Source organism: Pseudomonas sp. GM25 (genome assembly GCF_000282255.1).
GTDB classification, from domain to species: Bacteria; Pseudomonadota; Gammaproteobacteria; order Pseudomonadales; family Pseudomonadaceae; genus Aquipseudomonas; species Aquipseudomonas aphyarum.
On record NZ_AKJQ01000030.1, the window covers coordinates 1 to 56,537 of the forward strand.

55 protein-coding genes (1 of these 55 running past the window's edge) are annotated in these 56,537 nt (G+C 61.4%); 33 read left to right on the plus strand and 22 right to left on the minus strand.

What is annotated here, in order from left to right; genetic code table 11:
- Nucleotides 1–184: 184 nt before the first annotated feature.
- From PMI24_RS08495 to PMI24_RS08515, 5 genes are all read right to left on the minus strand, one after another.
- Complete coding sequence (locus tag PMI24_RS08495) at nt 185–427, minus strand: DUF1652 domain-containing protein (RefSeq protein WP_007952841.1); 243 nt, start codon at nt 425–427, stop codon at nt 185–187.
- Between the two features lie 179 nt (nt 428–606).
- The gene (locus tag PMI24_RS08500; protein ID WP_007952843.1) at nt 607–2,097 is read right to left on the minus strand and encodes a helix-turn-helix transcriptional regulator; all 1,491 of its coding nucleotides are present in this window, start codon (nt 2,095–2,097) and stop codon (nt 607–609) included.
- A 77-nt stretch (nt 2,098–2,174) separates the two neighbouring features.
- A complete protein-coding gene (locus PMI24_RS08505; RefSeq protein WP_007952844.1) occupies nt 2,175–3,065 on the minus strand; it encodes a LysR family transcriptional regulator in 891 nt (296 codons plus the stop codon).
- A gap of 6 nt (nt 3,066–3,071) precedes the next feature.
- The gene (locus tag PMI24_RS08510; RefSeq protein WP_007952846.1) at nt 3,072–5,279 is read right to left on the minus strand and encodes a xanthine dehydrogenase family protein molybdopterin-binding subunit; all 2,208 of its coding nucleotides are present in this window, start codon (nt 5,277–5,279) and stop codon (nt 3,072–3,074) included.
- Nucleotides 5,279–5,743, minus strand: coding sequence for a (2Fe-2S)-binding protein (locus PMI24_RS08515; protein ID WP_007952847.1), 465 nt, complete (start codon nt 5,741–5,743; stop codon nt 5,279–5,281). The genes PMI24_RS08510 and PMI24_RS08515 overlap by 1 nt, the downstream gene beginning before the upstream one ends.
- Nucleotides 5,744–5,861: 118 nt before the next feature.
- On the opposite strand from PMI24_RS08515, the gene PMI24_RS08520 reads away from it, so the two are divergent.
- From PMI24_RS08520 to PMI24_RS08560, 9 genes are all read left to right on the plus strand, one after another.
- Nucleotides 5,862–6,752: a LysR substrate-binding domain-containing protein gene (locus PMI24_RS08520; RefSeq protein ID WP_007952849.1), complete on the plus strand. Its 891-nt coding sequence runs from the start codon at nt 5,862–5,864 to the stop codon at nt 6,750–6,752.
- Nucleotides 6,753–6,981: 229 nt separating this feature from the next.
- Nucleotides 6,982–7,911 carry an amidohydrolase family protein gene (locus tag PMI24_RS08525; protein WP_007952852.1) on the plus strand — a complete coding sequence of 310 codons (930 nt, stop codon included), beginning with the start codon at nt 6,982–6,984 and terminating at the stop codon, nt 7,909–7,911.
- 4 nt (nt 7,912–7,915) lie between these two features.
- Nucleotides 7,916–8,821 (plus strand): amidohydrolase family protein, encoded by a 906-nt coding sequence (locus PMI24_RS08530; protein ID WP_007952854.1) that lies wholly within the window; start codon nt 7,916–7,918, stop codon nt 8,819–8,821.
- A 146-nt stretch (nt 8,822–8,967) separates the two neighbouring features.
- Complete coding sequence (locus PMI24_RS08535) at nt 8,968–10,353, plus strand: UbiD family decarboxylase (RefSeq protein WP_007952855.1); 1,386 nt, start codon at nt 8,968–8,970, stop codon at nt 10,351–10,353.
- Nucleotides 10,354–10,364: 11 nt separating this feature from the next.
- A complete protein-coding gene (locus PMI24_RS08540) occupies nt 10,365–10,979 on the plus strand; it encodes a UbiX family flavin prenyltransferase (RefSeq protein WP_007952857.1) in 615 nt (204 codons plus the stop codon).
- A 79-nt stretch (nt 10,980–11,058) separates the two neighbouring features.
- Nucleotides 11,059–12,114, plus strand: coding sequence for a CobW family GTP-binding protein (locus PMI24_RS08545; RefSeq protein ID WP_007952859.1), 1,056 nt, complete (start codon nt 11,059–11,061; stop codon nt 12,112–12,114).
- Between the two features lie 91 nt (nt 12,115–12,205).
- A complete protein-coding gene (locus PMI24_RS08550; protein ID WP_007952866.1) occupies nt 12,206–13,561 on the plus strand; it encodes a nucleobase:cation symporter-2 family protein in 1,356 nt (451 codons plus the stop codon).
- A 12-nt stretch (nt 13,562–13,573) separates the two neighbouring features.
- The gene (locus tag PMI24_RS08555) at nt 13,574–14,962 is read left to right on the plus strand and encodes an amidohydrolase family protein (RefSeq protein WP_007952868.1); all 1,389 of its coding nucleotides are present in this window, start codon (nt 13,574–13,576) and stop codon (nt 14,960–14,962) included.
- Nucleotides 14,963–15,112: 150 nt separating this feature from the next.
- Nucleotides 15,113–15,310, plus strand: coding sequence for a hypothetical protein (locus PMI24_RS08560; RefSeq protein ID WP_007952870.1), 198 nt, complete (start codon nt 15,113–15,115; stop codon nt 15,308–15,310).
- 56 nt (nt 15,311–15,366) lie between these two features.
- Here the strand turns inward: PMI24_RS08560 and sigJ are convergent, their stop codons facing one another.
- The 5 genes from sigJ to PMI24_RS08585 form a co-directional block, all read right to left on the minus strand.
- On the minus strand, nt 15,367–16,260 hold the full coding sequence (gene sigJ / locus PMI24_RS08565; protein ID WP_007952872.1) for an RNA polymerase sigma factor SigJ: 894 nt from the start codon (nt 16,258–16,260) through the stop codon (nt 15,367–15,369).
- Between the two features lie 3 nt (nt 16,261–16,263).
- Nucleotides 16,264–16,698 carry a carboxymuconolactone decarboxylase family protein gene (locus tag PMI24_RS08570; protein WP_007952873.1) on the minus strand — a complete coding sequence of 145 codons (435 nt, stop codon included), beginning with the start codon at nt 16,696–16,698 and terminating at the stop codon, nt 16,264–16,266.
- 40 nt (nt 16,699–16,738) lie between these two features.
- Complete coding sequence (locus tag PMI24_RS08575) at nt 16,739–17,668, minus strand: DHH family phosphoesterase (RefSeq protein ID WP_177323240.1); 930 nt, start codon at nt 17,666–17,668, stop codon at nt 16,739–16,741.
- A 74-nt stretch (nt 17,669–17,742) separates the two neighbouring features.
- Nucleotides 17,743–19,026 carry a Zn-dependent hydrolase gene (locus tag PMI24_RS08580; protein WP_007952875.1) on the minus strand — a complete coding sequence of 428 codons (1,284 nt, stop codon included), beginning with the start codon at nt 19,024–19,026 and terminating at the stop codon, nt 17,743–17,745.
- Between the two features lie 30 nt (nt 19,027–19,056).
- Nucleotides 19,057–20,541 carry an NCS1 family nucleobase:cation symporter-1 gene (locus tag PMI24_RS08585; RefSeq protein ID WP_007952877.1) on the minus strand — a complete coding sequence of 495 codons (1,485 nt, stop codon included), beginning with the start codon at nt 20,539–20,541 and terminating at the stop codon, nt 19,057–19,059.
- 621 nt (nt 20,542–21,162) lie between these two features.
- On the opposite strand from PMI24_RS08585, the gene hydA reads away from it, so the two are divergent.
- From hydA to preA, 3 genes are all read left to right on the plus strand, one after another.
- Nucleotides 21,163–22,602, plus strand: a complete 1,440-nt coding sequence (gene hydA, locus PMI24_RS08590) for a dihydropyrimidinase (protein ID WP_007952879.1) — start codon at nt 21,163–21,165, stop codon at nt 22,600–22,602.
- Nucleotides 22,603–22,785: 183 nt separating this feature from the next.
- A complete protein-coding gene (locus PMI24_RS08595; RefSeq protein ID WP_007952882.1) occupies nt 22,786–24,153 on the plus strand; it encodes an NAD(P)-dependent oxidoreductase in 1,368 nt (455 codons plus the stop codon).
- Nucleotides 24,154–25,428 (plus strand): NAD-dependent dihydropyrimidine dehydrogenase subunit PreA, encoded by a 1,275-nt coding sequence (preA, locus tag PMI24_RS08600; protein ID WP_007952884.1) that lies wholly within the window; start codon nt 24,154–24,156, stop codon nt 25,426–25,428.
- A gap of 213 nt (nt 25,429–25,641) precedes the next feature.
- Here preA and PMI24_RS08605 read toward each other — a convergent pair whose 3' ends face one another.
- Nucleotides 25,642–26,262, minus strand: a complete 621-nt coding sequence (locus PMI24_RS08605; protein WP_007952885.1) for a TetR/AcrR family transcriptional regulator — start codon at nt 26,260–26,262, stop codon at nt 25,642–25,644.
- Between the two features lie 146 nt (nt 26,263–26,408).
- On the opposite strand from PMI24_RS08605, the gene PMI24_RS08610 reads away from it, so the two are divergent.
- The 3 genes from PMI24_RS08610 to copD are packed head-to-tail and all read left to right on the plus strand — an operon-like array spanning nt 26,409 to nt 28,114.
- Complete coding sequence (locus PMI24_RS08610) at nt 26,409–26,843, plus strand: GNAT family N-acetyltransferase (protein WP_007952887.1); 435 nt, start codon at nt 26,409–26,411, stop codon at nt 26,841–26,843.
- Between the two features lie 47 nt (nt 26,844–26,890).
- The gene (copC, locus tag PMI24_RS08615) at nt 26,891–27,253 is read left to right on the plus strand and encodes a copper homeostasis periplasmic binding protein CopC (RefSeq protein ID WP_007952888.1); all 363 of its coding nucleotides are present in this window, start codon (nt 26,891–26,893) and stop codon (nt 27,251–27,253) included.
- 3 nt (nt 27,254–27,256) lie between these two features.
- Nucleotides 27,257–28,114 (plus strand): copper homeostasis membrane protein CopD, encoded by an 858-nt coding sequence (copD, locus tag PMI24_RS08620; protein WP_007952889.1) that lies wholly within the window; start codon nt 27,257–27,259, stop codon nt 28,112–28,114.
- Between the two features lie 2 nt (nt 28,115–28,116).
- Here the strand turns inward: copD and PMI24_RS08625 are convergent, their stop codons facing one another.
- Together PMI24_RS08625 and PMI24_RS08630 are read right to left on the minus strand one after the other, a co-directional pair.
- Nucleotides 28,117–29,259 carry an HlyD family secretion protein gene (locus PMI24_RS08625; RefSeq protein ID WP_007952890.1) on the minus strand — a complete coding sequence of 381 codons (1,143 nt, stop codon included), beginning with the start codon at nt 29,257–29,259 and terminating at the stop codon, nt 28,117–28,119.
- On the minus strand, nt 29,256–30,911 hold the full coding sequence (locus tag PMI24_RS08630) for an MFS transporter (protein WP_007952891.1): 1,656 nt from the start codon (nt 30,909–30,911) through the stop codon (nt 29,256–29,258). Before PMI24_RS08630 ends, PMI24_RS08625 begins: the two co-directional genes overlap by 4 nt.
- 196 nt (nt 30,912–31,107) lie before the next feature.
- Between PMI24_RS08630 and PMI24_RS08635 the strand changes: the two genes are divergently transcribed.
- On the plus strand, nt 31,108–32,058 hold the full coding sequence (locus PMI24_RS08635; protein WP_007952892.1) for a polysaccharide deacetylase family protein: 951 nt from the start codon (nt 31,108–31,110) through the stop codon (nt 32,056–32,058).
- Between the two features lie 46 nt (nt 32,059–32,104).
- Here PMI24_RS08635 and PMI24_RS08640 read toward each other — a convergent pair whose 3' ends face one another.
- Genes PMI24_RS08640 through PMI24_RS08650 form a run of 3 tightly spaced genes read right to left on the minus strand, consistent with a single transcriptional unit; the run spans nt 32,105 to nt 34,536 of the window.
- Nucleotides 32,105–32,905, minus strand: a complete 801-nt coding sequence (locus tag PMI24_RS08640) for a sulfite exporter TauE/SafE family protein (protein WP_007952893.1) — start codon at nt 32,903–32,905, stop codon at nt 32,105–32,107.
- A gap of 9 nt (nt 32,906–32,914) precedes the next feature.
- Nucleotides 32,915–34,159, minus strand: a complete 1,245-nt coding sequence (locus PMI24_RS08645) for an NAD(P)/FAD-dependent oxidoreductase (protein ID WP_007952895.1) — start codon at nt 34,157–34,159, stop codon at nt 32,915–32,917.
- A 38-nt stretch (nt 34,160–34,197) separates the two neighbouring features.
- Entirely contained in the window at nt 34,198–34,536 is a 339-nt protein-coding gene (locus PMI24_RS08650; protein ID WP_007952897.1) for an ArsR/SmtB family transcription factor, read from the minus strand.
- Between the two features lie 98 nt (nt 34,537–34,634).
- Between PMI24_RS08650 and PMI24_RS08655 the strand changes: the two genes are divergently transcribed.
- On the plus strand, nt 34,635–35,498 hold the full coding sequence (locus PMI24_RS08655) for an MBL fold metallo-hydrolase (protein ID WP_007952899.1): 864 nt from the start codon (nt 34,635–34,637) through the stop codon (nt 35,496–35,498).
- Nucleotides 35,499–35,624: 126 nt separating this feature from the next.
- Entirely contained in the window at nt 35,625–36,470 is an 846-nt protein-coding gene (locus PMI24_RS08660; RefSeq protein WP_007952901.1) for a tyrosinase family protein, read from the plus strand.
- A 12-nt stretch (nt 36,471–36,482) separates the two neighbouring features.
- Here the strand turns inward: PMI24_RS08660 and bkdR are convergent, their stop codons facing one another.
- Nucleotides 36,483–36,971 (minus strand): Bkd operon transcriptional regulator BkdR, encoded by a 489-nt coding sequence (bkdR, locus tag PMI24_RS08665; protein WP_007952904.1) that lies wholly within the window; start codon nt 36,969–36,971, stop codon nt 36,483–36,485.
- Between the two features lie 185 nt (nt 36,972–37,156).
- On the opposite strand from bkdR, the gene PMI24_RS08670 reads away from it, so the two are divergent.
- The 5 genes from PMI24_RS08670 (at nt 37,157) to PMI24_RS08690 (ending at nt 43,341) form a co-directional block, all read left to right on the plus strand.
- A complete protein-coding gene (locus PMI24_RS08670) occupies nt 37,157–38,392 on the plus strand; it encodes a 3-methyl-2-oxobutanoate dehydrogenase (2-methylpropanoyl-transferring) subunit alpha (RefSeq protein WP_007952906.1) in 1,236 nt (411 codons plus the stop codon).
- Between the two features lies 1 nt (nt 38,393).
- Complete coding sequence (locus PMI24_RS08675; RefSeq protein ID WP_007952909.1) at nt 38,394–39,452, plus strand: alpha-ketoacid dehydrogenase subunit beta; 1,059 nt, start codon at nt 38,394–38,396, stop codon at nt 39,450–39,452.
- Complete coding sequence (locus tag PMI24_RS08680) at nt 39,453–40,733, plus strand: dihydrolipoamide acetyltransferase family protein (RefSeq protein ID WP_007952911.1); 1,281 nt, start codon at nt 39,453–39,455, stop codon at nt 40,731–40,733.
- 4 nt (nt 40,734–40,737) lie between these two features.
- Complete coding sequence (gene lpdA, locus PMI24_RS08685) at nt 40,738–42,111, plus strand: dihydrolipoyl dehydrogenase (protein ID WP_007952912.1); 1,374 nt, start codon at nt 40,738–40,740, stop codon at nt 42,109–42,111.
- Between the two features lie 210 nt (nt 42,112–42,321).
- The gene (locus PMI24_RS08690; protein WP_007952913.1) at nt 42,322–43,341 is read left to right on the plus strand and encodes a branched-chain amino acid aminotransferase; all 1,020 of its coding nucleotides are present in this window, start codon (nt 42,322–42,324) and stop codon (nt 43,339–43,341) included.
- A 52-nt stretch (nt 43,342–43,393) separates the two neighbouring features.
- Here the strand turns inward: PMI24_RS08690 and PMI24_RS08695 are convergent, their stop codons facing one another.
- Nucleotides 43,394–44,233 carry a TIGR03915 family putative DNA repair protein gene (locus tag PMI24_RS08695; RefSeq protein ID WP_007952914.1) on the minus strand — a complete coding sequence of 280 codons (840 nt, stop codon included), beginning with the start codon at nt 44,231–44,233 and terminating at the stop codon, nt 43,394–43,396.
- Nucleotides 44,230–45,450 carry a putative DNA modification/repair radical SAM protein gene (locus PMI24_RS08700; RefSeq protein WP_007952915.1) on the minus strand — a complete coding sequence of 407 codons (1,221 nt, stop codon included), beginning with the start codon at nt 45,448–45,450 and terminating at the stop codon, nt 44,230–44,232. The genes PMI24_RS08695 and PMI24_RS08700 overlap by 4 nt, the downstream gene beginning before the upstream one ends.
- Before the next feature lie 262 nt (nt 45,451–45,712).
- Between PMI24_RS08700 and PMI24_RS08705 the strand changes: the two genes are divergently transcribed.
- A complete protein-coding gene (locus PMI24_RS08705; protein ID WP_007952917.1) occupies nt 45,713–46,456 on the plus strand; it encodes an SDR family NAD(P)-dependent oxidoreductase in 744 nt (247 codons plus the stop codon).
- Here PMI24_RS08705 and PMI24_RS08710 read toward each other — a convergent pair.
- On the minus strand, nt 46,453–47,214 hold the full coding sequence (locus PMI24_RS08710) for an ArsR/SmtB family transcription factor (protein ID WP_007952919.1): 762 nt from the start codon (nt 47,212–47,214) through the stop codon (nt 46,453–46,455). The two genes, PMI24_RS08705 and PMI24_RS08710, sit on opposite strands and share 4 nt — an antisense overlap.
- A 79-nt stretch (nt 47,215–47,293) precedes the next feature.
- Here PMI24_RS08710 and PMI24_RS08715 point away from each other — a divergent pair, with 79 nt between their 5' ends.
- From PMI24_RS08715 to PMI24_RS08725, 3 genes are all read left to right on the plus strand, one after another.
- Entirely contained in the window at nt 47,294–48,394 is a 1,101-nt protein-coding gene (locus PMI24_RS08715) for a cytochrome P450 (protein ID WP_007952921.1), read from the plus strand.
- A gap of 437 nt (nt 48,395–48,831) precedes the next feature.
- Nucleotides 48,832–49,203: a DUF6124 family protein gene (locus PMI24_RS08720; protein WP_007952923.1), complete on the plus strand. Its 372-nt coding sequence runs from the start codon at nt 48,832–48,834 to the stop codon at nt 49,201–49,203.
- 9 nt (nt 49,204–49,212) lie between these two features.
- Complete coding sequence (locus PMI24_RS08725; RefSeq protein ID WP_007952929.1) at nt 49,213–49,494, plus strand: hypothetical protein; 282 nt, start codon at nt 49,213–49,215, stop codon at nt 49,492–49,494.
- 85 nt (nt 49,495–49,579) lie between these two features.
- Here the strand turns inward: PMI24_RS08725 and PMI24_RS08730 are convergent, their stop codons facing one another.
- Nucleotides 49,580–49,918, minus strand: a complete 339-nt coding sequence (locus tag PMI24_RS08730; protein WP_007952931.1) for an FKBP-type peptidyl-prolyl cis-trans isomerase — start codon at nt 49,916–49,918, stop codon at nt 49,580–49,582.
- A 160-nt stretch (nt 49,919–50,078) separates the two neighbouring features.
- Between PMI24_RS08730 and PMI24_RS08735 the strand changes: the two genes are divergently transcribed.
- Nucleotides 50,079–51,155 carry a sensor domain-containing diguanylate cyclase gene (locus tag PMI24_RS08735; protein ID WP_007952933.1) on the plus strand — a complete coding sequence of 359 codons (1,077 nt, stop codon included), beginning with the start codon at nt 50,079–50,081 and terminating at the stop codon, nt 51,153–51,155.
- 8 nt (nt 51,156–51,163) lie between these two features.
- Here the strand turns inward: PMI24_RS08735 and PMI24_RS08740 are convergent, their stop codons facing one another.
- Nucleotides 51,164–51,472, minus strand: a complete 309-nt coding sequence (locus tag PMI24_RS08740) for an RcnB family protein (protein WP_007952935.1) — start codon at nt 51,470–51,472, stop codon at nt 51,164–51,166.
- Nucleotides 51,473–51,676: 204 nt separating this feature from the next.
- On the opposite strand from PMI24_RS08740, the gene PMI24_RS08745 reads away from it, so the two are divergent.
- From PMI24_RS08745 to PMI24_RS08765, 5 genes are all read left to right on the plus strand, one after another.
- Nucleotides 51,677–52,273 (plus strand): LemA family protein, encoded by a 597-nt coding sequence (locus PMI24_RS08745; RefSeq protein WP_007952937.1) that lies wholly within the window; start codon nt 51,677–51,679, stop codon nt 52,271–52,273.
- A gap of 84 nt (nt 52,274–52,357) precedes the next feature.
- Entirely contained in the window at nt 52,358–53,344 is a 987-nt protein-coding gene (locus tag PMI24_RS08750) for a M48 family metallopeptidase (protein WP_238553813.1), read from the plus strand.
- Between the two features lie 30 nt (nt 53,345–53,374).
- A complete protein-coding gene (locus tag PMI24_RS08755; protein ID WP_007952941.1) occupies nt 53,375–54,436 on the plus strand; it encodes a M48 family metallopeptidase in 1,062 nt (353 codons plus the stop codon).
- A gap of 143 nt (nt 54,437–54,579) precedes the next feature.
- Complete coding sequence (locus tag PMI24_RS08760; protein WP_007952943.1) at nt 54,580–55,872, plus strand: MFS transporter; 1,293 nt, start codon at nt 54,580–54,582, stop codon at nt 55,870–55,872.
- Nucleotides 55,873–55,882: 10 nt separating this feature from the next.
- Nucleotides 55,883–56,537, plus strand: the 5' portion of a protein-coding gene (locus PMI24_RS08765) for a substrate-binding domain-containing protein (protein ID WP_007952944.1). Its footprint extends 116 nt past the window's final position; only the first 655 of its 771 coding nucleotides appear in the window; the start codon lies at nt 55,883–55,885; its stop codon lies off the right edge, out of view.

Genomic DNA, 56,537 nt, shown 5'->3' on the forward strand with positions numbered 1-56,537 from the left:
GGAGGTGCAGCGAAGCAAACCGTAGGCGATGCCCCCGGATCAATCCCGGAGCGAAGGAACCCCGAGCCTCAGCGAGGGGCCGTACGTCAGGGTAAAGCCTTTTGGGTTACCTTTTCGGCGTTTGGAAAAGGTGACTCGCCGTAAGGGCGAAACCGCCAGCCGCAGCACCCGAAAAAACGGATATTCACCCAGGCGACCGCAAAGAATTACTCTGAAGCTCATACCGCAACTCATCAACCAACGCATCAACCGCCTCATCCGTCCGCAAGGCACCAAGACTCAACCCACTAATCACCAGATCCACCCGCCCCGAAACCGGCTCATACAACTTCACCGTAAGCGAATGATCCCCATCCACCACACACTCACAAGCCAACGGCGAAAAACTACGCTCAAGCCGAGCCCGCAACTGCGCCAGATAAATCATCGCGCCAGCTCCACACAACCAGACTCAACAACCAACAACACATTCATAAAGGGCTGATCCATTAGCAGGTTCCAAAAAGACACGATCACCAAAAAAATGCATCGCACCTCACCAGACTAAGAACACCCCGCCCGATCAAACACCCGAATTTGCACCCCATGAACTAGTGCATTTGCACCTTACCGCTGCCCCCGGCCGCCCCCCGAAAACAACCCACGCTCCCGAGCCCAGACAATCGCCTCACTGCGACTGTGCACATCCAGCTTCGAATACACCGTCGCCACATGATTGCGCACCGTGTTCGGCGCCAGCTTCAACCGCGCAGCAATCTCCTTGTCCGCCAGCCCCTCACAGATCAACCCGAGCACATCACGTTCGCGAGCCGTCAAATCAGTGAACGACACACTCGGCAACTGCGGCGAGTTGACCTTCTTCACATTGGCCAGCTTTTCGATCAGCGTCCGGCTGAACCACGACGCATCCTTCATCACCTCTTCAATCGCCGCCACCAGCTCAAGCTCGGTGCGCTTGCGCTCGGTGATGTCCATCAGCACCAGCAGATAGCAAACGGCATCCTGAATGTTGACGGTATCAGCGGACACCGCGCACTCCAGCAGCTCGGCGTCTTTCCTGCGGATCCGCATATCGACGCGGTCAACGCGGCCGGTCTTCTCCAGCGCCGCCAGCAACCGGGCGCGCTCCGCCGGTTCATCGATGAAGTCCAGTTGCGCGACGGTCTTGCCGAGCACGTCGTCGCTCTCGTAAGCGAGGGTATCGAGGAAGGCCTGATTGACGTCGATCAGCCGCTGCTCGTCGGCGCTGCAAATCAGGATCGGCACCGGTGTCAGGCGAAAGGCCTTGGCGAATCGTTCCTCACTCTGGCGCAGCGCAACTTCGGCCTTGTGCCGGGGCTCCATGTCGACAAAGGAAAACAGCATGCAGTCCTCGTCATTGAGCACCAGCGGCTGCCCCGCGACGATCACCTGCTTGCTGCCACCGTCCGGCAGACGCAATTCAGCCTGCATCTGCGGAATGGTCGCAACATCGCGCAGGCGCTGGATCGCCAGGTCCTTGCGCTCGGCCTGTTCGAGAATATCCAGCTCATAGGTCGAGGCGCCGATCACTTGATCGCGGGTGTAGCCGGTCATTTCCAGGAACCCCGGATTGACCTTGATATAACGCAAGTCGCTGAGACGGCAGATCACCGCCGGCGCCGGGTTGGCATTGAAGGTTTTTTCGAAGCGCTGTTCGGCGTTGGCCCAGTCGGTGACGTCACTCATGATCAGCACCAGCGACTCGATGTCGCCGTCGCGATCGGTCAGCACCATGCTGCGCACGCTGTGCACCCAGGTGCGCTCCTCGTCACTGTTCGGGGTGACTTCGACCAGCACGTCGCTGAAGGTTTCGCCGGCGGCCACGCGGCTGATCGGGTATTGCTCCGGTGTCAGCGTGTGGTTGTTGCGATAGCGCAGGTTGAAGCGCTCGACGTATTCCCCTGCGTTGTTGCCCAGCTCGCCGATCCGGCTGACGCCATGCATCGCCAGCGCCGCCTCGTTGGCCCAGAGAATCGTCTGGTCGAGTTCCAGCAGAATCACCCCGTCGGACAGCCCGGCAATAATCTGCTGCAATTGACGGCGATTGGTTTCGGTGGTCAGGACGTCCCGGCTCATTGGTTCTCCACAAGTTCGCGCATGTGAAGTTTACGACCGCAGGCCGTTGTGATCGTGCCGGGCAACTTTGCCCCTGATTACCGCGATGTGTGATCGACCAGCTCGCGCAGCGTATCGAGAAACAGCTTGAGCACCGGCGAGGCATCGTCCGCTCGATAAGTCGCGTACAGCGGCACTTGCGGCAGCGCCGGGGTCAGGCGCCGGAACACCAACCCGGCGGGAGCCAACTGCTCGATCGATGCGGGTAACAGCGCCACGCCAAACCCGGCGCGAACCAGACTGAGCAAGGTCTGCACCTCGATCACCTGCTGACGGATCTGCGGGGTGAACCCGGCCTGAATGCAGCACTGATAGAGAAAATTGGCGAACCGCGATTGCTTCAGTTCCAGCGCCACAAACGGCTCCTGCGCCAGATCAGCCGGCGCCAGCACCTCGCGCCGGGCCAGCGGGTGATCCTGCGGCATCACCACATGGATCGGCTCATGGATCAGCAATTCATTGCGCAACTGCGGGTCGTCATAACCGACGCGGAACACGCAGGCGTCGATGCGTTTTTCCTTCAACGCCTTGACCTGCGCCGCCGGGGTCATCTCATGCAGACGCCAGGTGACCTGCGGATAGCGTTCGCGAAACAGGTGCAGCGCCTTGGGCAGCACGCCGACCATCACTGAACTGATCATGCCGATTTCCAGCTCACCGAGCTGCCCGCGCCCGGTCTGGCGGGTCAGGTCCAGCGCCCGCTCGAGTTGTTCGAACACCAGCGGCGCCTGCTCCTTGAGCATCTGCCCCGCCGCTGTCAGCTCGACCCGGTGATGGCTGCGCTCGAACAGCGGCGTGCCGAGTTCTTCCTCCAGCAAACGGATCTGCTGGCTCAGCGGCGGCTGGCAGATGTGCAGCCGTTCGGCGGCACGGCCGAAGTGCAGCTCATCGGCCAGCGCCATGAAGTACCGCAGCAAACGCAGGTCCATGGCGGCTTACCCCAGGTTCAGTGGCGTGGAACGCTGACGCACCCCGGTCAGGCTGAACAGCGCATTGGCAATCGCCGGGACCACCGACGGACTGCCCAGCTCTCCCACGCCACCCGGTTTGTCCGGCTGGCCGTCGAGCACGAGGATGTCCACCGGCGGCATGTCCGACATGCGCGTGACGCGATAGTCGTGGAAATTGCTCTGCATCACTCTGCCCTGCTGGATGTCGAGGCGATCGAACAGCGCGTGACCGAGGCCCCACATCAGCCCGCCATAGATCTGTTCCTCGACCCCGCCGGGCGACACCGCCAGACCGCAATCGACCACACAGGTCAGCTTCTCGACCCGCGCCTTGCCATCCACTTTCGCGACCTGCGCTACTACGGCGATGAAACTGGTGTAGCCCTGATTGGTGGCGATCCCCAGCGCCGTGTCCGGCGGCAGCTTCTGGCCCCAACCGGCGCGTTCGGCGGCCTGCTTCAACACCGCCACATGCCGTGGCCGTTCCTGCATGTTGGCCAGCCGGAACGCCAGCGGATCTTCACCGGCCGCGTGGGCCAGTTCATCCATGAAGCTTTCCACGGCGAACACGTTGGGAATGAAACTCACCGAGCGATACCAGCCGCTGGGCACGTTGCTTTCATGCTTGACCCAGTTCAGTTCGAGATGCGGTGGACGGTAGGCGAAGTCCCACGCGGTGATTGCTTCGGTGGTGCTGTAATCCATGTGATCCGGCCGCTCGAAATAGCCCGGCTCCCACTGCTCCGGCGAGGCTGGTGACACCGCATGCAGTTGCAACGCCGTGAGTTTGCCCTGGGCATCCAGTGCGCCCCTCGCCCGATGAAGGGTGGCCGGGTGATTGAACAGTGCGTGCATTTCGTCTTCGCGGCTGTTGAGCAGTTTCACCGGCACACCGGTCTTCTGCGCCAGATACGCGACCTCGAACAACCAGTATTTGGCTTCCCGCGCACCGAAGCTGCCGCCGGAAACCAATTCATGGATGGTGACCTTGTCCTTGCCGATGCCGCACACGGTCCGCGCCGCTTCCAGCGCCGACGACGGCACCTGCACACCGCCCCAGTAGGTGATCGCCTTGTCCTTGACCTGCGCGGTGATGCAGATCGGTTCCAGCGGGTTTTGCACCTTGTAGGGCATCGTGTAATCGGCTTCGAGCAGCTTCGCAGCACCTGGCCATTGTGCGGCGACATCGCCCTGGGCCATGGCTTTGACGGTTTGCGTTGCCGGGTCGCTGATCGCCGCGATCTGCGCTTTACTCAGCTCGGCGCTGTCGAAACCGGCCAGCGGCGAGTCGCTCCATTTGATCTCCAGCAACTGGCGGCCCTGTTGCGCGGCCCAGAACGTTTCGGCCAGCACCGCGACGCCTTCGAGGTTGCCGCCAAGCACGTCCGGCCGGCCCGGAACCGCGATCACCTTGCGCACGCCCGGCACCTGCAACGCGGCCGCCGAATCCACGGCGACAACCTTCGCGCCCACCACAGATGCGCGCTGAATCACTGCCACCAGCATCCCCGGCAACTGCACGTCGATGCTGTACTTGAAACGCCCACAGACCTTGGCTGCCGCATCGCGTTTGTGGCGCAACTTGCCGATGTATTTGAACTGCGCCGGATCCTTCAGCGTGACGTTCGTCGGTGCTGGCAGATGCGCCGCCGCGCCGGCCAGTTCGCCGTAGCCGAGGCTGCGTTTGCTCGACGCATGCACGACCCGGCCTTCTTCGGTGGCGCAGCTGTCGGGGCTGACTTTCCACTGCTGCGCCGCTGCACTGATCAGTAGCGCTCGAGCCGTGGCGCCGGCCATGCGCAGGCGATCGTACTCCAGAGAAACGCTGGTGCTGCCGCCGGTGGAAAAGACTTTCCACACCGGATGAATGTAGGTTTCGAAGAACGGATCTTCCGGGGTGATGACCTGCACCGTCATCGGGTTCACGTCCAGTTCCTCGGCCACGCACGCGGCCAAAGCCGTCTGAGTACCGGTGCCGGAATCGTGCTTGTGCACCACCAGTTTCACCGTGCCATCGGGCAGCACGCGCACCCAGGCGTTGGGTTCGAATTCAGTGGTCGAGGTTTTCGGCTCACTCGCCGCCGCACCGGAAGGCAGGTACAGCGCAATCGCCAGCCCGGACGCCACCGTCACCGCCTGCTTGAGGAACACCCGGCGCGAGGGTTCATGAAGAGTGCCGTCGATGAGGCTCATCACGCCTCCTTCGGCGCATTCGCCGCACGCTTGATCGCCTTGTTGATGCGCCCGTAAGTGCCGCAGCGGCAGATATTCCCGGACATCGCGTTGCGGATCGAGTCGTCGTTGACCGGTGCGCCGGTGTTGAGCAGCGCGGCTGCCGACATGATCTGCCCGGATTGACAGTAGCCGCATTGCGGCACATCTTCGGCGACCCAGGCCAGTTGCAGCGGATGGTTTTCGTTGGGCGACAGCCCCTCGATGGTGGTGATGCTGTGGCCCGCGACGGCGGCCAGCGGCAACTGGCAGGAACGCACCGCGACGCCGTTCAGGTGCACGGTGCAGGCACCGCACAGGCCCATGCCGCAACCGAACTTGGTGCCGGTGAGTTTCAACTTATCACGCAACACCCATAACAAGGGCATGGAGGGGGACGCCTCATCCAGCTCGCGTCGTTCGCCGTTAACCGTGAATGCAATCATTGTCAGGCTCCAAAAGAGCGGCCCGTCTTTGTGCGGGCCTGGTGACCGATTATTGGAACCCCCGGCAACGCGCGGCCAGCGACGATTTCTGCCAACCGGTGTAAGCAGGACTAACAACATGTACAAGCGATACCCGTCGGTGCAGTCCATGAGCGCGTTCATCCACGCGGCGCGCAGCGGCAGTTTTTCCAGCGCCGCGCGCAAGCTCGACCTGACCCACAGCGCGATCAGCCAGCAGATCCGCGCCCTGGAAGACTTCATCGGCCAGCCGCTGTTCGTGCGCGAAGGCGGCGGCAGCAACCTGACCGATGCCGGGCAGCTGTTTGCCAGCGTGCTGTCGGATGGGCTGGCGCAGATTGATCGCGCCCTGTCCTCGGTGAAGAACCGCAGCGTGGCCCAGCGTCTGACCCTGGATGTCGACAGCGAACTGGCGCAGAGCTGGCTCAATCCGCGCTTGCCGCAGTTGCTCGATGGCTTGCCGGATTACGAAGTGACAATCCTGTCGATGCCGCGCAGTGATCGCAGCACGTTCGAACGGGTGGATTTGTCGTTGCGCTATGGCTATGGCGATTGGGACGATTGCGAGATGACCCAGATTTGTGGGGATCGGGTGTTGGCGGTGGCGTCCCCGGCGTTGCTGGAGCGGCAGGGTTTGCAGCTGCCTTTGAGCCCGGCGCAGATTCTTGAGTTGCCACTGTTGGGGTATACGCGCAGGTCGTGGATTCCGTGGCTGGATGCGGCCGGGATGACACCGACCGAACCGCCGGCACGGGTGATTTTTGATAATGCGGCGAATCTGATTGCGGCGGCTGAAGCGGGTGTCGGTGCGGGGCTGGTGCGTGGATTATTGGCTGCCGATGCGTTGCGCAGCGGGCGGCTGGTGGCGTTGAACGAGGCGCAGATTGCGGCGCATTACAATCTTTATGCGGTGTGGCCGCATGGGCAGGCTGAGCGGGTGGCACCTGTTGTTGAAGTGATCAAGCAGTTGGCCATGCAAACACTTCACTGACGCCATCGCTGGCAAGCCTATATCGAACAAGTATCACCACCCCACCCAATTAATATTGTACGAACCCTCCCCCGCCTTCCAATACTCGCTTCAAGCAACCACCCACCCGGGCCGGATGCGAACAGGCGAGGGAATGCGCGAGTGCTGCGCATAGAAACGGCCGATTGCCCGGGACGTGGATGCTGTGAGCCGCAAGGCTCCCTTCCCCGCTATCAGGAGATCGACTTCAATGATCATCGATATCAGCTGCTATCCCACGGATCTCGTGGACCTCGCCTGGAGGCATGACGGTGACCCGTTCACCGGCGAGCGTCTGCTGGAGATGATGGATGGCCCGTACATGGTCAACGGCAAGCCTCGCCGCATCGACAAAGCCTTCATCCAGCCGCCGCAGGGCAACACCATCTACACCTGGACCGACGGCGAACTGTCGGGCCGCGAATCCATCGACGCCTACATGGCCTACACCTTGAAAATGGTCCAGACCTACCCGGACCGTTTCATCGGCTGCTTCGTCTACAACCCGCGCTGCGGCGTGGAAAACGGCGTCGAGGCGATCGAGCGCTACGTCAAGGAACACGGTTTCAAGATGGTGCAGATGCAGGCCAACATGCACGCCTACCGTCCCGACCGTGCGCTGGACTGGGTGCGTCCGGCCTTCGAGAAATGCGCCGAGCTGGGCATTCCGGTCAAGCTGCACACCGGCGACGGGCCTTACAGCATCCCGTCGGAATGGGTGCCGATGATCAAGGAGTTCCCCAACGTCGATTTCATCATGGCCCACTTCGGTGTGCAGACCGGCGGCGTCTACGTGTTCGAACCGATGCAGTGGGCGATGGAGCTGCCCAACGTCTACTGCGAATCCGGCTGGTGCCTGCAATCGCGGATCGTCGAGTTCGCCAAAGTCCTGCCGACCCACAAGATCCTGTTCGGCACCGACACCCCGCCGAACGAACCGGGCATGTGGCTGCGCCTGCTCGAAGTGCTCTGCCACGAGCCGCCGCAGGGCCTGAACCTCGACGAGGACACCCTCGAAGACTACCTGGGCAACAACACCGCACGGATGATCGGCCTCGAGCCGTCCCCGCCGCCGCGTTCCGTTTCCGAAGCAGAGGCGCAACTCAAGCGCCCCGTCACCACCCAACTGGCCAGGAGCTGAACCGATGATCATCGACACCCATCTGCACCCCACCAACCTGGTCGACGAGGCCTGGCGCCACACCGGCGAACCGTTCACCGGCGAGCGCATGCTCAAGCTGATGGACGGCCCGTACATGATCAACGGCAAGCCGCGCCGGATCGACATGGGCTTCATCCAGCCGCCACCGGGCAACACCGGTTATCGCGACGGCAACCGCCGTGGCCGCGAGGGCGTGCGTGACTACATGTCGTATGTCGCCGAGCTGTGCGTGAAGTACCCGGACCGCTTCATCGGCAACTTCAACTTCAACCCGCGCTGGGGACCGGAAAACGGTGCGGCAGAGCTGGAATTCCACATCAAGGAATACGGCTTCAAGATGCTCAAGCTGCACGCCAACATGCACGGCTATCGCCCGGATCGCGCACTCGACTGGCTGCGTCCGGCGATGAAGGTCTGCGCCAAGTACAACATCGTGGTGCTGATCCACACCGGCGACGGCCCGTACACCATTCCGACGATGTTCTACCCGATCATCCGCGAGTTCCCGATGGTCAATTTCATCATCGGTCACTTCGGCATCCAGACCGGGGGCAACTACTCGTTCGAGGCGTTCTGGATGGCGATGGACACGCCAAACGTGTACTGCGAATCCGGCTGGTGCTTCCAGTCGCGGATCGTCGAGTTCGCCAAGGAGCTGCCGCGCAACAAGATCGTGTTCGGCACCGACTCGCCGCCGAACGAACCGGGCATGTGGCTGCGCGAGCTGGAAGTGCTGTGCTCGCCGGCGCCGCAGGGCCTGGGGATCGACGAGGATCACCTTGAGGATTACCTGGGCAACAACATCGCCCGGTTGTGCGGGATCGAACCGACCCCGCCGCCCAAGGATCTGGCCGAGGCGGACATTCGTCTGACCACGACCTATCTCTAAACAGGGTCTGACCCGGCTTCAACCCAGCCACACAGCGACTTTACAGGCGCGAAGATGACCCGGCGTTCGCTCGACCGGCAGGCCAACGGCTTGTCGATCGAACGCCAGCCTCACCCCTGCGTGCCTGCTTTTTACGAGGTGAAACCATGACCCGTTCGACGCTCGGCGACTCTCAGGATTTTCACGTATTCATCGATGCCTATCGCCGCCAGTACCCGGACGATGTGCTGACCATCACCCAACCCCTTTCTGCCGATCAGGACGTCACCGCCCTGGTCGATGCCCTCGCCACTCAGGGCCGCCATCCGCTGCTGATCTGCGAAAACGTCGGCAACCTCGGCGTGCCGGTGGCGACCAATCTGTTCGCCTCTCGCCAACGTATCGCCCGGCTGTTCGGCGTCAGTGCCGCGCAGTTGCACGAAACCTTTCAGACCCGCGCCAACCAGCCAATCGCGCCGCGCTACGTCGAAACCGGCCCGGTGCTCGACGAAGTCTTCGAAGGCGAAGCGCTGGACCTGGCGCTGCTGCCGATGCTCAAGCATTTCGACAGTGATCGCGGCCCGTACATCACCAACGCGATCATCATCGCCGAGGACCCGCAGACCGGCATCGCCAACATGAGCTACCACCGCTCGATGCGCCATGCCCGTCAGGCGTTAGCCACCAGCCTGCACTCGCGCGGGCACCTGTGGCGGATGTTGCAGACCGCCCGCGAACGCGGCGAAGAACTGCGCGTGGCGATGGTGGTCGGCGCACACCCGCTGTTCATGCTCGCCGCCGCTGCACGCCTGCCCTATGGCAGCGATGAACGCGCGGTGGCCGGCGGGCTGTTCGGTGCGCCGCTGGAACTGGTGAAGACCCCGCGCTACGGCATCGGCGTGCCGGCTTACGCCGAGTTTGTACTCGAAGGCGCGATAGACCCGACGGCCTATGCCGAAGAAGGTCCGTTCGGCGAATTCAGCGGCTATTCCTCGGATCGCTCGACCAACAACGTGCTGCGCGTCGACACCCTGTTGCGGCGCAAGGACGCGTGGCTGGTGGACGTGATGGGCGGGCGCTACGCCGAGCACCTGACACTGGCGCGGCTGCCCCGTGAAGCGGAAATGAGCGAGAAACTCAAGGCACGCTTCCCCGCCGTCACCGCCGTGCATTACCCGAACTCCGGCACGCATTTTCATTGCTACGTGGCGCTGGATCAGAGCCGTGACGGCGAGGCCCGGCAGATCATGCTGGCCTTGCTCGGCTGGGATCCGTACCTGAAAACCGTGATCGCGGTGGACAGCGATATCGACCTCACCGACGACAGCCAGGTGCTGTGGGCACTGGCCACGCATTTCCAGCCGCACCTCGACATCTTCACCATCGACGGTTTGCCCGGCAGCCCGCTGGACCCGTCGTCCTCGGTCAATGGCACCACGTCGCGCATGGGCCTGGATGCCACGCGCGGTTCGGGGTTCGACGGGATCAAGGCACAGCTCGACCAGGACGTGCTCGAACGCGCGCGGCAACTGCTTGAAGGTCTGCCATCGTGAACCGTCAGCGGATGGTGGTCGGCATCAGCGGCGCGTCCGGCTTCATCTACGGCGTGCGCCTGCTGGAGTTGCTGGCCGAACTGAACATCGAAAGCCATCTGGTCATCAGCCGCGCCGCGCTGCTGACCATGGCCCACGAAACCGACTACAAACTGGCGGACGTCACCGCCCTCGCCAGCCACTACCACCGCGCCGATGACGTGGCCGCCGGGATTGCCAGCGGCTCGTTCCGCTGCCTGGGCATGGTGGTTGCGCCGTGTTCAATGAGGACGCTGGCGGAGATCGCCACCGGCACGTCATCGGGGCTGATCGGCCGCGCCGCCGACGTCACCCTCAAGGAGCGCCGCACCCTGGTGCTGATGGCCCGCGAAACCCCGCTGACCCTCGCCCACCTGCGCAACATGACTGCCGTCACCGAGATGGGCGGGATCATCGCCCCGCCGGTCCCGGCCTTCTACGCCCGGCCCGACAGCCTGGCGCAAATGGTCGACCACAGCCTCGGCCGCATCCTCGACCTGTTCGGCCTCGATGCCGGCGTCGCCCGACGATGGCGAGAACACACAGAACCCTGTGGGAGCGAGCTTGCTCGCGATGGCGGTGGATCAGTCGCCATCACCGCTAATTGACACACCGCCTTCGCGAGCAAGCTCGCTCCCACAAAAAAGCTTCATCTGCACCGGTCAGTCCATCACCAAGGAGCCTCACATGAACACCCCATTCAACACCCCGACCCCGAACACCAAAATCCCGGTCACCATCCTCACCGGGTTCCTCGGTGCCGGCAAAACCACCCTGCTCAACTACATCCTCAAGGAGAACCACGGTCGCAAGATCGCGGTGATCGAAAACGAGTTCGGTGAGGTCGGCATCGACGGCGATCTGGTGCTCAGTTCCGAGACCGAAGAGATCTACGAAATGGTCAACGGCTGCGTCTGCTGCACCGCCGAAGTCCGCGAGGATCTGGTGCGCATCGTCCGCGAACTGGTGGCGCGTCCGGTGCGGCTCGATCACATCCTGATCGAAACCAGCGGCCTCGCCGACCCGTACCCGGTGGCCCAGAGTTTCTTCATCAACGACCCGATCGCCGAGGAAGTCGAACTCGACGCCATCGTGACCATGGTCGATGCCAAACACATCGCCCAGCACCTGGAAGATCTGCAACTGGACGGCGTCGACAATCAGGCCGTGGATCAGATCGTCTGCGCCGACCGCATCGTCATCAACAAGGTCGATCTGGTCAGCGCTGAAGAGGTGGAAACCCTGCGCGGCAAGATCCGCGGATTGAACGCCACGGCAGATCTTGTGACCTCGACCCATGCACAAATCGACCTGTCGAAAATCCTCGGCATCGGCGCCTTTGAATGCACGCAGAAGCTGATGGAAATCGGCGCGGATCAGCACGATCACGATCACGATCACCACGACCATGACCATCACGCTGAAGAGCCCGACCACGAGCACGACCCGAGCGTCTCGTCCGTGGGCATCGCCGTGGACGGCGCCGTCAACCTGATGGCGTTCCACCGCTGGATCAGCGAATTGCGCAGCGCCCAGGCCGACAACCTGTACCGCATGAAAGGCGTGCTGGCGGTGGCCAACGAAGACCAGCGCTACGTGCTGCAAGGCGTGCACAGCCTGGTGGAGTTCCGCGCCTCGACCGCGTGGGGCTCAGAGCCGCGCTCGAGCAAGATCGTGTTCATCGGCCGCGACCTGGATCGGGCGGCACTGAACCAGGGCTTCGCCGCCTGCCTGGCCGGCTGAAACCCGGCATCGGAGCCGGTGGATGGCGGTTCCGGGCACACAGAACGAATACCCCTCTGTACCGAATAACAACAGCTAGAGGTGATTCCCCATGTCGTCAGCCAGTTCCTCCTCCACCGTCCACCCTGTCGACCGCGTCCTGCCGGTGCGACAGATGCTCACCCTCGGCCTGCAGCACATGGCCGTCTCGTACATCGGCGCCATCGCCGTGCCGTTGATTGTCGCCAGCGCCCTGAAGATGTCCCATGCCGACACGGTGGTGCTGATCAGCACCACGCTGTTCTGCTCCGGCATCGCCACCCTGTTGCAGACCGTCGGTTTCTGGAAATTCGGCGTGCGCCTGCCGATTCTGCAAGGCGTGGCGTTCAGCAGCGTGGGTCCGGTGATCGCCATCGGCAGCAACCCGGAGGTGGGATTCGCCGGGGTCTGCGGGGCGGTGATCGGTGCGGGGATTTTCACCATGTTGATCGCGCCGTTCGTAGGCCGCTTGCGACGGTTTTTCCCGCCGGTGGTGACCGGCTGCATCGTCACGGTGATCGGTTTGCAGCTGTTCCCGATTGCCTATGAATGGGTCGGCGGCGGGCGCAACGCGAGCAACTTTGGCGCGCCGGCGTTTCTCGCCGTGGCGGTGGTGGTGCTGCTGACCATTCTGCTGGTCAACCGTTATGGCAGCCCGTTGCTGCGCAACATGGCGGTGCTGGTGGGGATGCTGGTGGGCGCCGGTCTGGCTTACGGCCTGGGCATGGGCAACTTTCACAGCGTCGAGGACGCGCCGTGGCTGACCGTGCCCTACCCGTTCTATTTCGGTTTGCCGACCTTCAGCCTGATCCCCATCGCCACCATGGTGGTGGTGATGATCGTGCAGATGGTCGAGTCCATGGGGCTGTTCGTGGCCATCGGCGACATCGTCGACAAACCGGTGGAAGACAAACAGGTGATCAACGGCCTGCGCGCCAATGGCCTGGCCAGCACCATCGCCGGAATGTTCGCCGCGTTTCCGTTCATTGCTTTCATGGAGAACGTCGGGCTGGTGATCCTGACCGGCGTGCGCAGCCGCTGGGTGGTGGCGATCAGCGGTCTGCTGATGTGCTCGATTGCGCTGGTGCCCAAGGCCGGGGCGATCATCGCCTCGATGCCGACCGCCGCACTGGGCGGTGCCGGCATCGCCATGTTCGGCGTGGTTGCAGCGGCCGGGATCCAGACCCTGGCCAAGGTCGACTACGAGCGCAATCGCTACAACGTGCTGATCGTCGGTTTCACCATCGCCGCCGCCCTGGTGCCGGTGCTCGCCCCGACCCTGTTCAAACAACTGCCCGAGTGGTCACAGCCGTTCCTGCACAGCAGCGTGGTCATCGCCTGCCTGGTGTCGGTGCTGCTCAACGCGGCGCTCAACGGCGTCAGCGTGCCAGAAACCACACCCGGCAAATCCGCCTCGCACATCCTCTGACTGGAGCTGCCCATGACTCAACTTCAAAACATCCTGATCAAGAATCCGGTGGCGGTGATGACCGGCCTGCGCGGGCCCCGTGCCCGGGCCGGTGCCGTGGACATCCGCGTGGTCAATGGCCGGATCGCGGAAATGGCCGCCAACCTTGAGCCGCAACCCGGTGAACGAGTGATCGACGCGCGTAATTCGGTGGTCTACCCGGGCTGGATCAACACCCACCACCACCTGTTCCAGAACCTGCTCAAAGCCGTGCCAGAAGGCTTGAATCAGGACCTGCAAGGCTGGCTGGCGAGCGTGCCTTATCCGCGCCTGAACCGCTTCACCCCGCAACTGGCGCGGATCGCCGCACGGTTGGGGATGGTCGAGTTGCTGCTGTCCGGCGTCACCACCTGCGCCGATCACCACTACCTCTACCACGCCCACGGCAGCACCGAGACCGGCGACCTGCTGTTCGACCTCGCCGAGGAATTCGGCCTGCGTTTCGTGCTCTGCCGTGGCGGTGCACTGGAGTCGGCGAGCGCGCATCCGGGCTTCTCGAAAACCGCGCTGCAACCGGAATCCCTGGAACAAATGGTCGGCGACATCGAACGGCTGAAATCGCGCTACCACCAGGACACCCCGGATGCACTGCGCCGGGTGGTCGTGGCGCCGACCACACCGACCTTCTCGCTGCCGCCAACGCTGCTGCGCGAACTGGCGCACACCGCCCGAGGCATGGGGTTGCGCCTGCATACGCACCTGTCGGAAACCGAGAACTACGTGAACTTCTGCCGCGAAAAGTACAACTGCCTGCCGGTGGAATTCGTCGCCGAACACGAGTGGCTCGGCCCGGACGTCTGGTTCGCCCACGCCGTGCACCTGCAGCCGGGAGAAATCCGCATGCTCGCCCAGACCGGCACCGGCGTCTCCCACTGCCCGGTGAGCAACGCCCGGCTGGGCAGCGGTGTTGCGCCGATCCCGCAAATGTACGAAGCCGGCGTGCCGATCTCCCTCGGCGTCGACGGCGTGGCGTCAAACGAATCCGGGAGCATGGTCGGCGAAGCAAACACCGCCTGGCTGATCCACCGCGCCGAACAAGGCGCCTCGGCCACCACCGCCGAAGACGTCATCCACTGGGGCACGGCGGGCGGCGCGCAAGTGCTCGGCCTCGGCGCGGTCGGCACACTGGAAATCGGCCAGGCAGCGGATCTGGTGATCTACAGCCTCGACCACCCACGCTTCTACGGCTTCCACGACAGCGCCGTCGCACCAGTCGTTGCGGGTGAGCCGATCGCCGTGAAATACAGCCTGGTGGGTGGGCGGATCGTCGTCGACAACGGGATGATTCCGGGGCTGGATATCGAGCGGATGCGGGCCGAGGCCTGGGAGGGTGTGCAGGCGATGATGGAGGTCGACGATTGATGCATCACCGGTGGGAGCGGCGGTGCGACGATTCGCCTCGTCAGCTCCCGCCGGCGGCATTAGCGCCTTGCGCTTTTGTCGACTAACGTTAGTACCTCATCGGATTGAGCCCCTACCAGTTACACCGGGCTCTTGATCAAGGAGAGACTGATGACATCCAACCGCCTCATCGAACAGACCTATCGCACCTGGTCCAGCCCCATTCTGCTGGAGCTGAAAAAGCGCGAGCACGAGATGGCGCCGGCCGAACGCCAGGCGCTTGAGAATGTGCTGGTGGAAAGACGATTGCTGGACGTTGGTAACCCGAACGGCAGTAACCGTCGCAAGGGTTCGGCGATCAAGGAATAACACTTCCCCGGCCGGTACAAAAACTGTGGGAGCGGCTCGCTCCCGCAGGTGCCCGGTTACAGGATATTGGCCGAAGCCTGCAACCCTGCCAGCTTGTCAGGGTTGCGCATGATGAAGATCCGGTTCACCCGCCCTGCGCCATCGAACCCGAATGTCATCGATGCGGTGACGAGCCCGTCAGCCTTGATGACCACTCCTTTCGCGCCATTGATCTCGACCGGCAGCCACTCCTGCGCCTGCCAGTAGGCGTGCAGCGATTGGCCGATGAAGTCCAGCACACTCTTCTGGCCGAACAGGGTTTCGCGGATCGCCGACGCCTTGCCGCCGCTGTCGGCGCAGAGTTCGACGTCTTCGCTCAGCAGCGCACTGAGTGCACTGGTCGAGCCGCTGGCGATGGCCGAATGAAAGGCATCCAGCAGCTGAGACTGACGCGCCGGCTCCGGCTGAAAACGGATCTGCTCGCCACCGATACTCGCCTTGGCCCGTGACACCAGTTTGCGGCACGCGGCTTCCTGAATGCCGAGGGTTTCAGCGACCTGCGGATAATCGAAATCGAAGATATCGTGCAGCAGGTACGCCGCCCGCTCCTTGGGCGTCAGCCGTTCGAGCATCAGCAGGAAAGCGGTGGAGAGCGACGCGGCGAGTTCATGCATGTGTTCAGGCGATTGATGATGAGTGGTGTGAATCGGCTCCGGCAACCAGGTGCCGATGTAATCGACACGGGACTTGTGCGCCGAGCGCAACAGGTCGATGCAGTGGCGGGTGCAGGCTGTCGTCAGCCACGCGGCCGGTGTGGCGATGGAAGCCTGATCGGCCTCCAGCCATTTGATGAACAGCTCTTGCACCGCATCCTCGGCTTCCGCACGGGAACCCAGAATGCGATACGCCAGCCCCAGCAGAAAGGGTCGTCGCTGCTCGAACACAGCGACGGTTTTTTCAGCGAAGTTCATCGATCAGTGCCTCGACACCTGCAAACGGTTCCACAGGTTGATCATGCCGATTTCCGCCGTCAAGGCAGCGATCTGCGCGTCGTTGAAATGCTCGCGCAAGGCGCCGCGCAACGGTGCGTAATCGGCGTGGGGATCGAGCACCGTCAGGGCTTCGGTCCAGGCCAGCGCCGCTTGTTCGGCGGCGGTGAAATCGTTGACATGCCGCCAGACGATCAAGCGATCCAGACGCTCGTTGCTTTCATTGGCTTCACGCGCCTCGCGGGTGTGCATCTTCACGCAGAAACCGCACTGGTTGATCTGTGAGGCACGCAGGTGAATCAGGTGCCGCAGCGACGGCGGCAAGTCATGGTCGTTGAGGCTGACATGCACCTGGGTCAGGCTTTCGAACACTTGCGGCATGGCTTGTTGCAGGTTGACGGCTTGGGTGTTGGACGACATCGCGTTGCTCCGTGTTTGAGGGATTCAACGGGATGACGATTCAGCTTTCGGGTTTGTGACGTGGGGCCTGTAAAGAAAGCTTCAGCAGTTCCTTGCGCAGCATTGATGGCTCTAGAACGGCGATTCCAGCGTGCCATTCGAGTGATAACAAATGACTCAGCTTCTGCTGAGAGACCAGGGGTTTGGCCAGCAGACAGCTTTTTCGGTCGCGGATGCTGATGAGGTTCAACAGCCAGTCATCGCCCTGCCCGGCCATCCAGTCGTTGATCGTCGAGCGATGCCTTTCGAGCAAAGCGTTGGCATCCCACACCGTCATTTGGGCGAAGACCTGCGGCAGGAGGCTGTCGGGTTTCATCCGTTTCAAGTCTGCGGCCAATGCGGCGCAGATGTTTGATTCGATGGTTGCCTGACATTCGAGGAAATATTGCTCGGGCCAGTCCGCCGTGAGTTTCGCGTGAGGTGCAAGCTCGGCATAGGCGTCGATGTCCGCTGTCGTGGTCATCTGCCCGGTGAAATTCAGTGTGTTGTCCAGAATCGCCGTGGCCAGCAGCGCGGCGCTTTGTTCGCTGATCTTCGACAGCCATCCTGCGGCTTTCCAGCGCTGGAAAACCTGAGTCGCCGCCGCGCCGATCGGGCGGATATCGGCAGCAGATCCGAGAGTCTGTGCCCAATGCTGTTCGAAACCCGGATGATGGTCGATGACTTCCACCACCCGATCGAGTGCGACCATCGGGTCGAAATGGTGGTAATCGGAGACGTCGACCAGCACAAACTCGTCGCTGGATGTCGGGCGGTAATGATCCAGAACAGCACCCCAGCCGAGCACGGTTTTCGAAACACTGGCATTGGGTTTTGCGCTACTGACGGCGCGGGCTGGCATGCCTTGCAGGTTGAGCAGCTCGGCGTAGGCGATGCAGCAGGCGTAGGCATCGATGTCCAGATACGCCGAGCCTGAGGTGATGACTTTGATGGGCGACATTGCGCGTCCTGACTTCCTTTTCAGGGGCGGCAACGTCGCACATTTTCATGAACGATTAATGAACATCAGGCAGCGCGTTGTCCCCCGGCCACCGCCGCCGAAGCAGCCAGCATCGCCCGCAGCAACACCGCACAGCCGGCCGCCAGATCGTCCGGCGCGGCGTTTTCGATTTCGTTGTGGCTGATGCCGCCTTCGCACGGCACGAAGATCATCCCGGCCGGGCCGAGTTCGGCGAGGAAGATCGCGTCGTGGCCGGCGCCGCTGACGATGTCCATGTGCGACAAGCCCAGACCTTTGGCGGCGCCGCGTACCGCTTCGACACAGCCTTTTTCAAAATAGAGCGGCGGGAAGTCGGCGGTCGGGGTCAGCTCATAAGTCAGGCCGTGTTCTTCGCAGGTCGCTTCGATGACTTGCTTGACCTCGGCGATCATCGAGTCGAGGCGTGCCGGCTCCAGGTGGCGGAAGTCGAGGGTCATGCGCACCTCCCCCGGAATAACGTTGCGCGAGCCGGGATAGGCTTGTAGGCAACCGACCGTGCCGCAGGCGTGAGGTTGATGGCCGAGGGCGGCGCGATTGACTGCACCAACGATGACCGAGGCGCCGACCAGCGCGTCCTTGCGCAGGTGCATCGGGGTCGGGCCGGCGTGGGCTTCGACGCCGCGCAGTTTCAGGTCGAACCACTTCTGCCCCAGTGCGCCGAGCACTACGCCGATGGTTTTCTGTTCGTCCTCCAGGATCGGGCCTTGCTCGATATGTGCTTCGAAATAGGCGCCGACCTTGTGCCCGCTGACCTTGCGCGGTCCGGCGTAACCGATGGCGTTCAGTGCTTCTCCGACCGTAACGCCGTCGGCATCGACCTTGGCCAGGGTTTCTTCGAGGGTGAACTTTTCGGCGAACACGCCGGAGCCCATCATGCACGGGGCGAAGCGCGAGCCTTCTTCGTTGGTCCAGACCACCACTTCCAGCGGGGCCTCGGTTTCCACGCCGAGGTCATTGAGGGTGCGCAACACTTCGACGCCGGCCAGCACGCCGAAGCAGCCGTCGAACTTGCCGCCGGTGGGCTGGGTGTCGATGTGGCTGCCGGTCATCACCGGGGGCAGGTTCGGGTTGCGGCCGGGGCGACGGGCGAAGATGTTGCCGACTTCATCGACCGTGACGCTGCAACCGGCGTCCTTGCACCACTGCACGAACAGGTCGCGAGCCTGGCGGTCGAGGTCGGTCAGGGCCAGGCGACAGACCCCGCCCTTGACCGTGGCGCCGAGCTTGGCCAGCTCCATGAGCGACGCCCACAAGCGGTCGCGGTTGATGTGCTGATGGGTCGATTGCAGAACGTCTACGGCTGCGTTCATGGGGATCTCCTCAGGCAGTTCTTATGGGAATTACAACGGCGATTTGACGGCCACCGGCGTCGCACGCATCGCGCACAACCCGTAATAGATCAACCCGCCCAACGCCGAGCCGGTGAACCAGCCGTAGCTGTAGAACCAGCTGAATGCGCTGCTGCCCAGCGACAGCAGGGTCAGCACCACCGGCACGCCGAAGGCGATGAACCCGGCCCAGTTCCACGCCGGGTACACGTCGTCGCGGTACAGGCCGGCCAGGTCCAGTTGCTGTTTCTTGATCAGGAAATAGTCCACCACCATGATCCCGGCGATCGGCCCGAGCAGGCTGGAATAGCCCAGCAGCCAGTTCGAATACACGGTTTCCAGGCTGACATCGGAGACGATCAACCCAAGCTTTTTCAGCAATTCATGGCCCATCAACGCCAGACCAACGAACCCGGTGAGGATCACCGCTTTGGTGCGGTTGATCACCTTCGGCGCGATGTTCTGGAAGTCGTTGGTTGGCGAGACGATGTTGGCGGCGGTGTTGGTCGACAGCGTGGCGATGATGATCAGCGCCATGGCCACCGCGACCCACACCGGGCTCTGGATGTGGCCGATCAAAGTCACCGGATCGGAAACGCTGACGCCCACCAGCTTCACCGAGGCGGCGGTCATCACCACGCCCAGTGCGGCGAACAGGAACATGGTCAGCGGCAGGCCGAAAATCTGCCCGAGGATCTGATCCTTCTGGCTGCGGGCATACCGGCTGAAATCGGGAATGTTCAGCGACAGGGTGGCCCAGAAACCGACCATCGCCGTCAGCCCGGCGGCGAAGTAACTGACCACACTCGCGCCTTCGGGACGCTTCGGCGGAATCGCCAGCAATTCAGTCATCGACACATTCGGCATGGCCCACACCAGCAACCCGATGCCGACCGCCACCAGCAGCGGCGCCGACAAGGTTTCCAGCCATTTGATCGACTCGGCGCCACGGATCACCACCCACAGATTCAGCGCCCAGAAGACCATGAAACCGATCACCTCCCCCGTCCCGCCGAGGGATTTCCAGCCCTCGAACACCGAGCCGAGAAACAGGTGAATCGCCAGCCCGCCGAACATGGTCTGGATGCCGAACCAGCCGCACGCCACCAGCGCGCGGATCAGGCACGGCACGTTGGAGCCGAGAATCCCGAACGACGAACGCAGCAGCACCGGAAACGGAATCCCGTATTTGGTGCCGGGAAACGCGTTGAGCGTAAGAGGGATCAGGACGATGACGTTGGCAAACAGAATCGCCAGCAAGGCCTCGCCGACGCTAAGGCCGAAATACGCGGTGAGGACGCCGCCGAGGGTGTAGGTCGGCACGCAGATCGACATGCCGACCCACAGCGCGGTGATGTGCCATTTGTTCCAGGTTCGTTCGCGCACCTTGGTCGGTGCCATGTCGTGGTTGTAACGGGGACTGTCGAGGACGTCGCTGCCCGCTTCGAGTTCGAACAAGCCGTCGCGCTCGGTCACTTGCGATCTGTTCTGTTGCATGGCCGCTCCACTGTTCTTCTGATTATTTTTTTGCTCATCAGGCAGCTGCACACGCAGGTGCGAGCCGGACGATGGCCGGAGGAACTGACAACTTTCATGCACCGGCCATGGTGTCAGCGGCGGCATCAATAAACGTGCCGGGTGCCCCGCTTTCGCATCGGGCCGTGCTTTGATCTTTTTGTAACTGACTGATGTTTATCAGTTTTAATTATTCACCTTGTGAGGCCGCGAAAACTTGACTGAACACTCAGGCTAAATGCCAGGCAAGTTGTCCGAACTGTCAGGACTCAATCTGGTGCACTGCATTACTTTTCTTCAGAACGCATCACCCGCAGCTCAACTTCAAGCGGCTGATTTCACATAGGAAATCTTGCTCATATTTCCAACCTGTCAAGTGCGTCAAAATGGTGAAGCGCCTCACCATTTTGGTGATTTTGTATTTTTATCGTTATTTATCAGTTACTTAAAACAGTCATAAGCTTATAAAAAATAATCTTGATCAATTGCAGAACTGCGACTAGCGTCTATTCCTGACAGCGCTGACAAGATTACGCATTTGGCGCTGCAAACAATAAAACACTAGAACCGGCACAAGTCGGTCATGCCTGCGAGGAACTCGGAATGTCTCTGTTGATCCGTGGCGCCACCGTTGTTACCCATGATGAAAGTTACCGCGCCGATGTCTATTGCGCTGACGGCGTGATCAAAGCCATTGGTGAAAACCTGGATATTCCCGCCGGCGCCGAAGTGCTCGACGGCAGCGGCCAATATTTGATGCCCGGCGGCATCGATCCGCACACCCACATGCAACTCCCGTTCATGGGCACCGTGGCCAGCGAAGACTTCTACAGCGGCACTGCCGCAGGCCTGGCCGGCGGCACCACCTCGATCATCGATTTCGTGATTCCTAATCCGCAGCAGTCACTGCTCGAAGCCTTTCACCAGTGGCGTGGCTGGGCGGAAAAATCGGCGTCCGACTATGGCTTTCACGTCGCGATCACATGGTGGAGCGAGCAGGTGCGCGAGGAAATGGCCGAGCTGGTCAGCCATCACGGGATCAACAGCTTCAAACATTTCATGGCCTACAAGAACGCGATCATGGCCGCCGACGACACGCTGGTGGCGAGCTTCGAGCGCTGTCTGGAACTCGGCGCGGTGCCGACCGTGCACGCGGAAAATGGCGAGCTGGTCTATCACCTGCAACGCAAGTTGATGGCCCAGGGCATCACCGGGCCGGAAGCGCATCCGCTGTCGCGCCCCTCACAGGTTGAAGGTGAAGCGGCGAGCCGGGCGATCCGCATCGCTGAAACCATCGGCACGCCGCTGTACCTGGTGCACGTCTCGACCAAGGAAGCCCTCGACGAAATCACCTATGCCCGCAGCAAGGGCCAACCGGTCTACGGCGAAGTGCTGGCCGGGCATCTGCTGCTGGACGACAGTGTCTATCAGCACCCGGACTGGCAGACCGCCGCCGGTTACGTGATGAGCCCGCCGTTCCGCCCGCGCGGGCATCAGGACGCGCTGTGGCATGGTTTGCAAAGCGGCAACCTGCACACCACCGCCACCGACCATTGCTGCTTCTGCGCCGAGCAAAAAGCCGCCGGGCGCGACGACTTCAGCAAGATCCCCAACGGCACCGCCGGCATCGAAGACCGCATGGCAGTGTTGTGGGATGAAGGGGTGAACTCGGGGCGGTTGTCGATGCAGGACTTCGTCGCCCTCACCTCCACCAACACTGCAAAAATCTTCAACCTCTACCCGCGCAAAGGCGCGATCCGTGTCGGTGCCGATGCCGACCTGGTGCTGTGGGACCCGCAAGGCACTCGCACCATCTCCGCCAAGACCCACCATCAGCAGGTGGACTTCAACATCTTCGAAGGCAAGACCGTGACCGGCGTGCCGAGCCATACCATCAGCCAGGGCCGGGTCGTCTGGGCCGACGGCGACCTGCGCGCCGAGCGTGGGGCGGGCCGGTATATCGAACGGCCGGCGTATCCGGCGGTGTTTGATTTGCTGAGCAAGCGGGCTGAGTTGCATCGCCCGGTTGCCGTGAAACGCTGATCCCTGGATTACCGTTGATCGTTCCCACGCTATGCGTGGGAATGCCTCAAGGGACGCTCTGCGTCCAGTGACGCGGAGCGTCACGGGCTGCATTCCCACGCGGAGCGTGGGAACGATCAACAGATGATCGAACCACTGCCCGACAGAGGCAGAAAACCTCAAATAACCGTGAGGCAAAAAACCGTGATCGAGACCCTGAACCATCTCCCGCACCCGCACGAAAGTGCGGCCGCCCTCGCCGGCCATTTCACCGACCTGGCGCCGCCGCTCAACGACCGTCAGGCGCATCTGGAAGCCTCGCGCTGCCTGTATTGCTACGACGCGCCGTGCGTGAATGCGTGCCCGAGCGAGATCGACATTCCATCGTTCATCCGCAACATCCATCAGGACAACGTGCCCGGCGCGGCGCAGAAAATCCTTTCGGCGAATATCCTCGGCGGCAGTTGCGCGCGGGTCTGTCCGACCGAAATCCTCTGCCAGCAAGCCTGCGTGCGCAACAACGCCCACGAATGCGCACCGGTGCTGATCGGCCTGCTGCAACGCTATGCCGTGGACAACGCGCACTTTACCGAGCACCCGTTCCAGCGCGCCGCCGCCACCGGCAAACGCATCGCGGTGGTCGGGGCCGGCCCGGCGGGTTTGTCCTGCGCCCATCGCAGTGCGATGCACGGGCATGATGTGGTGATTTTCGAAGCGCGGGAGAAGGCTGGCGGGCTCAACGAATACGGGATCGCCAAGTACAAACTGGTCGACGACTACGCGCAGAAGGAACTGGATTTCCTCCTGCAGATCGGCGGCATCGAAATCCGCCACGGCCAGAAACTCGGTGAGAATCTGACCCTCAGCGAATTGCACCAACAGTTCGACGCGGTGTTCCTCGGCCTCGGCCTGAACGCCAGCAAGCAACTCGGCCTGGCCCACGAAGACGCGCCCGGCCTGCTCGCCGCCACCGACTACATCCGCGAACTGCGCCAGGCCGATGACCTGTCGCAACTGCCGCTGGCCGAACGTTGCATCGTCCTCGGCGCCGGCAACACCGCTATCGACATGGCCGTGCAAATGGCCCGCCTCGGTGCTCGCGACGTCAATCTGGTCTATCGCCGTGGCGCGGCAGACATGGGCGCCACCGGCCATGAACAAGACATCGCCAAGGCCAATCAGGTGCGGCTGCTGACCTGGGCGCAACCGGACGAAGTGCTGCTCGACGCTCAAGGCAAAGTGCGCGGCATGCGCTTCGCCCGTACCCATCTGGTGGACGGTCGCCTGCAAACCACTGGCCAAACGTTCGAGCTGGCCGCCGATGCGATCTTCAAAGCCATCGGCCAGGCCTTCGATGGCAGCGCCCTCGCCGACCCGCTGGCCCGCGAACTCAAGCGTCAGGGCGAACGGATTCAGGTCGATGAAAACCTGCGCACCAGCATCCCCGGCGTGTATGCCGGCGGTGACTGCACCAGCCTCGATCAGGACCTGACCGTGCAAGCGGTGCAACACGGCAAGCGCGCCGCCGAGGCGATCAATGCTCAACTGATGCTCAACGTGGAGGCTGCGTAAATGGCCGATCTCTCGATTGTCTTCGCCGGTATCAAAGCCCCCAATCCGTTCTGGCTGGCCTCCGCGCCGCCGACCGACAAGGCCTACAACGTGGTGCGCGCCTTCGAGGCCGGTTGGGGCGGCGTGGTCTGGAAAACCCTGGGTGAAGACCCGGCGGCGGTCAACGTGTCCTCGCGCTACTCGGCGCATTACGGCAACAACCGCGAAGTGCTGGGCATCAACAACATCGAACTCATCACCGACCGCTCGCTGGAAATCAACCTGCGGGAAATCACCCAGGTGAAGAAGGATTGGCCGGATCGCGCGCTGATCGTGTCGCTGATGGTGCCGTGCGTCGAGGAGTCGTGGAAACACATTCTGCCGTTGGTGGAAGCCACCGGCGCTGACGGCATCGAGCTGAATTTCGGCTGCCCCCACGGCATGCCCGAACGCGGAATGGGCGCGGCGGTCGGTCAGGTGCCGGAATACGTCGAGCAGGTCACGCGCTGGTGCAAGACCTATTGCTCGCTGCCGGTGATCGTCAAACTGACGCCGAACATCACCGACATCCGCGTCGCCGCCCGCGCCGCACACCGGGGCGGCGCCGATGCGGTGTCGCTGATCAACACCATCAACTCGATCACCAGCGTCGACCTCGAACACATGGTCGCCCTGCCCACCGTCGGCAGCAAAAGCACCCACGGCGGTTATTGCGGCTCGGCGGTCAAACCGATTGCACTGAACATGGTCGCGGAAATCGCTCGTGATCCGCAGACCCAAGGCCTGCCGATCTGCGGTATTGGCGGCATTGGCAGTTGGCGCGATGCGGCGGAGTTCATCGCCTTGGGCAGCGGCGCGGTGCAGGTCTGCACGGCGGCGATGCTGCATGGCTTCCGGATTGTCGATGAGATGAAGGATGGTTTGTCGCGGTGGATGGGCAGTCAGGGTTACGCCAGCATCGCCGAGTTTTCCGGGCGCGCGGTGGGCAATACGACCGATTGGAAGTACCTGGACATCAACTATCAGGTGATCGCAAAGATCGACCAGGAGGCATGCATCGGTTGCGGGCGTTGCCACATTGCCTGCGAGGACACTTCACACCAGGCGATCAGCAGCCTGAAACAGGCCGATGGCACGCATCAATATGAAGTGATCGATGACGAATGTGTGGGGTGCAATCTGTGTCAGATCACCTGCCCGGTGGCGGATTGCATCGAGATGGTGCCGATGGAAACGGGCAAGCCGTTTCTGGACTGGAATCATGATCCGAGGAATCCGTATCACGTTGCGGTCTAGATTGGCGCGTTGATCCGAAAGCCCCCTCACCCTAGCCCTCTCCCAAAGGGAGAGGGAACCGACCGGGGAATATTGATGAACTGCACCGACATGAACGATCTGCTTTGAATCCATAATCGACCCGGTCTTGCAGGTCGATGTAGCTCGCAAGACTCCTCCGTAGGCCCCCTCTCCCTCCGGGAGAGGGCTGGGGTGAGGGGCGGCTTTTGACTTTCAGGGCTCCAACCCAATCCCCCGCAAAATCACGCTAGTCACCGTCTGCACCGCCCGCTCGAACTGCATGTCCGACAGCGGCTGGTGCTCATTCAAAATATTCACCTGATGATCGAAGTCCGCATAGTGCTGCGTCGACGCCCAGATCATGTACAACAAACTCGACGGCTCCACCGGCAGAATCCGCTTGTCCTCCACCCACTGCCGGATCTTCGCCTCTTTCATCTTCGCCCAGTCGTACAGGCTCACATCCAGCGCCTCCCCCAAGGTCGGTGCGCCGTGGATGATTTCGTTGGCCCAGACTTTCGACCCGTAAGGCCGGCTGCGCGAGTGGTTCATCTTGGCGCGGATGTAGCTGCTGAGCACCACGCGCGGATCGTCGAACATCTCGAAGCACAGCGCGTCCTGCTTCCACACTTCCAGCAGGTCGAACAGCACCGCGCTGTACAGCTCGCTCTTGGTCGAAAAGTAATAATGCAGATTGGATCGCGGCAGCTGCACTTCAGCAGCAATGTCCGCCATGGCGGTGCCGCCGAAGCCTTTTTCGGCGAAGACTTTTTCCGCCGCCAGCAGGATCTTGTCGACGTTGGTGCGGCGGATTTCGATCTTGTGATTGCCCATGAGGGCTCCCTGAAGACAACGTTGTTGAAGACTAGCATCCGCTCTGGGCAAGGGGCGACAGCCGAGAACGATTCTTCACACACTTGGGCTTTTTTCTGGTTTAGGATCGCCCTCCTTCTCCCCGTCAGACACTGAAGGATCTGTCCATGACCATTCGAAAGCGCATCGCTGCGGATGATCCGCAGCTCGCCGAACTGTGGGAGCGCTCGGTCCGCGCCACTCACGACTTTCTCCCGGAAGACGACATCCATCGGCTGTTCCCGCTGGTGCGTGACACCTACCTGCCTGCGCTGGACGTGCAGGTCTTCGAAAACCCCGATCACTCTCCGGCAGGCTTCATCGCCACCGACGACGACACCGTGCAGATGCTGTTCATCGACCCGACTCAGCGTGGCCAGGGCATCGGCCGACGCTTGCTCGATCACGTCCGCCGCCCGCTGCTGAAGGTCGACGTCAACGAACAGAACCCGCAGGCCCACGGTTTCTACCGGCACTACGGATTCGAAGACATCGGCCGCTCGGCACTCGACGGCGAAGGCCGGCCCTTTCCGGTCATTCACATGCGCCTGAAAGCCCTGTGATCCACGTTCTATACTCAGCCCGCCATTTCACTGAAAGGAATCTTTCCATGTCGATGAAAAACCTGTTCACCGCTGGCGCGCTGCTGGCTTCGCTAGTCGTCACTTCCCAGGCGTTCGCCCACGCCCATCTGAAAAGCCAGACCCCGGCTGCCGACAGCACCGTCGCTGCACCGGCGGATCTACGCCTGGTGTTTTCCGAAGGCGTCGAAGCCAGCTTCACCAAAGTCACCGTGACCCACGATGGCAAGCCGGTGGCGGTCAAACCGCTGACCACCGAAGGTGACAAGAAAACCCTGATCGTCACCCCCGAAGCACCGCTGACCGCTGGCGAATACAAGGTCGAATGGCATGCGGTGTCGGTCGATACGCACAAAAGCGAAGGCGCTTATCAGTTCAAGGTTGGCCAGTAATTCATGAGTGAAGCGCTGGTGCTGTGCCGGTTTCTGCATTTCATCGTGGTGTTGATGCTGTTCGGGGCCTGGCTGTTCAGGCCGCTGCTGCTCAAGGATGAAGCGCCGCTTCTGGATGAGCAGCTGGCGCGACTGGCTCGCTGGCTGGCGGCGATTGCCCTGGCCAGCGGCGTCATCTGGGCGTTGTTGATTACTGCAAGCATGGCCGGTTCGGCGGCTGCCGCGCTTGATCCGGCCACCGTCGAGCTGGTTCTCGGTCATACGTTTTTCGGTCAGGTCTGGCGCTGGCATCTGTTGATCAATGCGCTGTTGCTGGCGTTGCTGTTTACGCCGTGGCGTTCGAACCGGCCCTTGCGGCTGGGCCTGAGCGCACTGCTGCTGATGACACTGGCGCCGGTCGGTCACGGCGCGATGCTCGATGGCTTCAGCGGGCAAATGCTGATCCTCAATCAGGTAATTCACCTGACTTGCGTCGGTGCCTGGCTTGGCGGGCTGCTGATGCTGGTGATGATCCTGCGCCAACCCGAGCAGGCCGTGCGCGAAGTCCTGCGGCGATTCAGCGGGCTCGGCTACGGGCTGGTCGCCGGCCTGCTGATTACCGGGCTGATCAATGTGCGCGTGCTCACCGGCCAATGGTGGCCGACGCCGCTGTTCTCGGGGTTCGCCCTGATCCTGTTGATCAAGGCGCTGCTGGTGTTCGGCATGCTTGCACTGGCGCTGTTCAATCGCCTGCGGATCAACGATTGCGAACAGCGGATCGACACCCTCAAACGCAGCGTCATGCTCGAATGGCTGCTGGGGATCGGCGCCGTGGCGGCGGTTTCCGTGCTCGGCACCCTGCCGCCAATGATCGCCGCTTGAGGTCAGTGTTTCTGGGTGTCGCCCGCCGCCGTATCAATGCTGACCACCACCGACATCCCCGGCCGCAGGCGCTCGCTCTCCTGCTGATCCGGATCGATGGTGATGCGCACCGGCACCCGCTGGGCGATTTTCACGAAATTGCCGGTGGCGTTGTCAGCCTGCAACAACGCGAATTCGGAACCGGTGCCCGGCGAGATGTGCTGCACGTGGCCGGTGAATTTGCGGTGGTTCAAACCATCGACGGTGAAGCTCGCTGGTTGCCCTACGCGCACATTGTCCATCTGGGTTTCCTTGAGGTTGGCGATCACCCATTTCTGGTTCGGCACCAGCGCCATCAACTGCGCCCCGGAGTTGACGTAGGCGCCGAGACGCACGCCGATCTGCCCAAGCTGACCGTCACGCGGAGCGATGATCCGGGTATTGGACAAGTCGATCCGCGCCAGCTGCACCGCCGCATCGGCGCTGGCCACCGCCGCTTCCAGAGAGCCGCGATTGACGATCACCGTTTGCAGATCCTGCCGGGCGATTTCCAGATTGGCCTTGGCCTGCGCCACCGCCGCAATGCTTTGCGCGTTGGCAGCCAGCGCCACATCCATCTCGCGTTTTGACACGGAGCCGTCGTTGACCAGCGCCTTGTTGCGTCGCAGATCCGCCTCGCTTTTGCGCAGCTGCGCTTCGCTGTCGGCCACTACTGCCTGCCGCAGCTTGATTGTCGCCTCGGCGCTGTTGCGCTGCTGCACCACGTTGGCCAGTGAGGCCTTCTGCACCGCCAGTTGTGCCAGCGATTGGTCGAGACGTTGCTGATAGATGCGGTCATCAAGACGCACCAGCAAATCCCCTTCCTTCACAAACTGGAAATCCTGCACCGGCACTTCAAACACATAACCACTGAGCTGCGGGCCGATGATCGTCACCTGACCGCGCACCAGGGCGTTTTCAGTGGTCTCGACCGCGCTGCTGAACGGCGGCAACTGCCAGGCATACAGCACGATCAGCACACCGACGATGGCAATCGCGGCAAAGCCCAGCGACGAGATGATCCGCACCCGCAACGAGCGCGGCTCGGTGTTCGGTGATGACGGCGGCGCCACGCCTTCAGGGGTGGCGGCGATGGCATTGGTGGTCGTGGTAGTCGGTTCGGTCATGAAGAAGTGGCACCGCTGGAAGGTACGGAAGGTGTCGGGGCGACGGCTCGGGTGGTGCTGATCAGCCACAGCGCACGGATGGAAATCCAGATCATGGTCAGGATCGCGATCACCGCGATCAGCATGAACACATCGTTATAGGCCAGTACGTTGGCTTCGCGGGTGGCGGCGTTGGCCAGGCTGCGAATGCCTTGCAAATTGCGCAGGCTCGGGTCGGCAATCAGCGAGCCGACCGCCGAACCGCCGCTCTGCACTCGCGCGGCGACGCGGGGATCAGACATCACCAGTTGCTCGACGATGTGGCTGGAATGAAACTTCTCGCGCACGATCTGGAAGGTCCCCAGCAACGCCGCGCCGATCAGGCCGCCAAGGTTGTTGCAGATCCCGAACAACACCGAAAAGCTCACGAGGTTGCGCGGGTTGGTCAGCACGTTGCGCGTGCCCAGCACCATGGTCGGGCCGAGAAAGAAGGTACTGCCGAACGCCAGCAGGAACTGGCTGAAATACAGGTTGCCGGGGCGGGTCAGGTTGTTCGATGAGCTGTCCATGATCGAGCCGGTGGCCATCAACGCCAGCGAAACAATCAGCGGCATCAGCAGGTGTTTCGGGTCGATGGTCAGCGCACTGGTCAGCAGCCCGGCGACGCTGCCGATCAGCATCACCACATACAGGCTATGAAGCTGCTGACTGCTCATGTTCAGGTTTTGCATGAAGCCGACGGCGCCGGTGGATTGCTCCGAGGTCACCATGCGAATCAGGATCACCGCCAGCGCCAGACGGATCATCACTCCGCTGCCGAGCCAGCGGGTCATCAGCATCGGGTTGCTGCGGTTATGTTCGATGGCCAGCCCCGCGAGAATCAGGGCAATCGACGCGGCCAGGGCGATGCCGATCCAGTCGGCTTCCAGCCACCAGTCGATCCGGCCGAGGGATAACACGGCGCACAACAAGGCCACGCCGCTGGCAAGGATCGCGAAGGTAAGGAAGTCGAGCGGTTCGAAGGTCTTGAACCGGTCACCCGGCGGCAACTTGAGCATCAATACGCAGCCCAGCGACAACAGCGCCATGCCCAATTCAAACAGGTACAGGCCGCGCCATTCGGCGATCTGCAGCAGGTCTTCGGAAAACAGTCGCGCCAGCGGCAAGGCCAGTTGCGAAGTGCCGAGCCCCAGTACCAACGCCTTCATCCGCCATTTGGCCGGGAACGCCTGCACCATGTAATACAGGCCCAGCGAACTCAACGCCGCGCCGACCATGCCGTGGGCCGCACGCACGGCGATCGCCGAATTCAGGTCATTGACGAACAGATGGCCAAAGGTCACCAGCGCATACAGCACCAGAAACACCTCGGTGAACGCGCGTAGGCCGAACTGCTGGCGAAACTTCACCAGCAGCAGGTTCATCGACACGTTGGTCATCACATACGCCGCCGGCAGCCAGGCCATCTCCGCCGTGGTCGCCCCGAGCGCGCCTTGCAGGTAAGGCAGGTTGGCGACCACCAGTGAATTGCCCAACCCGCCGGTCAACGCCACCAGCAACCCGACCAGCGCATAGGCCAGGCGCTTGGGGTTGGAGTGCAACGGTGTCGAAGGGGAACCGGGCAGACTGGGCTTCTCGTGCGGCTGCCAGTTGCGCGGGGCGTATTGGTTCATTGATCGGCCTTGTACGGTGATGGCTTGAGTGTGCCGCAAAACGGCAGCCAAACACATATCCCTGTGGAGGCTTGCTCACACGGGTTTGGGGTGGATTCGTAAATTTTGTTTAAAAGTCATCTCGCCCGCAGCGGATTTTTCCCGGGCCTGGCGAATGCCAACCTTGCAGCACTTCTCAACCTGCAAGGTGCCCGATATGACCACTCCCCGTTGGCAACGCTCCCCGCGTCTGCTGAAAAACCTGCTGGCCGCCGCACTGTTGCTGCCCGCCCTCGCCTTCGCCCAGGAACGCCCGTGGCCGGACGGCTCGCAACTGGTGATTTCGGTGTCGATGCAATTCGAAACCGGCGGCCAGCCCGAGGGCGCTGAAAGCCCGTTCTCCGGCACACCGCTGGCAAAAGGTTATCCGGACCTGCCGGCGCAGACCTGGTTCGATTACGGCTACAAGGAAGGCCTGTGGCGCATGCTCGATCTGTGGGATCGCACCGGCATCAAGGTCACCTCCCACGTGGTCGGCGAAGCGGCGCTCAAGCACCCGGAACTGGCCAAGGCGATTGCCGAGCGCGGCCATGAACTGGCGGCCCACGGCATGCGCTGGGCCGATTCGTACAACATGAATTACGCCCAGGAAAAACAGTTCATCGGTGACGGCGTCGCAGCGGTGGAGAAAATCACCGGTCAGCGCTCGGTCAGCTACAACGCCAACTGGCTGCGGCGCAGTCCCAATACGCTGAAGGTGCTGCAGGATCTGAATTTCACCTACCACATCGACGATGTCAGCCGCGATGAGCCGTTCGTGACCATGGTTCGCGGGCGTAAATTCGCCGTGGTGCCGTACACCCTGCGCAACAACGACATCGTGCTGATCGAAGGCAGACACTTCTCCGCCGAGCAGTTCTATCAGCAACTGGTGCTGGAATTCGATCGCCTCTACGCCGAAGGCGCGAGCAAGCGGCGGATGATGTCGGTGAGTCTGCACGACCGCATCGGCGGCACACCGGCAATGGTCGAGGCCATGGAGCGTTTTATCCGTTACGCGCAGTCGCATCCAAAGGTGACATTCATGCGCAAGGATCAAATTGCCCAGATCGTCCTGACCGAGAAAAACCCGCTGATCGACAACACCGAGGCGGCGTATAACCAGTGACAAAAAATCGCAGCCGAGGCTGCGATTTTTTTCTTTGCTTAACGACTCACGCCCGCAGCAGCATATAAGCCGCAACCACCAGGCACACACTGGCGAATCCCACCTGCAACGTCCTCGCCGGCACTCGCGCGCAGAGTTTGCGGCCGATAATCATGCCGACGATGCTGGCGACGATGAACGATCCGCCCAGATGATCGATGCGCACCCCGGCATGAAACGCGCCGATCACGCCGATGGCGGAAATCAGGCTGATGACCATCAAGGACGTGGCAACGATGCCGCGCATCTGCACGTCGGTCAGTTGCTTGAACGCCGGCACGATCAGAAACCCGCCACCTACCCCCAGCAACCCGGACACCACGCCGGTGACCGCGCCGAGCGCCGCGAGGGTCGCGGTGCATTTGGCGGTCCAGTCGAAACGGCCGGTCTGCTCATTGAGCATGCAGTTTTTCTGGCCCCAACTGGCGTGACCATGGTCGCTCGGGCCCTCTTGCTGGCGTTCGCGACGCAACATGCGCCACGCCACCATCACCATCAGCAGGCTGAACAGGATCATCAGGATCTTTTCCGGCAATTGATGAGCGAAGTAGATGCCCACCGGCGAAAACACCGCGCCGAGCGCTGCGATCAACAGCGCCGCGCGATAACGCACCAGACCATGGCGCAGACCGTCGATCGCACCGACCGCCGCAGCGCTGCCGACCGCAAACAACGCCACCGGCGCCGCCTGCGTCATCGTCCAGCCCAGCCCGAGCACCAGCGCCGGTACGGCGAGAATTCCGCCGCCGGCCCCGGTCAGACCGAGGATCAATCCCATCACCACGCCAAACAGACTTGCCAGCAACATAGAGTGTTCTCAGTCGACCCTGGACAGACTTGTCAGCCATTCGCGGCCCTTGAGCATGCCGTTCCAGTAGAACCACGGCAGCAGCGTCGCCTTCAGCCACCACGCGGAGCGGCGCGGCACGGTCGGGTCGAGGGGAAAGGTCGGCAGCAACTTACCGCCGTAGCCGAACTCGGCGAGGATCACCTTGCCCTTCTCCACCGTCAGCGGGCAGGAACCGTAGCCGTCGTACTTCAGCGGCAGCGCCAGTTCCTTGCGCAACGCCAGAAGGTTTTGCGCCACCACCACGACCTGTTTGCGCACTGCTGCGGCGGTTTTGGCATTGGTGGTGCCGCAGATATCACCCAGGGCAAACACTTCGGGATAACGCGGATGTTGCAGCGTGTGCGGATCGACCTCGCACCATCCGGCGGCGTCGGCCAGCGGACTTTGTGCGATGAAATCCGGTGAAACCTGCGGCGGGACGACGTGCAGCAGATCGAAGGTCTTGGCCTGACGGATGACGTTGCCGTCCGCATCCTTGACGTCGAACCAGGCGGTTTTCGCCGGGCCATCGACCTTCACCAGGTTCGAATTGAACGCCAGCCGCGCGTTGTATTTCTCGATGTACTTCATCAGCGGCGGCACGAAGGTCGGGACGCCGAACAGCGCGGCACCGGCCAGATTGAACTCAACGTCGACCTTGCTCAGCACGTTGCGCTTGAGCCAGTGATCGCAAGACAGGTACAGCGCCTTTTGCGGCGCGCCGGCGCACTTGATCGGGATCGGCGGCTGGGTGAACAGGGCTTTGCCGCCGCGCAGTTTCTGCACCTGATCCCAGGTGTATTGCGCGTGCTGATAGCTGTAGTTGGACGTGACGCCGTGCTGACCGAGGCTTTCCTGCAGGCCTTCGATCTTCTCCCACGCCAGGCGCAGGCCGGGGCAGACGATCAGGTTCTGATAGGTGACCGTGCGTTGATCGTTGAGGGTGAGACGGCGCTGGTCGGGATCGATACCGGTCACGGCTGCCTGAATCCAGGTGGCCTGACGCGGCATCACCTTGTTCATCGGTCGGGCGGTGTCTTTGGCATCAAAGGCGCCACCGCCGACCAGCGTCCACGCCGGCTGGTAGTAATGCAGGGTGCTCGGCTCGATCACCGTGATTTTCAGGCCGGGATCGCGCTTGAGCAGGCTCGCGACAAAGCCGATGCCGGCAGTGCCACCGCCGATGACCACGATGTCCGCACTGATGGATGGGCCCCAGTGTTGATCGTTCATTGTTTATTCCTTATAGCTGCACGCAAGGATAGCCGGGTCTATTGCGCCCAGCTTTTGAGCACGGCTCCGCAGTAGAGTCCGGAAAGGGTTTTCATCACCTGGATCACTTCGTGACTGGCGAGACCGTAAAAAATGTACTTGCCTTCACGACGGGTCGCGACCAGCCCTTCATCGCGCAGGATGCCCAGTTGCTGGGACAGGGTCGGCTGACGCACGCCGGTCATTTTCTCCAGCTCGCCGACGTTGCGTTCGCCCTGGGTCAACTGGCACAGGATCAACAATCGATCTTCGTTGGCCAATGCCTTGAGCAGCGAACAGGCCTTGGAGGCCGAGGCGCGCAGTTGGGCGACTTCACATTCGGTCAGACTGGATTGCATTTGCAGGATGCCTTCAACGTCACTTAAGCTGCGGACATTATGTGTTTACATAAAGTGTTGCAACCTGACTTTTCACCTTCCTGCACAGGACCGCGTCCATGCCCGCGCTGATTGAAGCTTTCCTCGACCCCGCCTCTTCGACCTACAGCTACGTGGTCTACGAGGCCGACGGCGGACAGTGCGCGATCGTCGATCCGGTGCTTGATTACGACGGTGCCGCCGGCCGCACCTGCACGGCTCAGGCGGACAAGATCATCGCCTTCGTGCGGGCTCATAACCTGCAAGTGCAGTGGCTGCTGGAAACCCACGCGCACGCCGATCACTTGTCCGCCGCGCCGTACCTGCGCCGGGAACTGGGCGGGAAAATCGCGATTGGCGAGTCGATCAGCAAAGTGCAGAACGTGTTCAAGGCGCTGTTCAACCTGGAACCGGAATTTCGCGTCGATGGCTCGCAGTTCGATCATCTATTCGCGCCGAACGAGTCGTTCCGAATCGGCAATCTCAAGGCCACCGCCCTGCACGTCCCCGGTCACACCCCGGCGGACATGGCCTATTTGATCGACGGCGAACAGATTCTGGTCGGCGACACGCTGTTCATGCCCGACGTCGGCACCGCCCGCTGCGACTTCCCCGGCGGCAACGCGCATCAACTGTTCAACTCGATTCACAAATTGCTGGCCTTCCCTGCCAGCGTGAAGCTCTACGTCTGCCACGACTACCCGCCGCAAGGTCGCGACTCGCAGTGCCAGACCACCGTTGGCGAACAACGTAAAAGCAATATCCATGTGCATGACGGCGTCGATGAAGCCGCGTTTGTCGAGATGCGCATCAAGCGCGATGCAGGGCTGGGCATGCCGACGCTGTTGCTGCCGGCGATTCAGGTCAACGTGCGGGCGGGAAATTTACCGCCCGCGGAAGGCAATGGCGTTGTCTACCTGAAGATTCCGATCAACGCGGTGTAAGAAAAATCATTGAGGGGACCGGAAACAAGGGTATTCGTACCTGTCACGTCGGATCCCGTGAACTGGGCGTAATCTCGGCCGACAGGCAGACTTCATGGGGTAATCAACCCATGGAGATTTGGCAATATGGATATTCGCCGCAACCACCGGGATCTGTCCCGGGAGGAAAAGGCCGCCTTCATCAACGCGGTCCTGAGGCTGAAAAACAACGTGAACAGCGTACTGCGTCCCGGCCAGCAAAGCCGTTACGACGATTTTGTACAGATCCACAAGAATTCAATGGGACGAGGTAATCCTCTTGTTCCCAATCCGCATCGCAGCCCCCTGTTCTATCCGTGGCACCGTGTGCTGATCCGCCAGTTCGAGTTGGCGCTGCAGGCCGCTGCTGATGACCCTCGCATCACCCTGCCCTACTGGAACTGGCAACTCGGCGGCGCCGACAATCCGTTCACTTCGGACTTCATGGGCGGCAACGGTGACAATACCCAAAACATGCTGGTAACAACCGGGCCCTTTTCCAGTACACAATCGTCATTCATTGTCTCCGTATGGGACGAGGGGTTCGGTAACGCCGGGGTGCGCCGCAATCTCGGTGCTGCGGGTGCCTTGCCGTCACCAGAAACCGTCGTTTCGGCCCTGAACAGAACGTCGTACTGGATGGAGCCGGGCGGTTGGGAAAACGTCTCCGAGCGCGAACTGCACAATCAGGTACATGCCTGGATCGGGGGCAACATGATGGAAGCATCGTCCCCCAACGACCCGATATTCTTTCTGCATCATTGCTATCTGGATCTGCTCTGGGAGCGGTGGAAGAAGCTGCATCCGAACGTCCCCTCCTTCACGCAGGACGACCTGAGTCACTCGACACTGGTCTTTCACCCGGAAAACGAACCCGCTCCCTGGCCTCAGAGCTTTACCGTTCAGCAGACCCTCGTTACCGAAGACCTGGAATATCGCTATGAATACCTATGAACTGCATCGCACTCAGTTACCCAGCGTCAAGCCATTCGCCGGCAACGGCAACGCCGTCTTGTAGCGCACCTGCTTGAGCGCAAAGCTTGACCGGATGTTCGCCACGCCGGGGACTTTGGTCAGAAAATCCATCATGAAGCGTTCGAGCGCCTGAATGGTCGGCACCAACACCCGGATCAGATAGTCCGGGTCGCCGGCCATCAAGTAGCACTCCATGACTTCCGGCCGATCGGAAATCGCCTCCTCGAAATGCTGCAGAGCTTCTTCCACCTGTTTCTCCAGGCTGACGTGAATGAACACGTTCACGTGCAGCCCCAGCAGGTCGGCATCCAGCAGGGTCACCTGCTCGCGGATCAGCCCCAGCTCCTCCATCGCCTTGACCCGGTTGAAGCACGGCGTCGGCGACAGATTGACCGAACGGGCAAGGTCAGCGTTGGTGATGCGCGCGTTCTCCTGAAGGCTGTTGAGAATGCCGATGTCGGTACGGTCCAGTTTGCGCATGAGACAAAACCACCTGTTTTTTATGTTTATGCAGAATTTCTATCTGCAAATGATCTCCAGCGCAACGAAACAGAGAGAAATATTCTTCTTGCCCGGGCCTATGATTGTTGTAGGACAAGATTTCTTTTATCGAAGAATGACTGCCAGCTCACTACAAGAAATTCACAAGATCGAGCGTAGAAGCCATGACCCAAGCGTATGAACCGCTGCGTCTGCACGTCCCTGAACCCTCGGGCCGCCCAGGCTGCAAAACCGATTTCTCCTACCTGCATCTGACCGATGCCGGTACGGTGCGCAAACCTTCCATCGACGTAGAACCCGCCGACACCGCCGACCTGGCCCGTGGCCTGATCCGCGTGCTCGACGACCAGGGCAACGCCCTCGGCCCATGGGCCGAAAACGTGCCGGTCGAGATCCTGCGCAAAGGCATGCGTGCCATGCTCAAGACCCGGATCTACGACAACCGCATGGTGGTCGCCCAGCGTCAGAAAAAAATGTCGTTCTACATGCAGAGCCTTGGCGAAGAAGCCATCGGCAGCGCCCAGGCCCTGGCCTTGAACATCGACGACATGTGCTTCCCGACCTACCGCCAGCAAAGCATCCTGATGGCCCGCGACGTACCGCTGGTCGACCTGATCTGCCAACTGCTGTCCAACGAGCGCGATCCGCTCAAGGGCCGTCAGTTGCCGATCATGTACTCGGTCAAGGACGCGGGTTTCTTCACCATTTCCGGCAACCTCGCTACTCAATTCATCCAGGGCGTGGGCTGGGGCATGGCCTCGGCGATCAAGGGCGACACCAAAATCGCCTCGGCCTGGATCGGCGACGGTGCCACCGCCGAATCGGACTTCCACACCGCCCTCACCTTCGCTCACGTTTACCGTGCGCCGGTGATCCTCAACGTGGTCAACAACCAGTGGGCGATCTCGACCTTCCAGGCCATCGCCGGTGGTGAAGCCACCACCTTCGCCGGACGCGGCGTCGGTTGCGGCATCGCCTCGCTGCGGGTCGATGGCAACGATTTCTACGCGGTCTACGCCGCGTCCGCCTGGGCTGCAGAACGCGCCCGCCGCAACCTCGGCCCGACCATGATCGAATGGGTCACCTACCGCGCCGGCCCGCACTCGACCTCCGACGATCCGTCCAAATACCGTCCTGCCGACGACTGGAGCCACTTCCCGCTGGGCGACCCGATTGCCCGCCTGAAACAGCACCTGATCAAGGTCGGCCACTGGTCGGAAGAAGAGCACGCCGCCGTCAGCGCCGAGCTCGAAGCCGAAGTGATCGCCGCACAGAAACAGGCCGAACAGTACGGCACTCTCGCCGGCGGCCAGATTCCAAGCGCCGCGACCATGTTCGAAGACGTCTACAAAGAGATGCCGGAGCACTTGAAGCGCCAGCGTCAGCAGTTGGGGATCTGACATGAACGATCACAACAACAATATTCAGTTGGAAACCGCCATGACCACGACCACCATGACCATGATCCAGGCCCTGCGCTCGGCCATGGATGTGATGCTTGAGCGTGACGACAACGTTGTGGTGTTCGGCCAGGACGTCGGTTACTTCGGCGGCGTGTTCCGTTGCACCGAAGGCCTGCAGACCAAGTACGGCACCTCGCGGGTGTTCGACGCACCGATCTCCGAAAGCGGCATCGTCGGCGTCGCCGTGGGCATGGGCGCTTATGGCTTGCGCCCGGTCGCCGAGATTCAGTTCGCCGACTATGTGTATCCAGCCTCTGACCAGATCATTTCCGAAGCCGCCCGTCTGCGTTATCGCTCGGCCGGCGAGTTCACCGCTCCGATGACCCTGCGCATGCCTTGCGGCGGTGGCATCTACGGCGGCCAGACCCACAGTCAGAGCATCGAGGCGATGTTCACTCAGGTCTGCGGCCTGCGCACCGTCATGCCTTCCAACCCGTATGACGCCAAAGGCCTGCTGATCGCCTCCATCGAAAACGATGACCCGGTGATCTTCCTCGAGCCTAAACGCCTGTACAACGGCCCGTTCGACGGCCACCACGACCGCCCGGTAACCCCGTGGTCGAAACACCCGGCCGCGCAAGTACCGGACGGTTACTACACCGTGCCGCTGGACGTTGCCGCCATCACCCGTCCGGGCAAGGACGTGACCGTGCTGACCTACGGCACCACCGTTTACGTATCGCAAGTTGCGGCTGAAGAAAGCGGTGTTGACGCTGAAGTCATCGACCTGCGCAGCCTGTGGCCGCTGGACCTGGAAACCATCGTCAAATCCGTGAAGAAAACCGGCCGTTGCGTCGTGGTTCACGAAGCCACCCGCACCTGCGGCTTCGGCGCCGAACTGGTGTCGCTGGTGCAAGAGCATTGCTTCCACCACCTGGAAGCGCCGATCGAACGCGTCACCGGTTGGGACACCCCCTACCCGCACGCGCAGGAGTGGGCGTATTTCCCTGGGCCGTCCCGAGTGGGCGCGGCGCTGAAACGGGTCATGGAGGTCTGAATGGGCACGCACGTTATCAAGATGCCGGACATCGGCGAAGGCATCGCAGAAGTAGAACTGTCGCAGTGGCACGTAAAAGTTGGTGATCTGGTCGTTGAAGATCAGGTGCTGGCGGATGTGATGACCGACAAGGCGATGGTCGATATTCCCTCGCCAGTACACGGTAAGGTGATTGCACTCGGCGGTCAGCCGGGTGAAGTGATGGCGGTCGGCAGTATCCTGATCAGCATTGAGGTTGAAGGCGCCGGCAATCTGAAGGAGTCGGACAAACCGGCGCCTGTTGCGGCGAAAGAAATACCCGTCGCAGCCAAAGTTGAAGCTGTCGTTGAAAGCAAACCTGCTGTTGCCGCAGTGCGTCCGGCGGCTGCCGTTTGCCAGGGCCCGCTGGTTGCCCGCGAAGCCGATGAGCGTCCGCTGGCTTCGCCGGCCGTGCGCAAACATGCGCTGGACCTGGGCATTCAATTGCGTCTGGTGCGCGGCTCCGGCCCGGCCGGTCGCGTATTGCACGAAGACCTCGACGCCTATCTGGCGCAAGGTCAGTCGAACGCTTCGGCGCCGGTCGCCGCCGCGTACGCCCAGCGTAACGATGAAGAACAGATTCAGGTTATCGGCATGCGCCGCAAGATTGCCCAGCGCATGCAGGACGCCACTCAGCGTGCCGCGCACTTCAGTTATGTCGAGGAAATCGACGTCACCGCGATTGAAGAACTGCGTGCCCACCTGAACGAAAAACACGGCGCCAGCCGTGGCAAGCTGACCTTGCTGCCGTTCCTCGTGCGCGCACTGGTCGTCGCCCTGCGCGACTTCCCGCAGATGAATGCCCGTTACGACGACGAAGCCCAGGTCATCACCCGCCTCGGCGCGGTGCATGTCGGCGTCGCTACGCAAAGCGATGTCGGCCTGATGGTGCCGGTGGTGCGTCACGCCGAGGCGCGCAGCCTGTGGGACAGCGCGGCGGAAATCTCCCGTCTGGCCAACGCCGCCCGCAATGGCAAGGCCAGCCGCGATGAACTGTCCGGCTCGACCATCACCCTGACCAGCCTCGGCGCCCTCGGCGGCATCGTCAGCACCCCGGTGCTGAACCTGCCGGAAGTGGCGATCGTCGGCGTCAACAAAATCGTCGAACGCCCGATGGTCGTCAAAGGCCAGGTGGTGATCCGCAAGATGATGAACCTCTCCAGCTCCTTCGATCACCGCGTGGTCGACGGCATGGACGCGGCGCTCTTCATCCAGGCCATTCGTGGCCTGCTCGAACAACCCGCGACCCTGTTTGTGGAGTGATGGCATGCAAACTCTGAACACCACGCTGCTGATCATCGGCGGCGGCCCCGGCGGTTACGTGACGGCCATTCGCGCCGGGCAACTGGGCATTTCGACCATTCTGGTCGAGGGCGAATCGCTGGGCGGCACCTGCCTGAACATCGGCTGCATTCCGTCGAAAGCGCTGATTCACGTAGCCGAGCAGTTTCACCAGACTCAACACCACAACCAGCATTCGGCACTGGGCATCAGCGTTTCGGCGCCGACCCTCGACATCACTAAAAGCGTTGAGTGGAAGGACGGCATCGTTGATCGCCTGACCACCGGCGTCGCCGCATTGCTGAAGAAGCACAAGGTTCAGGTCATCAATGGCTGGGCCAAGGTCATCGACGGCAAGACCGTAGAAGTCGGCGACACCCGCATCCAGTGCGAACACCTGGTGCTGGCCACCGGTTCGAAAAGCGTCAACCTGCCGATCCTGCCGATTGGCGGGCCGATCATTTCGTCGACCGAAGCGCTGGCGCCGAAATCGGTTCCGAAACGTCTGATCGTGGTCGGCGGTGGTTACATCGGTCTGGAACTGGGCATTGCCTATCGCAAGCTCGGCGCCGAGGTCAGCGTGGTCGAGGCGCAGGATCGAATCCTGCCGGCCTACGACGCCGAACTGACCCAACCGGTGCACGATGCACTGAAGCAACTGGGCGTTAAGCTGTACCTGAAACACAGCGTATTGGGCTTCGACGGTACGTTGCAGGTGCGCGATCCGAACGGCGACACCCTGAACCTGGAAACCGATCAGGTGCTGGTGGCCGTTGGTCGCAAACCCAATACCCAGGGCTGGAACCTCGAAGCGCTGAACCTGGACATGAACGGCTCGGCGATCAAGATCGACAGCCGCTGCCAGACCAGCATGCGCAATGTCTACGCCATCGGCGATTTAAGCGGCGAGCCGATGCTGGCCCACCGCGCCATGGCTCAGGGCGAGATGGTTGCCGAGCTGATCAGCGGCAAAACACGCGAATTCAACCCGACCGCCATTGCTGCGGTGTGCTTCACCGACCCGGAGCTGGTGGTCGTCGGCAAGACGCCGGATGAAGCCAAGGCGGCGGGACTTGACTGCATCGTGTCGAACTTCCCGTTCGCGGCCAATGGCCGGGCGATGACGCTGGAATCGAAAACCGGTTTCGTGCGGGTGGTCGCTCGTCGGGACAATCATGTGATTGTCGGCTGGCAGGCGGTGGGTGTCGGGGTGTCTGAGCTGTCGACTGCGTTCGCGCAAAGCCTGGAAATGGGTGCGCGACTGGAAGACATCGGCGGCACCATCCACGCGCACCCGACCCTGGGTGAAGCGGTGCAGGAAGCGGCGTTGCGTGCGCTTGGGCACGCGTTGCACGTGTAACTCTCGGTCGCAGATCATTCCCACGCTCCGCGTGGAAACGATCAAAAACCCGACGCGGGGGAGTTTTTTCATAAGCAGGCTAATAAATCTGCTGCTCCCCCCATCGCCCGGGCTGCGAAACCGCTCAAGAATGAAGTATTGTTGTGCCCATCCAAAAAAACGTCAGAAGCCTTGAACCGCTTCGGCGGTTGTTCAGTGATAGAGGGTGTCATGGGTAACGAAAGCATCAACTGGGACAAGCTGGGTTTTGACTACATCAAGACCGACAAACGCTATCTGTCGTACTTTCGCAATGGCGAGTGGGACAAAGGCACCCTGACCGAAGACAACGTGCTGCACATCAGCGAAGGCTCCACTGCCCTTCACTATGGCCAGCAATGCTTCGAGGGCCTGAAGGCCTATCGTTGCAAGGACGGCTCGATCAACCTGTTCCGTCCGGACCAGAACGCCGCGCGCATGCAGCGCAGCTGCGCCCGGCTGCTGATGCCGCATGTGTCCACCGAGCAGTTCATCGAAGCGTGCAAGGAAGTGGTTCGCGCCAACGAGCGCTTCATCCCGCCTTACGGCACCGGCGGCGCGCTGTACCTGCGCCCGTTCGTGATCGGCGTGGGTGACAACATCGGCGTGCGTACCGCACCTGAGTTCATCTTCTCGGTGTTCGCGATCCCGGTCGGCGCCTACTTCAAGGGCGGCCTGACCCCGCACAACTTCCAGATCTCCACCTTCGACCGCGCCGCGCCACAAGGCACCGGTGCCGCCAAGGTCGGTGGCAACTACGCCGCCAGCCTGATGCCGGGCTCCCAGGCCAAGAAGGCGCACTTCGCTGACGCCATCTACCTGGATCCGCTGACCCACAAGAAGATCGAGGAAGTCGGTTCGGCCAACTTCTTCGGGATCACCCACGACAACAAGTTCATCACCCCGAACTCGCCATCGGTACTGCCGGGCATCACCCGTCTGTCGCTGATCGAACTGGCCAAGTCCCGTCTGGGCCTGGAAGTGGTCGAAGGCGACGTGTTCATCGACAAGCTGTCGGACTTCAAAGAAGCCGGTGCTTGCGGTACTGCTGCAGTGATCACCCCGATCGGCGGCATCAGCTACAACGACCACCTGCACGTGTTCCACAGCGAAACCGAAGTCGGCCCTGTGACCCAGAAGCTCTACAAAGAGCTGACCGGTGTGCAGACCGGCGACGTTGAAGCGCCAGCAGGCTGGATCGTCAAGGTTTGATCTGACGGCCAGATGTACAAAAGCCCCCATCGAGTGATCGATGGGGGCTTTTTCATTCGCCTCGCTCGTTGGCCTTCATGGCAATTCGCTTGCCCGCGCGACCGGCAATCCCGCTCGCCTGTCCGTTCTGCTGCTTGCCCATTCGCGCCTGGGTTATCAATCCGGGAATCAGCTCCCCCTCCGGCAGGTTCTTCCAGAACCGCGTCGGCAAATGCCCCTGCATGACTTTCTCGTTCAGCCGCGCCGGGTTGAAGATGTGGCTGTAGTACGTCAACCATAAGTCACCGTGGGGATCGTCGACGCTCTGCGCCAGTTGCTGCCATTCCACCGGGCACTGCCGTTGATGGATCAGTTGTTCGCCATCGTAATAAACCCCGTCGCGGGGTGTGGCGATCAGCCAACGATGCCGGCCCATGCGCCCGATGAAGTGTTCGCTGGCGCTGTGCAGAATGTCGTGGGCCGGTTCGTGCCACGCGACGTATTGCGGGCCCGGCAGCTCCGCCGGGCGCTCGATGAAACGCACGAACGCATGCAGGTGATGGGCTTCGCGCTGCACCTGCTTGATCCGCCGCTGCAACTCGCTGCCCAGTTTGTCGCCGGCCATCATTGCGGTGCGATCGCCGTGGCTGACTCGCCACAGCACTTCATACAGCAGGCTCCAGCGCTGATCGCCACGGTAGCGTGACGCTTGTTCCAGGGTGTCGAGCAACGCACGCGGGATCCGCGCCTGAAATGGCCCCTGTCCTTCCGGCACCGCCACGTCACTGGCAAACAGATCACTCACCCCTTCCGCCGCCCAGCTCACCAGACTCGGATCGATTTCATGGCTGAGCAGCCAGCGCGCCTGCTGACGCCAGCTGTCGAACAGGTCGTCACAATCGAGGTTGATCATCCCCACAGCCCCATCTGCTGCGGCATTGGTCGGTCGCGTAGTTGCTGATAGAGCATCTGGCTGGTGACCTCGGCCTGCTGCGGGTGGTAATCGCTGGTGATGATGAACGGCTTGGCCTTGGCCAGCACACAACGCATGCGCGCCACGTCCTCGTAGCGAATGCGCCGCTGCCGACGCAGTTCTACCAATCGCTCAGTGGTACGCAGGCCAATGCCGGGAATACGTGAGATCAGCGCCGGTTCGGCGCGGTTAAGATCAAGCGGAAACACATCGCGATTCTGCAGTGCCCAGGCCAGTTTCGGGTCGATGTCCAGCGCCAGATTGCCCGGCCCCTGAAGCAATTCACCAGCGGTATAGCCATAACCGCGCAACAGAAAATCCGCCTGATACAAGCGGTGCTCGCGCATCAGCGGTGGCGCGGCCAACGGTACGCTTTTCGGGCTGTCGGGAATCGGGCTGAATGCCGAGTAATAGACCCGGCGCAGACGGAAGTTGCCGTACAACGCTTGGGCACTGTGCAGAATGGTGCTGTCGTCGGTGTCATCGGCACCGACGATCATCTGCGTGCTCTGCCCGGCCGGGGCGAACTTTGGTGCGCGGGGTTCGTTGAGCACGGTCTGCACACCGGTGTAGATGGTGTTCATCGCCTGCTTGATCGAACCGATATGCTTCTCCGGCGCCAGCGTCTGCAAACTGGCATCGGTGGGCAATTCGATGTTGACGCTCAAGCGGTCGGCGTAACGCCCGGCCTCTTCGATCAGCGCAGGATCCGCATCGGGAATAGTCTTGAGATGAATGTAGCCACGGAATTCATGCTCTTCGCGTAACAGCTTCGCGACGCGCACCAGTTGCTCCATGGTGTAGTCCGCCGAACGGATGATCCCCGAACTGAGAAACAACCCGCTGACGCAATTGCGCCGGTAGAAATCCAGCGTCAGCGTCACCACTTCCTCTGGGGTAAAACGCGCACGCGGCACATCGCTGGAGCGGCGGTTGACGCAATATTGGCAGTCGTAGAGGCAGAAATTGGTCAGCAGAATCTTGAGCAGCGACACGCAACGCCCGTCCGGCGTGTAGCTGTGGCAGATGCCCATGCCATCGGTCGAACCCAGCCCGCTTTTGCCCTCGGAGCTGCGCTTGGGCGCGCCGCTGCTGGCGCAGGAGGCGTCGTACTTGGCGGCGTCGGCGAGGATGCTGAGCTTGTCGATGATTTGCATGGCACGGACTCGATACTGTTCGCATATACAGTATAGACAGCGATTGGCTCACACAAGGCGCAATGCCGCTCTTCGTCGGAATGTCGCACCGCAGGAGTCAGGTCAATTTGACTCAAAAGAAGTCAGATTGACTAGATTCCACAAGCGTCATAATGACTATCAACCCTGCGTAGCCCTTGATATTAAAGGCTGTCCGGCATGGCCCGAAAATTGACTGACTCCCCGTAGCCATTTGGCTGAAGACCAAAAACGGGAGTCGAACATGGATCATGTTTTTCAGGGCAAGCTTGCCGTCATCACCGGTGCCAGTTCGGGCATAGGCCTGGCTGCTACCGAACGTCTGCTGGATCAAGGCGCACGCGTATTGGCCATGTCGCGAAAACTCGGCGCACTGGCCGAACTGTTTAAGCGGTATCCGCAGCAACTGGTCTGGCAACCCGGCGATGTCACTCAACCCTCCGACCTTGCCGCTTTGGCCGATCAAGCTGCGCACCTCGGCCCGGTAAGTTTCGTGGTGCCCAACGCCGGCATTGCGGAACTGGCCGACGGGCTCGACAGTTCGGCGTTCGATCGCCAATGGGCAGTGAACGGCGCCGGCGCCCTGAACACCTTGGCCGCCCTCCGCCCGAACCTTGCAGACAAAGCGTCAGTGGTGTTCATCGGTACTTTTCTGGCCCAAATCAGTTTCGCGGGACTGGCCGCCTACATCGCATCAAAAGCGGCATTGATCGCCCATGCCCGAACCCTCGCGGTCGAGCTGGCCCCTCATGGCGTGCGCATCAATTGCGTCTCCCCCGGCCCGACCGCAACGCCGATCTGGTCAACGCTGGGCCTGAGTGACGAAGCGCTCGGGGACGTCGCCCAAGGCGTCAACAAACGACTACTAGGCGGACAATTCCTCGAACCTGCGGCAGTGGCCGACGTCATTCTTTTCCAGCTGGGCAATGGCGCACGCGGCGTCATCGGTCAGGACTGGGTGGTCGATAGCGGATACACCCTGAGCTAACGCGCATGCACCGATCCGGGCGTGGAATCAGCCAACTGGCGACCTGACGAATCCCGTCCGGACTCGGGCAAATCCAGACCCCAGCGCGATGACAATTCTCGGCGCCCTTGCACCGTCAACGTCAGCGCCCGACTGTCCAGATCCTGCGTTACCCATTTGCGCTTCAACGCGGTCTGTAAAAAAGCGGCCCCGAGCGAACCGCCCAAGTGCGGCCGACGCATGCTCCAGTCCAGGCACGGGCAGGCAAAGCGGCGGCGCATCGTCGACAGATCCTTGACCTCAATGCCCAGCCCCTCAAAAAACGCCTCGCCGCTGTCACTGAGGCGATAAACCTGCTCGTCGGTTTCCACCAGCCAACCGCTCTCCAGCAGGCGGTCATGCAGCAACACCGCGAGCGTCCCGGCCATATGGTCGTAGCAGGTGCGGGCGAATTGCAGGCGATCCGGCGTGTGCGGCTTGAAGGTCGGCGCGGGGTTCTGGCCGATCACCATCAGCGCTTCCAGCGCCTGGGCCACGCGTTTGTCGGCGAGGCTGTAATAACGGTGGCGACCCTGCACATGCAGGCGCACCAGCGCCAAATCCTTGAGCTTGGCCAGGTGCGCGCTGGCGGTCGAGGCGCTGACGTCGGCGAGGGTCGCCAGCTCCGTGGCGGTGCGGGCGTGGCCGTCCATCAGCGAGCACAGCATTTTGGTTCGCGCCGGTTCCGCGATGGCGGCGGCCACTTGCGAGACGCCGATGTCTTGATGTTCTGCGTGCATATTTCGCTCCCGGACGAATCATCGCCCTCAAGGACTGGAGATAGTAGCAACACTTTCCCCACCGACAAGGTTGCGATCCATGGACCCGATCATCGCTGCGACTCACGCCGATCCCTACCCCTACTACGCCGAACTGCGCGCGGCGGGTGGGCTGACCTTTCACCAAGAACTGAAACTGTGGGTTGCCAGTAGCGCCCGCGCGGTCTGCGCGGTGCTGGCGCATCCGGATTGCCGGGTGCGTCCGGTGCAGGAGCCGGTGCCCAAAGCTATCGTCGCTGGAATGGCGGGCAAGGTGTTTGGCCAATTGATGCGCATGAACGATGGCGAAGCTCAGCGCTGCCCGCGTTCGGCCATCGAGCCGCCGTTGGGGCTGTTTGATCGGGAAGAAGTCGGCGCTTTGGTGTCCGCGCGGCTGATAACGAACGACGCCGACGGCCTCTATAAAGCCATGTTTCGCGGCCCGGTGTGCGTGGTCGCCTCGCTGCTCGGGTTCACCCCGGCACAGGCGCGGGTCATCAGTGAACTGACGGCGGATTTCGCAGCATGCCTGTCGCCGCTGAGCAATGAACTGCAACTGGCGGCAGCCCATCGGGCGGCGGAGCAATTGCGCGGATACTTCATTGAATTGCTGGCGGATCCGAACCCGTTTCTCGCCGACATCCGCCAGCGTTTTGTCGGCGATGAGGACGTGCTGCTCGCCAACCTGATCGGCCTCTGTTCGCAGACATTCGAGGCTACCGCGGGCCTGATCGGCAATGCTCTGGTGGCGTTGCAGCGTCAGCCTGAATTACGCAACGCGTCAGTGGATTCGTTGTTGGCTGAAGTCCATCGCTTTGATCCATCGGTACAGAACACCCGCCGATTTGTGGCAAACAGCTGCGAAATCGATGGCGTGCGGCTCGAAGCAGGCAACGTGATTCTGGTTTTGCTCGCATCGGCCAATCGCGACCCGGCACTCAATGAAAACCCGGATCGCCTTATGCCGGATCGCCCGAATCGCCGCAGCTTCACGTTCGGCAGCGGTCGGCATCAATGTCCCGGACAGACGCTGGCAATGACGATCGCCAGCGCCACGCTCACCGAAATCCTCGCCCGCGACATTGATCCAGGGCGATTCGCGTGGCACTACCGGCCTTCGCTGAATGGGAGAATTCCAATGTTCAGCATTGTCGGTGCATGAACATTTGCCATAGCGAGAAAGCTCGCTCCCACAGGGAATTTGAGAGAGCGCACAACCCTGTGAGAGCGAGCTTGCTCGCGATGGCAGACTGAAAAATGAAGCATCATTTTGCCGTCATCCGAGAGGCTACATCGCCTTGCGCCTTTGCCTACAACTACGCCAGAATCCGCCGGCTTGTGCGGCTTGGGGCCTGCCAGTAACTTGATTCGCATCACTGAATGGTCAGTGAACGGGTTTAGTCGCTCGGTGCTTTTTCTCAAGTTCGCAAGCTGTCATTCAGTCAGGTATCTCTACGCCTGTACTCAATGGTAGCTGTGCGCAGGGCGCCTTCGGGTGCGCCGGTAATGCTTGGGTACTGGTCGACTAACCTGCGTACAGCTGCCACCTATTGTTTAGTCGCAAGAACGTGTCAGCCTCATTTTGAGGTTACCCAGCAAATGTTCAAACACGTACCCGATCCACCCGAAACAGACGTACCTAACGAGTCCGACCCAACTTCGCCCTACTCCTCCACCGATTCAAAAAAACTCCACGAAGCCGCCGAGCGCGCCCTCGACCATTACCTGAAACCCACCGCCCCGAAACAACACTGCCCCGGCCGCATGTTCCTCGTCGCCCCCGACCTGGATCAACATGCCCTGCTGGCCCACGCCTGCGAATCGATGACTTCGGCCAGCGTGATGCTCAGCGACTTCGCCGCGCTGCTGGACCCGCCCTATCGCAGCACCGTGCTGGGCATCGCCCAAGTGGTGATGTGTGGCGAACTCGCGGTGAACCGGGCGCTGGACACTCTCGATGCCACGACCTGAGGAACACCCATGGAAAGCAAATCCGATGCACACATCGTCGCCGCCCTGATCTCCATCGGCCTCAACGAGAAAGACAGCCAGTGGGCCCAAAAAGCCTGCCTGCTACTGCTCGAGAGCGAAAGGAAATCCATCGTCAGCGCCGCACTCACCGCCCTCACCCAACTCGCCCGTGACCATGGCGAACTGGACCGCAATCGCCTGCTGCCGGCACTCACCAGCGTAAAACGCAGATTTCCAAGCCTGACCGGCACGGTCGCCGCGACGCTGGATGAGATGGCGATGGCTGCGTAATAACCTGGGCACAAGGCAAGAAAAAACCCGCTGTATCCGTGAAGGGAGGCAGCGGGTTTTTATGACTTCAGCAATGAAACGGTCATCAATCCTCCCGCGTCAAAACCTCAAGCAACTCAATCTCGAACACCAGATTCGAATTCGGCGGAATCTTGCCCATCGTCCGCTCGCCGTAACCCAAATGCGCCGGCACCAGCAGCTTGCGCTTGCCGCCAACCTGCATCCCCATAATCCCCTGATCCCAACCCTTGATCACACGGCCCGTACCGATCACACACTGAAACGGTTTGCCCCGGCTCCAGGACGAATCGAATTCGGTGCCGTCTTCCAGCCAACCGGTGTATTGGGTGGTGATCAACGCGCCTTTGACGGCGGCTTTTCCGTCACCGGGCTGAAGATCGATTATCTGCAGTTCATCATTCATAACATTCGCTCTATTGTTCCGCTGGCCGCCGTTTTCCCAGAAATGCCGGCCATTGGCAACCGTTTGACCCAAAGTTGCCGCTGTTTCCGGCGTTGGCCGTGAATTAAGATAGCGACACGCCATCACTCCCGGATCGATACGCCATGACAGCGACGCTTGAATGACTCAACTCTGGATCAGCTTCGCCATTGTCGTCGTGCTGATGGTCGTGATCGCCGTTCTGATCCGCCGAGTGCGCGAGCTTCGTCAGCAACTCGCCGAGTATCGCGCATTGCTCACCCGCGCCGCCGAGGGCCAGAACATCCGTCAGGATGGTGATGCCGACCGCTTCAAGCGCAGCCAGTATTTCGCGCGGATCGGCACCTGGGATTGGGAGGTCGACACCGACCGGCTCTACTGGTCCGACGCGATCTTCGGCATGTTCGGGTTCAAGATCGGCGAAGTGACACCCTCTTACGCCCTGTTCTGTTCCTGCGTGCACCCCGATGACCGCGCACGGGTACGCGCCGGGGAATTGCGCTGCCTGGAGACTGGTGAAAACCATGATGAGGAATACCGCGTGGTCTGGCCCGATGGCACGATTCGTTGGCTGCGGGAAACCGGCAATGTGGTGCGCAACGATCACGACGCGGTGATCAAGATGATGGGCGTGGTGCGCGACATCACCGAAGAAAAGGCCTCGGCCAGCTACCTCCAGCACCTCGCTCATTTCGACCCGCTGACCGGCCTGCCGAATCGGCTGGTGCTGGAAGAACGGCTATCGGAAGCACTCGAACATGCGCGCATGACCGAAACGCGTGTGGCGCTGGTATTTATCGATCTCAACGGCTTCAAAGCGATCAACGACCGCTACGGTCACGCCGCCGGCGACCGCGTTCTGATCACCACCGCCACGCGCCTGAAACGCATCCTGCGGGTCAGCGACACCGTTGCGCGTATCGGCGGCGACGAGTTCGTGGTCATCCTGCAAGGCCTCGCCCCCGGCCTGAACCTGCAGGACGAAGCCCGCAGCATCTGCCAGAAAATCTTCATCGAACTGTCCCCGCCAATCCCCATCGGCAACGAACAACGCCACATCGGCACCAGCCTCGGCGTCGCCGTATTCCCCGACCACGCACCGACCATGGATCGGCTCCTGCACATTGCGGATCTGGCGATGTATGAGGCTAAACGCAGCGGGAACAATCAGTATCGATTGGGTGGCGGGCAGGCGCTGAGTCATGGCCGGGCTGATTGAGCCCGACGCTATTTCTCCACCGGCTGAATCGCCACAATCGTCCCGTTAGTAATCATCACCATTACGTACTTGTCATTGATCTGTACCCACTGCGCCTGCGGCTCCGGTTGCTTGAGGCCTTTCTGTTTCCAGTTGGTCAGGGCTTTTTCGCTGCGCTGATAAATGTCCGGGGCGCGGTCGTTGACTTGCAGTTCGCGGCCGTCGACGGGGGAATGTTCGACGGTAGAGGTCGAGGTTTGCGCCGCTTGAACGAGGGGACTGATCCCGGCGATGCCGGCGACGAGGGCCAGGCTGGCGATTAGGGTCTTGTTGTTCATCGGTGAACCTCCTGAAATGTGTGATACCTGAACTCCGACTGCGGGGTTCTGGAATCATTCCTTGTTTTTTGATGATGCTGAACCGGAGATTGTAGTCGCGCCCCGGAACGCGATCCGGGCTCGTCCGCCACTGGGCGAATACAGTCAACGGCATCCATTTGCGATAAGATCGCGCGCCCCCACAGAGTGAACAAGGACATCACCGTGAAAATCTATCTCATCGTCAATCTGGTGTTGCTGGCGCTTCTGGGGCTCTACGCTGTCAGTCTTTTCAACAAACTTGTTGCCCGGCGCAACGAGATCAAGAACGCATTTGCCCAGGTCGAAGTGCAGCTCAAACGCCGCTATGACCTGATCCCCAATCTGGTCAGCATCGCCAAGGGTTATCTGGCCCATGAGCGCGAAACCCTTGAAGCCGTGATCGCCGCGCGTAATGCCGCCGTGGCCGGACTTGAGGCTGCACAGGCGAAACCGGGCAGCGCCCAGAACATCGCGCAATTGGGGCTGGCGGACAGCGCACTCAGCAGCGCGGTGGGTCGATTGAACGTGACGCTGGAGGCTTATCCGGAACTCAAGGCTTCGCAGAACATGCAACAACTGAGCGAAGAGCTGAGCAGCACCGAAAACAAGGTGAGCTTCGCGCGGCAGGCGTTCAACGACGCGGTGATGGCCTACAACACGCTCAAGCAGAGCTTTCCGGCCGTGCTGCTGGCGGCCAGTTTTGGCCATCGCGAGGATGCGGTTCCGTTGAAGTTTGCCGATACGCTGGCCATCAAGACCGCGCCCAACGTTTCTTTCTGACTTCTTCTCTCCATGGATGGCTCGATGAACTTTTTCGAACGACAAACCCAGGCCCGAAACCAGACGCAACGGCTGGTGTGCATGATGATTCTGGCGATTGTCATGCTGATCGGGATGACCAGCCTGCCCTTCGTCTTCAATGGTTTTGAGGATTACCTGAGCGGAACTGGCACGCTGGCGGACGCGTTTCTGGCAATGGCCGTTATCGCATCGTTCATTAGCAGCATCGTGGTGATTGGCGGTCTGCTGAAATATCGGCAACTGCGGGCGGGCGGCAAGGTCGTCGCGGAGAAACTGGGTGGCCGCCTGCTCAATGGCAATGTGCGAACCCTGGACGAGCAGCGGTTGATGAACGTCGTCGAAGAAATGGCGATTGCCTCCGGTACCTGCATGCCGGCGGTGTATCTGTTACCCGACGAAAGCATCAACGCCTTCGCGGCCGGATTTAAACCGGAGGACGCGGCCATTGGTGTGACCCGTGGCGCGGTGACGCTGCTGACCCGGGAAGAACTGCAAGGGGTGATCGCCCACGAATTCAGCCACATTTTCAACGGTGACATGCGCCTCAATACGCAGTTAGTAGCGGTGGTGCACGGCCTGTTGGTGCTGGGGCTGGCTGGCACTTACATAATGGCCAGCCTGCTTAAGCGCGACAAACGCGACGTGCGGTTGATGCTGGTGGTTTTTGCGCTCGGTTTCGCACTGTGCGTGGCCGGATTTATCGGAAATCTCTATGGCAATTTGATCAAGGCGGCTGTCAGTCGTCAGCGTGAATTCCTCGCCGATGCGAGCGCGGTGCAATACACGCGCAATCCGCAAAGCATTGTCGGCGCCCTGAAAAAAATCGGCGCCCATAAACAAGGCTCTATCATCAACTCCCCACGTGCCGCCGAATTCAGTCATTTGTTTTTCAGCACGGGCGGATCAGGTTGGCTGAGCCGGATGTTTGCGACCCACCCTGATCTGAGCGTGCGCATTCGACGAATCGATCCGCAGTGGGACGGGAGCTTTACGACGGCTGCCGCAGCGGGCAAACCGGTGCCAGATCAGATGGCGGCAACGGCGGATTGATTCAGAGACTCCACGTCCACGGATGGTCAGATGAATTTCTTTGAACAACAGTGCCGGGCCAAACGTCGCTCGGTGCAGCTCGTGATCTTGATGTTTTTTGCCGTACTCAGCCTGATTCTTGTGTCCTGCATGCTCCTGATTCTGCCGATCTCGTACGGCAAAACGCTCGAGGATCTGGCGGAAAACTGGCAGTTTTTCGCGTTCATTGCAGCGCTGGTAACGGCTGTTGTGTTGCTCGGCGGGCTGGTCAAATACGCCCAACTGACAGGGGGCGGAAAAGTGGTCGCGCGCCGTTTGGGTGGTCGTCTGATCAACCATGACGCGCGAACTCTGGAAGAGCGCCGCCTGGTCAACGTGGTGGAGGAAATGGCCTTGGCCTCTGGCACCGCCGTTCCTTGCGTGTACCTGTTGCCGGATCAGGGCATCAATGCATTTGCCGCCGGTTTTACCCCTCAGGATGCAGTGATCGGCGTCACTCAAGGTGCCATAAGTCTTTTGTCACGCGATGAACTGCAAGGCGTGATCGCCCACGAATTCAGCCACATCTATAACGGCGACATGCGCCTGAACACTCAACTGGTCGCGATCGTTCACGGGATCATGGTGATCGGGTTGGCGGGAAACCATCTCTTGCGCGGCCTTGAAGACACACCACACTCATCTGCCAATCGTAAGCAGCCGACCATTCTGGTCAGCATGTTTGGCACTGCGCTGTGCATTGTCGGATTCTCCGGGACGTTCTTCGGCAACCTGATCAAGGCTGCAGTCAGCCGGCAACGCGAGTTCCTGGCCGATGCGACGGCCGTGCAATACACCCGCAACCCCGACAGTATCGCCGGAGCACTGAAGAAAATCGGCGGGTACAAAATGGGCTCGACCCTCAAGGCCGCCCGCGCCGCCGAGTTCAGCCACCTGTTTTTCGGCCCTGGCGCTACAAGCTCTCATCTACTCTCGGGCCATCCGGATCTGCGTGAACGCATTCGCAGGATAGACCCTGACTGGGACGGGATTTTTGTGAGCATCGCCGCACCAGCGCAAGACTCGATGGTAGCCAGAACCGTACAGGCAGCGCCGCCGAAACAGCTGCCATAGCACGCCATTGATCTGCATAGCGCATCAATCCATGCCAACAATGCAATTAACAAATCGATCCTTGCGCGCCACTATCCGCCCCAATAAGAACCGTGCGCCGCCTCCCCGTCGCGCACGTCATAAAAGCGGTGGAGTATTTTTCGATGACAGCCTCAATCCCACACGGCGGCTCGCGGGCCGGCGCCATTTTCCGGGTGACCTCGGGTAACTTCCTCGAACAGTTCGACTTCTTTCTGTTCGGTTTCTACGCCACGCAGATCGCGGCGGTGTTCTTTCCGGCGAGCAGTGAGTTCGCCTCCCTGATGATGACCTTTGCGGTGTTCGGCGCAGGCTTTTTGATGCGTCCGCTGGGGGCCATCGTGCTCGGCGCGTACATCGATGACGTCGGCCGGCGCAAAGGTTTGATCGTCACCCTGTCGATCATGGCCAGCGGCACGATCTTGATTGTGCTGGTGCCCGGATACGAAACCATCGGGCTGTTCGCCCCGGCGCTGGTGTTGATCGGGCGGCTGTTGCAAGGCTTCTCCGCTGGTGCGGAACTGGGCGGGGTTTCGGTGTATCTCTCGGAGATCGCCACGCCCGGTCGCAAAGGCTTTTTCACAGCCTGGCAGTCGGCCAGTCAGCAGGTGGCAATCGTCGTCGCCGCCGCACTGGGTTACGCGTTGAACCAGTGGATGGCGCCGGACGTGGTTGCGGATTGGGGCTGGCGGATTCCGTTTTTCGTCGGCTGCATGATCGTGCCGTTCATCTTCTTTCTGCGGCGCAATCTCGCGGAAACCGAAGAGTTCGCGGCCCGCAAACATCGCCCGAGCATGAAAGAAGTGTTCCGCACCCTCGGCCAGAACTGGGTCGTGGTGCTGGGCGGGATGTTGATGGTTGCCCTGACCACCACCGCGTTTTACCTGATCACCGTGTACGCGCCGACCTTCGGCAAAACCGTGCTGCACCTGAGCACGTCCGATGCGTTGCTGGTGACGTTGCTGGTGGGCGTTTCCAACTTCTTCTGGCTGCCGATTGGTGGCGCGTTGTCCGATCGTGTCGGCCGGCGTCCGGTGCTGATTGCCATGTCGCTGCTGGCCCTGGCCACCACGTATCCGGCGCTGTCGTATCTGGTGCAGGCGCCGAGCTTCAGCCACATGCTGCTGTCGCTGTTGTGGCTGTCGTTTATCTACGGCCTGTACAACGGCGCGATGATTCCGGCGCTGACCGAGATCATGCCCGTGGAAGTGCGGGTGGCGGGTTTCTCCCTCGCCTATAGCCTGGCGACGGCGGTGTTCGGCGGTTTCACCCCGGCGATGTCGACTTTCCTGATCCAGTACACCGGCGACAAGGCTGCGCCGGGTTACTGGATGAGCGTCGGCGCGCTGTGTGCGTTGTGCGCGACGCTGTATCTGTATCGCCGCGCGGGCGACCGTCTGCAACCTGTCGCTGCCTGAGGAGAGCACCATGAAAAAACTGATGACCGTTACCGCCCTGCTCGCCGGCCTTGCGTTCAACGTTGCGGCCCAGGCCGAAGAACTGCGGGTGATGACCTCTGGTGGCTTCACTGCCGCCTACAAAATCCTCGGGCCGAAATTCGCCGCCACCAGCGGCAACACCCTAGACACCACCCTCGGCCCGTCGATGGGCAAGGCGCCGGAAGCGATCCCCAATCGCCTCGCCCGTGGTGAACAGGCTGACGTGGTAATCATGGTCGGCTACGCCCTCGATGACCTGATCAAACAAGGCAAAGTCGACCCGGCTTCGCGGGTGGAACTGGCGGATTCGCGGATCGGCCTGGTGGTGCGCGAAGGCGCGCCGAAACCGGACATCAGCAACGTCGATGCCCTGAAGAAAACCCTGCTCGACGCCCAGTCGGTGGCCTACTCCGACAGCGCCAGCGGCGTGTACATCGAGCAGCAGTTGTTCAAGAAGCTAGGCATTGAAGATCAGCTGAAACCCAAGGCGAAGATGATCCCGAAAATCCCGGTGGGCTCGGTGGTTGCCACTGGCGACTATCAACTGGGCTTCCAGCAGGTCAGCGAATTGCTGCCGGTGCCGGGGGTGAGTTTTGTGGCGAAGATTCCGGAGTCGGTGCAGTCGGTGACGCGGTTTGCTGCAG

Excerpts from the sequence above, each read along its gene's own strand:
- PMI24_RS08495 (WP_007952841.1), bottom strand. The coding sequence starts at position 427 with ATGATTTATCTGGCGCAGTTGCGGGCTCGGCTTGAGCGTAGTTTTTCG.
- PMI24_RS08500 (WP_007952843.1), bottom strand. The coding sequence starts at position 2,097 with ATGAGCCGGGACGTCCTGACCACCGAAACCAATCGCCGTCAATTGCAG.
- PMI24_RS08505 (WP_007952844.1), bottom strand. The coding sequence starts at position 3,065 with ATGGACCTGCGTTTGCTGCGGTACTTCATGGCGCTGGCCGATGAGCTG.
- PMI24_RS08510 (WP_007952846.1), bottom strand. The coding sequence starts at position 5,279 with ATGAGCCTCATCGACGGCACTCTTCATGAACCCTCGCGCCGGGTGTTC.
- PMI24_RS08515 (WP_007952847.1), bottom strand. The coding sequence starts at position 5,743 with ATGATTGCATTCACGGTTAACGGCGAACGACGCGAGCTGGATGAGGCG.
- PMI24_RS08520 (WP_007952849.1), top strand. The coding sequence starts at position 5,862 with ATGTACAAGCGATACCCGTCGGTGCAGTCCATGAGCGCGTTCATCCAC.
- PMI24_RS08525 (WP_007952852.1), top strand. The coding sequence starts at position 6,982 with ATGATCATCGATATCAGCTGCTATCCCACGGATCTCGTGGACCTCGCC.
- PMI24_RS08530 (WP_007952854.1), top strand. The coding sequence starts at position 7,916 with ATGATCATCGACACCCATCTGCACCCCACCAACCTGGTCGACGAGGCC.
- PMI24_RS08535 (WP_007952855.1), top strand. The coding sequence starts at position 8,968 with ATGACCCGTTCGACGCTCGGCGACTCTCAGGATTTTCACGTATTCATC.
- PMI24_RS08540 (WP_007952857.1), top strand. The coding sequence starts at position 10,365 with ATGGTGGTCGGCATCAGCGGCGCGTCCGGCTTCATCTACGGCGTGCGC.
- PMI24_RS08545 (WP_007952859.1), top strand. The coding sequence starts at position 11,059 with ATGAACACCCCATTCAACACCCCGACCCCGAACACCAAAATCCCGGTC.
- PMI24_RS08550 (WP_007952866.1), top strand. The coding sequence starts at position 12,206 with ATGTCGTCAGCCAGTTCCTCCTCCACCGTCCACCCTGTCGACCGCGTC.
- PMI24_RS08555 (WP_007952868.1), top strand. The coding sequence starts at position 13,574 with ATGACTCAACTTCAAAACATCCTGATCAAGAATCCGGTGGCGGTGATG.
- PMI24_RS08560 (WP_007952870.1), top strand. The coding sequence starts at position 15,113 with ATGACATCCAACCGCCTCATCGAACAGACCTATCGCACCTGGTCCAGC.
- sigJ (WP_007952872.1), bottom strand. The coding sequence starts at position 16,260 with ATGAACTTCGCTGAAAAAACCGTCGCTGTGTTCGAGCAGCGACGACCC.
- PMI24_RS08570 (WP_007952873.1), bottom strand. The coding sequence starts at position 16,698 with ATGTCGTCCAACACCCAAGCCGTCAACCTGCAACAAGCCATGCCGCAA.
- PMI24_RS08580 (WP_007952875.1), bottom strand. The coding sequence starts at position 19,026 with ATGAACGCAGCCGTAGACGTTCTGCAATCGACCCATCAGCACATCAAC.
- PMI24_RS08585 (WP_007952877.1), bottom strand. The coding sequence starts at position 20,541 with ATGCAACAGAACAGATCGCAAGTGACCGAGCGCGACGGCTTGTTCGAA.
- hydA (WP_007952879.1), top strand. The coding sequence starts at position 21,163 with ATGTCTCTGTTGATCCGTGGCGCCACCGTTGTTACCCATGATGAAAGT.
- preA (WP_007952884.1), top strand. The coding sequence starts at position 24,154 with ATGGCCGATCTCTCGATTGTCTTCGCCGGTATCAAAGCCCCCAATCCG.
- PMI24_RS08605 (WP_007952885.1), bottom strand. The coding sequence starts at position 26,262 with ATGGGCAATCACAAGATCGAAATCCGCCGCACCAACGTCGACAAGATC.
- PMI24_RS08610 (WP_007952887.1), top strand. The coding sequence starts at position 26,409 with ATGACCATTCGAAAGCGCATCGCTGCGGATGATCCGCAGCTCGCCGAA.
- copC (WP_007952888.1), top strand. The coding sequence starts at position 26,891 with ATGTCGATGAAAAACCTGTTCACCGCTGGCGCGCTGCTGGCTTCGCTA.
- copD (WP_007952889.1), top strand. The coding sequence starts at position 27,257 with ATGAGTGAAGCGCTGGTGCTGTGCCGGTTTCTGCATTTCATCGTGGTG.
- PMI24_RS08625 (WP_007952890.1), bottom strand. The coding sequence starts at position 29,259 with ATGACCGAACCGACTACCACGACCACCAATGCCATCGCCGCCACCCCT.
- PMI24_RS08630 (WP_007952891.1), bottom strand. The coding sequence starts at position 30,911 with ATGAACCAATACGCCCCGCGCAACTGGCAGCCGCACGAGAAGCCCAGT.
- PMI24_RS08635 (WP_007952892.1), top strand. The coding sequence starts at position 31,108 with ATGACCACTCCCCGTTGGCAACGCTCCCCGCGTCTGCTGAAAAACCTG.
- PMI24_RS08640 (WP_007952893.1), bottom strand. The coding sequence starts at position 32,905 with ATGTTGCTGGCAAGTCTGTTTGGCGTGGTGATGGGATTGATCCTCGGT.
- PMI24_RS08645 (WP_007952895.1), bottom strand. The coding sequence starts at position 34,159 with ATGAACGATCAACACTGGGGCCCATCCATCAGTGCGGACATCGTGGTC.
- PMI24_RS08650 (WP_007952897.1), bottom strand. The coding sequence starts at position 34,536 with ATGCAATCCAGTCTGACCGAATGTGAAGTCGCCCAACTGCGCGCCTCG.
- PMI24_RS08655 (WP_007952899.1), top strand. The coding sequence starts at position 34,635 with ATGCCCGCGCTGATTGAAGCTTTCCTCGACCCCGCCTCTTCGACCTAC.
- PMI24_RS08660 (WP_007952901.1), top strand. The coding sequence starts at position 35,625 with ATGGATATTCGCCGCAACCACCGGGATCTGTCCCGGGAGGAAAAGGCC.
- bkdR (WP_007952904.1), bottom strand. The coding sequence starts at position 36,971 with ATGCGCAAACTGGACCGTACCGACATCGGCATTCTCAACAGCCTTCAG.
- PMI24_RS08670 (WP_007952906.1), top strand. The coding sequence starts at position 37,157 with ATGACCCAAGCGTATGAACCGCTGCGTCTGCACGTCCCTGAACCCTCG.
- PMI24_RS08675 (WP_007952909.1), top strand. The coding sequence starts at position 38,394 with ATGAACGATCACAACAACAATATTCAGTTGGAAACCGCCATGACCACG.
- PMI24_RS08680 (WP_007952911.1), top strand. The coding sequence starts at position 39,453 with ATGGGCACGCACGTTATCAAGATGCCGGACATCGGCGAAGGCATCGCA.
- lpdA (WP_007952912.1), top strand. The coding sequence starts at position 40,738 with ATGCAAACTCTGAACACCACGCTGCTGATCATCGGCGGCGGCCCCGGC.
- PMI24_RS08690 (WP_007952913.1), top strand. The coding sequence starts at position 42,322 with ATGGGTAACGAAAGCATCAACTGGGACAAGCTGGGTTTTGACTACATC.
- PMI24_RS08695 (WP_007952914.1), bottom strand. The coding sequence starts at position 44,233 with ATGATCAACCTCGATTGTGACGACCTGTTCGACAGCTGGCGTCAGCAG.
- PMI24_RS08700 (WP_007952915.1), bottom strand. The coding sequence starts at position 45,450 with ATGCAAATCATCGACAAGCTCAGCATCCTCGCCGACGCCGCCAAGTAC.
- PMI24_RS08705 (WP_007952917.1), top strand. The coding sequence starts at position 45,713 with ATGGATCATGTTTTTCAGGGCAAGCTTGCCGTCATCACCGGTGCCAGT.
- PMI24_RS08710 (WP_007952919.1), bottom strand. The coding sequence starts at position 47,214 with ATGCACGCAGAACATCAAGACATCGGCGTCTCGCAAGTGGCCGCCGCC.
- PMI24_RS08715 (WP_007952921.1), top strand. The coding sequence starts at position 47,294 with ATGGACCCGATCATCGCTGCGACTCACGCCGATCCCTACCCCTACTAC.
- PMI24_RS08720 (WP_007952923.1), top strand. The coding sequence starts at position 48,832 with ATGTTCAAACACGTACCCGATCCACCCGAAACAGACGTACCTAACGAG.
- PMI24_RS08725 (WP_007952929.1), top strand. The coding sequence starts at position 49,213 with ATGGAAAGCAAATCCGATGCACACATCGTCGCCGCCCTGATCTCCATC.
- PMI24_RS08730 (WP_007952931.1), bottom strand. The coding sequence starts at position 49,918 with ATGAATGATGAACTGCAGATAATCGATCTTCAGCCCGGTGACGGAAAA.
- PMI24_RS08735 (WP_007952933.1), top strand. The coding sequence starts at position 50,079 with ATGACTCAACTCTGGATCAGCTTCGCCATTGTCGTCGTGCTGATGGTC.
- PMI24_RS08740 (WP_007952935.1), bottom strand. The coding sequence starts at position 51,472 with ATGAACAACAAGACCCTAATCGCCAGCCTGGCCCTCGTCGCCGGCATC.
- PMI24_RS08750 (WP_238553813.1), top strand. The coding sequence starts at position 52,358 with ATGATTCTGGCGATTGTCATGCTGATCGGGATGACCAGCCTGCCCTTC.
- PMI24_RS08755 (WP_007952941.1), top strand. The coding sequence starts at position 53,375 with ATGAATTTCTTTGAACAACAGTGCCGGGCCAAACGTCGCTCGGTGCAG.
- PMI24_RS08760 (WP_007952943.1), top strand. The coding sequence starts at position 54,580 with ATGACAGCCTCAATCCCACACGGCGGCTCGCGGGCCGGCGCCATTTTC.